We start from the raw sequence: 56447 nt of genomic DNA, 5'->3' as shown, positions 1-56447 counted from the left end.
GGAACAGGTGAATGTGGCCAGCACCGGCAAGTGGCTGGGGGCGACTTGCCCCGTGCCGCCCACAGCTCAGAAGCCGTGACGGAAGCCCAGGTTGAAGGCGGCGTCGCCGCGGCCGCCGTCGCTGGCGTTGCCCACCGTATAGCGCGCGCCGTTCTTGTTGTGGATCTTGGCGTACGAGGCATAGAAGTCGCTGCGTTTTGACAAGGCATAGGTGACGCCGACGGCCACCTGGTTGGCGTCGCGGTTGGACAGATCGCGGTCGTCCTTGCGCACATAGGACGCCAGCAGATTGAAGCCGCGCACCGGCACCGACACGCCCAGCAAGGTGTCGCGGCTGTCCGACGACGACATCGACAGCGCCAGCGAGCTGTAGGCATTGCTCGGATCCCACGGCGAGCTGCCATAGCCCTTGTTGATGCCGACGGCGGCAAACGCGGTGGCCAGGCCCAGGTCCAGGTTGGCGGCGATCAGCGTATTGCGGGCCGACATGTCAATGGCCGGCACGGTGCCTTCGGCCTCGATGAAATTGTTCTTGCGCTGGTGCGACACGCTGACATTGACGGCGCCGGCCGAATAACCGAGCGTGGCGCCATAGGCGCGGTTCCGCGCGCGGCTGTAGGGCGATTCGCCAAAGCTGTAGATGGCCGCGGCGCTGACGCCACGCAAGGCGGGCGAGGCGTATTTGACGGTGTTGTCGTAGCGCTTCACGCCATAGCCGGCCAGGTTGCCGGCGCTGCCGGCCATGCCGCCCTTGAACGGATCGGCGACGTCGCTCAAGGCCTGATATTGCAGATTGTATTGGCGGCCCAGGGTCAGCGCGCCCAGACGGCTGTCGAGGCCGACATAGGCCTGGCGGCCGAACAGGCGGCCTTCCTCCGATTGCCCCGTGTCATTCTCGATGCCCGCTTCGAGCGCATACACGGCGGCCACCTCGTTGCCCAGCGCTTCGCGGCCCTGCACGCCCAGGCGCGAGCCGGAGGCGACGCCGGCCGATAGCCTGGTGCTGCCGCAGTTGCTCACGCAGCCACGCTCGGCCACCACGCCCGCATCGAGCACGCCATACACGGTGGTGCCGCCGCCAGGCGCGGCCGTGGTTTCGGCCTGCGCGCAGGGCGCAAACGGCCCGAGCGCGGTCACGCACGATCCCATCACTACTAGCGCAAGGTACGAGGTCTTCATGATAGCTATCTCGGTAATGTCAGTAAAAATTTGCCGGTACCGATCAGGACACGCGCTGTGTGTCTGACCTACTATCACCTTATCCCCGTTTTTAAGCAAGCGATCTGTGCGATGTACAACAGAAAGCAAGTGCTCGGCATTTGCAGGTGTCCACACGCAACAAGCCAAATTGCTTTCTATTAACGCTGATTGCAAAACAACAAACGCGTCCATTTACAGGATAGCCCCATGCCTGTGTTCGATGCCGCACGTTGCATGATCTTGCGCAGAAGGTACACTACTGGTTTTACCGACAGCGGCCCGCCCGTTTTTCTGCATGCTAGCTATCCTCGAACGCATTGATCCCTACACCAGCAATATCGACTTGCTGGTCGAACTATTTAATTCATTGCGTCCCAAGCGCCCCCACGACAGCGCCACCGCGATTGCCAACGTGCGCACCTTGCGCCAACTGCTCAAGGGCAATCCGGCCCAGGCCCGCGCCCTGCACGAATACGTGCTGCGCGTGCTGGCCGCGCGCCGCCACGCCAGCCTCTACACCGATATCGGCGTGCTGTCGAACAGCGGCTTCTTTACCGAACTGAAACGCCGCATCGCCTACCGCATGCTGCCGCCCGCGCTGGGCGACGAATACCTGAACGACGCGCTCGACCAGGTGCTGTACCTGGAAACAGATCACCTGTGGATCAGCAATGTGCCGGCCACAGACTGGCTGGAACTGCTCGACGTGTTGACGGCCGACGATATCGAACTGGCCGTGGGTGACGGCAACATCATGTTGCCCGGCATGCTGGACGCCATCCGCACCCTGTCCTACCGCGTCTGCGCCATGGGCCTGGAGCCGGAACTGACGCGCTTTCACAATGAGATCGAAGTGTTCCAGTCGCCGTTCATGGTGCAGAACACGGAAGTGAACGCCTACCTCGACGCCTACACCCAGTTGCTGCAAGGCAGCCTGGACCATATCGAGGACGCCCGCCATCTGCTGGTGATGCTGGACCAGTGCGACGCCGTGATCGCCAAGATCCGCAAGAAAGCGCTGTACCAGGGCACCAGCATTCCGCTGACGTATTTATTGGTGGCGCTGGCGCAAAGCATCGACCGCCTGCGCAAGCTGCTGTTCCTGGTCGACACCAGCGGCGAGCTGCCCGGCTCGATCAATGTCGACATCGCCGCCATCACTTCTGATGCCACGCCGGACCTGATCGACGCGCGCCCCGTCAGCCGCCGCCGCGCGGGCGCCGTGGCGCTGGCGCTGGAACTGATACAGGCGCACAACCACAAGTACAAGGTCAGCGACCTGTTTACCGACAATATCAACTTGCTCGCGCGCAATGTGACGGAAAACGCCAGCCGCACCGGCGAACACTATATTGCCGAGAACCGGCGGGAAATGGCGGCCATGTTCCTGTCGTCGGCCGGCGCCGGCGTGATCATCGGCTTCATGGCGCTGTTCAAGATCCTGATGTCGTATCTGCGCTCGGCGCCGCTGGTCGAAGCCTTCATGTTCAGCATGAATTATTCGATCGGCTTCATGTTCATCCATTTGCTGCACTTTACGGTGGCCACCAAGCAGCCGGCCATGACCGCCTCGCGCATCGCCGCCGGCCTGCACAGCAAGGATGGCCGCAATATCGATCTCGACAGCATGGCCGAGCTGATCAACAAGGTGTTCCGCACGCAGAACATGGCGGTGCTGGGCAATATCGCCACGGCGATTCCCACCGCCTGGCTGATCGCGCTGGGCTACCACGCCATCACGGGCCATCATCTGGTGTCACCCGAGAAAGCCATGCATTTGCTGCATGACATCGATCCCATCGGCAGCCCGGCCATTTTCTACGCCATGATCGCCGGCGTCTGCCTGTTCGTGGCCGGCTTGATTTCAGGCTACTATGACAACCAGGCGCTGTACACGCGCTGGGCCCAGCGCATCGCGCAACTGCGCGGCCTGGGCCGGGTGATCGGCCAGGAACGGCTGGCCCGGCTGGGCCTGTATCTGGAAAATAACCTGGGCGGGCTGATGGGTAACTTCTACTTCGGCATCCTGCTGGGCACCATCGGCACCCTGGGTTTTTTGATCGGCCTGCCGATCGATATCCGCCACATTACCTTCTCGGCCGCCAACTTTGCGACAGCGCTTGTCGGACTCGACCACAATATGAGCTGGCAACTGGCCGTCAAGTCGCTGGCCGGCATCTTCGCCATCGGCACGGCCAACCTGCTGGTCAGCTTTGGCCTGGCGCTGTGGGTGGCGCTGCGGTCGCGCCAGGTGCGCTTCAAGCATGGCTTGCAGCTGTTGAAGATCCTGGGCAAGCGTTTCCTGAAGTCGCCGATTTTGTTTTTCTTTGGTTCCAAAAACCCGCCGCCGCTGGCGCTGGCCGATGAAGTGCTAGACCCCTTACCGATAAAAGGCCAAAAATGACTGCGAAGCGCCTGCAGCCCTGTCTTACCGCATTCTTGCTGTGCTGGACCCTGGTTGCATGCGCTGGGTTACCAGACGTCAAGAATCTGAATAACGAACTGGCACCGGTGGCCACGCCCAAAGTGATCACCGGCAAGGGCGCCGTGCTGAACGTCAACAGCCGCGCCGCCCTGCTCAACAAGCGCTGGGCCAAGTCCGGCATGGACCTGAAGACCCAGGCCGCGCTGGAAGAGGCGGCCACCGGCGTGCCGCTGATCAAGGGCAACAAGGTGACCCTGCTGTTCGACGGCCCGCAGACGATGAAGGAAATGCTCAAAGCCATCGCCGAAGCGAAGTCCACCATCAACCTGGAAACCTATATCTTCGACCAGGACCCGATGGGCCTGAAATTTGCCGATGCGCTGATCGAAAAACAGCAGGCGGGCGTGACGGTCAATATCATCTACGACAGCGTGGGGACGCTCGGCGTGCCACAGGCGTTTTTCGAGCGCATGCGCGCGGCCGGCATCCACCTGGTGGCCTTCAACCCCGTCAATCCGGCCAAGCTCAAGGGCGAGGAGTGGAAGATCAACAACCGCGACCACCGCAAGTTGCTGATCGTCGACGGCAAGATGGCGTTTACGGGTGGCATCAATATCAGCAATACCTATTCGAAAAGCTCGCTGTTCCGCTCCAAGGCCAAGCCGTCCGACAAGGATGACGTGGGCTGGCGCGATACCCACGTGAAAATCGAAGGCCCGGCTGCGGCCGCCTTCCAGTGGCTGTTCATCCGCACCTGGGCCCAGCAGGACCAGGCCGACCTGCCCGACGCACCCTACTTCCCGGTGATCGCCGAAGTGGGCGACAAGCTGGTGCGCGTGGTGGCCAGCGAGCCGGGCGGCGGCTTCGAGATCTACAAGGCGTATATCCTGGCGATCCAGGAAGCGAAAAAAAGCATCCATATCACCTCGGCCTATTTCGTGCCCGACAAGCAGACGGTCGACGCCCTGACCGCCGCCGCGAAACGGGGCGTGGAAGTCAAGGTGGTGTTGCCGGGCGTGTCCGACAGCGGCCTGGTGTTCCATGCGGGACACGCCCTGTACGACGAACTGCTGGCCGGCGGCGTGCGCATCTACCACTTGAAACTGGCGGTGCTGCACGCCAAGACGGCGGTCATCGACGGCGCCTGGTCGACCGTCGGCTCGACCAATATCGACATGCGCAGCTTCCTGCATAACAGCGAGCTGAACGTGGTCGTGCTGGGCGACAGCTTTGGCCGCGAAATGGAAAACGCCTTCCAGGAAGACTTGCGCGACTCGGAAGAAATCACCAAGGCCAAGTGGGAATCACGGCCGTGGGCCGACCGCATGAAGGAGTGGGCGGCGCAGTTCATGCATTACTGGCTGTGAACGCCGGCTTGGCCAACCCTGCCACTGGAACTCACCCCGCTTTTGCGCTATATTGCACCAATAGTGTGATAATCGTCGCAAGATGACCATTTACCCGGAGTTGACAACATGAGCACAGTGCGCAAAACCATCACCTTGACGGATAAACAGGACGACTGGATCAAGGCGCAGATAGCGGCTGGCCGTTACACCAACGACAGTGAATATATTCGCGACCTGATCCGGCGTGAACAGGAACGCAGCGCCGAACTCGACGTCATCCGTGCCGCACTGATGGAAGGCGAAGCCAGCGGCGAACCGCGACCTTTCGATGCCAGCGCGTTCAAGCAAAGGATGCTGGCAGCGCATGGCTGAGTATCGGCTCACGCCGGCCGCCGAGCAGGATCTGGAAGCGATCTGGATCCATACCGCGCAGCGCTGGAGTGTGGAGCAGGCAAGCCGCTATATGGATATCATGACGGCTGCCTTTGCCACCCTGGCGCGCTCCCCCAGAGCCGCACCGGCATGCGACGATATTCGGCCAGGCTATCGCCGCCGCAGCGTTGAGCAACACATGATTTATTTCCGTATCACGCCCTATGGCATTGCCATCGTTCGCATCCTGCACCAGCGCATGGATGCACCGCGCCATCTGTAAGCAAACAGAGCTGCATCAAAGCGGCCGCATGCTGGCCCACACCCCGCCCGTGCGCTCGAACGCCTCGGTGCTGACTTTCTCGAAGTTGGCGCTGTCTTCATTCCAGCTGTAGCGCTCGACACGGATATCGCTGTCTTCGATCAGGATCACATTGAAGGAATTCGACTCGCCCCTGCCGCGCGTGGAGGTGGCCGTTCCAGCCTGCACCATCAGCGCCGCGTAGCCGTCGATCTTGTAGCGCTCGGCCGTGTTGCCCGACACGCTGGCGTGCAGGTGGCCGGCCAGCAGCAGGTCGACGCCGCACTCGGAAAACATCTGCAGCGCCTGCGGCGCGCGGTCGACCAGGTCGTCCTTGTCGAAGTGCTCGGGCAGGTCGAACGGGTGATGCGTGACGATGACTCTCGTCAGGCCTTGCGGCAAGGCCGCCATGCGCGTGCGCAAGGCATCAATCTGCTCGTGGCTGATACGGCCGTCCTTGAAGGTCAGGGAGCGCGCCGTGTTGATGCCCAGCACGGCGATTTCATCGTCCACATATTCGGGCGACAGATCGTCCGTCACATAGCGCTGGTATTTCACCAGCGGCGTCAGGAAGCGGCTGAAAATGTTATACAGCGGCACGTCGTGGTTGCCCGGCACCACGATCTGCGGCCCCGGCAAACTGTCCAGGTAACCGCGCGCGGCCTGGAATTCGGCGCTGCGGGCGCGCTGGCTCAGGTCGCCAGAAACCACCACCACGTGCGGTTCGAGCTGGTCGATCAAGGTGCGCAGCGGCGCCAGCAGGGCCTGGTCGACCTTGCCGAAATGCAGGTCGGATAAATGGACGATGGTGCGCATGTCAATTCTCCTCGACAAATACTGGCGCCGGCACAAGCACCTCGAGCGCGGCCGGGCGGATGCGGTATTGCAGCGGCGTATTCATGACCGTCACTTCGCCATCGGTGGCCACGCGCAGGCGGCGGTGGCGGGTGGCGATCTCCACCTCGGTGGTGGTGACGATATCGAAATCCTTGGCCTGGCTCAGCTTGCCGAACAGCGCATGCAGCGCCAGCTTGAGCAGGCCCATGCGGCCAGGACGCTGCGCCACGTACAGACTCAGCTTGCCACCGTCGAGGCGCTCGCGCTCGCCGATATTCAGGCCTTCCATCAGGTATTCGTTATTGCCGATAAACACAAACGGCGTGCGCCGCGCATGCACCTTGTCGTTCAGGCTCAGCTGCACGCTGAGGAAGGGGTAGCGGCGCAGCGCGGCGATCAAGGCCCAGCTGAAGGCCAGCCACTTGCCGCGCCCCAGCCGGCGCTGCTGCTTTTCGCGGTCACGCACGATGTCCGGGTACAGGCCCAGGCTGGAGTTATTCAAAAAGATGCGGCCATTGACTTCGCCCACGTCGACCTGGTGCTTGACGCCCCGCGCCACGTTGGCGATGGCCGCGTCGAGGTCGAGCGGAATGTTCAGATCCTTGGCGAAATGGTTGAGCGTGCCCAGCGGCAGCACGCCAAACGGCGTGCCGCTGCCGACCACCACCGAGGCCACCGCATTGATGGTGCCGTCGCCGCCGCCGGCCACCACGATGGGGGCGCCATCATTGATGGCCTGCTGCGCCGTGGCGATCATTTCCTCGCCGCTCCCGGCCAGGGTGATGGCGGCGTCGAGGCCGACGCCGGCGAAAGTCGCTTCCAGTTGCTGCGCCCAGTCCGATGCGTAACCGCAACCGGCGCCGGCGTTGATGATGACTGCGACTTTGGTAGCCAGGATATTCCCCTTGTTATTTTGTTTGACGAACATGACGGCGGCGGCGCAGCGTCGATACGCCAGCGATGCAGATCGCCAGCCAGCCATAGCTTTCCGCCATCGCCGCCAGCACATCGCTCAGGTAGTGCGCCCCCAGGTAGATGCGGCTGAAACCGACCAGCGCCGCCATGAAAAACGCCGCCAGCGCGATGACGACACGCCGGCGCCATTGCCGATGATCAAGCTGGCACACCAGGTAGGCGCCCAGCAAGCCATACAGCGCCGTGGCGGTGGCCGTATGCCCGCTGGGAAAGCTGTACGTGCTCAGCGCATCGAGCAAGGGCGTCTCGAAACTGGGCCGCGCGCGTCCGAAAATGTACTTTAACAAAACGTTCAGAAACATGACGCCCGGCATGGTAATCACCAGCGTGAACAGCCAATAGGTGGCGCCCTTGCGGTGCAGATACCAGGCCAGCAGGCAGGCGATGGTAATGGCGCCGATCACGCCATGCAGGTGGGTAATCACCAGCAGACACCAGGTGATCCACGGTACCGCATTCTGGTTGAACCAGTGCGCCACCTGCTGGTCAAGCACGGTGATCTGCTCCATGCCCATCACGGCTTCGGCGATTTCATGGAATACCACGATGGCGATCAGCATCAGCACCACGCCCACCGTCATGTGCAGGCCCAGCTCGCCTTCGGGCGACAGCCTGGCTTCGACAAAGCGGCGCAGCCGGGTACCCCAGCGGGTGGTCATGCTCGTGTCATTGTTGTGCGGCAAACTGAGTTCTCCTTGTGTTGTGCGGCATGATCGAAAAAACCACAGCCAAAAAAATATACTGTTTATCCATACAGTAGCTGTGTTTTCATACAGTAGTTGTGCTATTCTGATGACTCGTTCAACACATCTCCCTCAAAGGAATTGTCATGGCAACATTGAATAGCGGTTTTGGCTCACGGTTCGGCCTGGAATACGCCCCAAGCTCCTTCCTGGTCCGCATGGGCAAGCGCGAAATCCTCGTTTGCCGCGACTTTCGCAAGCGTTTTTATACCGTCAATCCCTTGATCGAGTGCGGCACCGGTATCGAGCCGGGCTATGTTGAAGTGCTGCTGATGCGCCGTTGGTTGTTGATTTTATCCAAGGCGCACTGAGAGACTGGCGACAGTCTCCACCCGGCCCCGCCCGCCAGCATACGGTACTGGTCAGCAACATGCTGACCACCCCCTCATTACTGTGCGCTGGACTGCGCGGCCGGGCTGGCAGGTGTTTTCTGCGCCACAAGCACACCAGAAAAATATATTAAGCTCTCAACCACCCGCACAGGCACAGGCACACCGGGCCAAGCGGGCCTGAAAAATGTCGAGGGCAAGGCGCAGCGACGAAGACAGTACGCATGGTCGGCGAGGAAGCTGCAACGCCGCCATCGGCATTTTCTCAGACTCGCGTCTCCGGCCCGCCGTTTTTATGCCTTGCGCTGTCAACTGCATGGCGCATGCTTAACTTGACGGCATGACAGAATCGCCTGATACATAGGCCTCATGCCACAAGGTCACAAACAGCACCATCACCACCGGGCCGATAAACAGGCCCACCAGGCCCAGCGTTTCCACGCCACCCAGGATACCGAACAGTACGGCCAGAAACGGCAGGCGGGTGGCGTTGCCGATCATGCCTGGACGCACGAAATGATCTGCCACGAACAACACCATCGTGCCCCAGACGGCAACACCAATGGCGCCCGGCACGCTGCCCTGGAGCACCAGCACGGCGGCCGCGCAGACATAGGCGAGCGGCGCGCCGAACGGAATAATCGCCAGCACGCCGGTGGCAAACGCCCATAGCGCCGGCGAGGGCAGGCCGGCGATCTCATAGGCGATGCCGATCAGCACGCCTTCGGCCAAACCGACCAGCACCAGGCCGTTGACGGTGGCACGGATGGCGGTCGGCACTTTTTGTGCGTAGCGCAGCCAGCGTTCGGGCTGCAGATAGTGGCTGCCCACTTGCGTGATCTGGCGCGTCAGCGCTTCGCCGTCCTTGTAGAAGAAAAACAGGCACAGAAAGGCCAGGCCGAAGTCGATCAGCCGGTGCAGCAGGTCGGCGCCGAGGATTTTCACGATATCGCGCGCCGAATGAAAACCGCCCACGGCGCTGCCGGACAGCACATGGGCAAGGCCATGCGGCTGGTTCAGCGTGACTTGCCACCAGTCGTCGATCGCATTGCCCGCCAGCGGGATCGTCGCGACCCAGGCCGGCACCGGCAAGCCGTCAGCATTGGCGCGCATTAGAAAATCGGCCAGCACCGGCACTTCGCGCGCCGCCTGCGCCACGCCCAGCAGAACGGGAATAATGAAGATGCAGGCCGACGCCAGGGTCAGCAGCGCGGCTGCAATGATGGGGCGCTGTCCCAGCGCCGCGCGCATGCGCAGATACAAAGGCCAGGTGGCCACGCACAGGATGGCGGCCCATACCAGCGGCAAAAAGAAGCGCTGCATCACAAATGCTGCCAGCGCAATCAGCGCCAGGGAAAAGCCTGCACCGACCAGGTCGCGCCGGGTATCGCTCATACCACTCCGTTCTGCCCGGCACGCGCACGTGCCGGATCTGTAGCCATGCGCCAGTTGCGCAGCCGTAGCGTACCACGGGCATTATGCTTCCTGCATGGACGACACGAACGCGCTACACCAGTCCCAGGTCCATCGGTTTCACGCCCGCAAACACCTGGTTCAGCTGGGCCGCATTCAGGCCGAAGGTGCGCTGCAGCAAGCCACCGAGCACGGCGCGGTATTCGTTGAGCACCGGCATGTCACGGTTCTGGAACAGGTTCGCCTGCGTGATCGCCATTTGTTCACCCACCACCTGCTTGCCCTGGATGCTGCCGCCCAGCACCCAGAACACGCTGCCGTGGCCATGGTCGGTGCCGCGGTTGCCGTTTTCGCGGAAGGTGCGGCCAAATTCGCTGACCACCACCACCACGGTATGGCGCCAGCTATCGCCCATTTCCTGGGCATAGGCGGCCAGGCCCCGTCCCAGTTCCTCAAAGCGCCCCGCCAGGTAGCCGCTGACCGCGCCCTGCCCCACATGGGTGTCCCAGCCGCCCACGTCGACAAAGCCGATATTGTATTTATCTTTCATCAGCCGCGCGATGCGCTGCGCTTCCAGTTCGAAACCCTTGGCGCTGATGGCGTTGCGGTTGGCGCCCGGCATCTCGCCGATCAGGCCCTTGGCCACGTCGTCGCGCACCACGAAGCCTTCGCTGACCGGTGCTTGCAAGGCAGTACCCTGGTACATGCTGGCAATAATCTGGCTTTGACGCGCATCGATGCCGGACTTGCCGACCGAGCGCAGCGCCATGTTCGGCACTTGCAGGCCGCCCTGGAAGATCAGCGGCAACTGGTCGGTAAAGGCGATGGCGCCGCTCGCGTTCAAGGTCTGCGCCAGGCGGTTCAGAAAGCCCGAGCGGAAATCGCGCCGTCCTGTCACCTCCTGGCCCAGTTCGATGCTGTCCTGAGTTTCGAAATGGCTGCGCGACAAGTCGGTGGTGCCGGCAAACGGAATGAAGGCCGCGTCGCCGCTGTTGAACATCGGGTAAATGCTGTCGCGCAAGGCTGGATGCAGGGCCCAGTCGCCATTGAGCGCCAGCGCGCCGTTGTCCGCACCCGGCTTCGGGATGGCGATATTCGGCCGCGAAGCATAATAAAAATCGCTGCCGGTCGGCACCAGCAGATTGTTGGCGTCATAGCCGCCGCGCAGGAACACGAACAGCAGCCTGGCGTCCGTGGCGGGCGCCGCCAGCAGGCTGCCGGCGCTGCCAAACAAAGGGACGGCGGCCAGCGCTTTCAACAGATCACGACGGTTCATGGTGGCTCTCCGGTTAGCGGTGCATCATTTCTGGCGATGAGAGCAGGAACGTGTTCCACTCCTGCGGCGTGCCGGCCTGCTGCAAGGCCAGTCTCGTGGCCGGCCCCAGGGCCGGCTCGATGCTCTGGAAATACACGGCGCTGGCCAGTTGCGGAAAGGCCGGCTTTTCCAATGGCTGCGGCCCCTCCGTCCTGAACAGACCGGCGCTGCCCGAGGCGATCGTGCGGGCGATATCAAAACGCGTCGTCATTTGCCCCGGGCTGGCCCAGGCACTGTCGATCAGCGGATAGCCGTCGGGCGTCTGGCGGCCATACAAAGGCTGGCCCATGCGCGACAGCCAGCCCAGCATCGGTCCCGCGTTCAGGATGGGCTTGTCGTCATACGACAGGCGCACGGCCGACACCACATAGTGCATCGGGTCCTTGAACTTGCGGCCCAGCGACTGCCTGAACTCGTTGCTGGCAAACAGGGTCTGCAACACCTCGGCGATATCGCCATCGGTTTGCCGGAAGGTTTGTGCCATGCCGGCCACCAGTGCTTCGGGCGGCGTGTCGCCGACAAAATACTGGGCCAGCTTGCCACTGATAAAGCGCGCCGTGGCCGGGCTGCGGGAGAGTCTGTCCAGCGCTTCGTCGAGCTCGGCCAATCCCCTGCCCTTGACAGTCTGCCCGAGAAATTGCTTGTCGCCATAGTCGTGGCGGTTCGGATTGAACTCGAACAGGCCGCGCCGCACATACTGGGCTTGCAGCGCCGGTTTGACTTTCGGCGTGTCGGTGCCCAGATTCACCCCGACGCCGGTCAGGATGCGCGCCAGCTCCTGCACGTCCTTCTGGCTGTAGCCGCCGTTCACGCCCAGGGTATGCAGCTCCATCAGCTCGCGCGCATAATTTTCATTGATGCGGTTGGCCGCGTTCGCTTCATTGTCCAGGTAGCGCAGCATGGCCGGGTGGTGCACGGTGGCGGCCAGCAGATCGCGGAACTTGCCCAGCGCATGCGGCGCGATGGCGTTCATTTCATAATCGCCGACCATGGCGCGCAGGTTGTGCTTGCCCTGGTGCACGCTGAAATGATTGAGCCAGAACCAGCTCAGTTGCTGCTGCAATTGATTCGGCGAATACACGTCCAGCAACAGCGAACGGGTGGCCGCTTCGCGCGCCAGGCGATTGAGTTCCTGCTGGTAGTCTTTTTGCGCCTGCTGCTTGGCGGAATCGTCCATCACGGCATAGCCCTCCTTGCGGCGCTGTTCGATCCCCATCACCAGTTGATCCATCGGCGTCTGGCTGATGGTCATGGCGGCTATCTGCGCTTGTATCACTGGCGGCAACACGGCCTTGCCGGGATGCAGCTGTCCTTGCAGATAACCGTCCCAGCCTTGCTGCCGCAACTGGCGCACGCTGCCGGCATTGATGCCCCAGCTGACGCGCTGCTGCATGGCCAGCGCCTGTGCCGGGTTGTCCGGCTGGACGGTGGTGCTGGCGCAGCCGCCCAATAGCACAAAGGCAAGCAAGGTGGTCGGTAGCAGTGGTCGCATGGCCATTCCTCAAGCGGTGTCATCCGAAGTGGGCAAGCTTACGCCTGTCCCGTAACCCGCGACATTGCCATTTGCAACGAGTTGTAATGCCGCTTGGGTTTACCCCAGCAAGGCGCATTGCTCGCGCAGAAAATCGCGCAGCTGCAGCACCACGGGCGTCACTTGCGCGCGGTGCATGCAGACCAGATGCAAGGGTGCGGCCTCGCCGGCCACCTGGGGCAGCAAACGCTGCAAGCGCCCGGCCGCCAGGTCGCCTGCGACATCTAGACGCGATTTATAGGCGATACCCAGCCCCGCCACCGCCCAGCGGCGCACCAGGTCGGCATCGTCGGCGCTGCGGTTGCCGCTGACCTGCACGCTGATTTGTTCGCGCTGCGGCAGGCGGTAAAAGGTCCAGCGGTCGTGCAAGCCGTCTTCCAGCGCAAAGCGCAAGCAATTATGGTGCCGCAAGTCGTCCAGAGAAGACAGCGGGTCGTGCGCGCGCAGGTACGCGGGCGACGCCACCAGCACGCGGTCATTGGCCGGCGCGACCGGCATGGCGATCAGCGAGGAATCATCCTGCTCGCCATAGCGGATAGCCACGTCAACCTGCTGGCGCACCATGTCGGCCAGGCGGTCGCTGACGCTGAGTTGATAGTGCAGCTTGGGGTGGCGCAGCTGGAAGCTGTCGAGCCAGCCCAGCAGCAAATTGCGGCCCAGGTCCGACGGCATGGCAATTTTCAAGGTTCCGCCGAAACTGTCCTTGCCCGCCGCCAGCGCGTCGCTGCCCGCGCGCAGCAGCCGCAGCGCTTCGCGCGCGTGTTCCAGGTATTGCGTGCCTTCGGCCGTCAGGCTCAGCGAACGCGTGGTGCGCACGAACAGGCGCAAGCCCAGTTCCCCTTCCAGGCGCTTGACGGCGGCGCTGGCCAGGGCCGGCGAAATGCCGATCTCGCGCGCGGCCGCCGACAAGCTGCCGCGGTCGGCCGTGCGCACAAATACCTGCAGATCATCGAGGCGCAGCAATTTTCAGCATTCCTTTGAAAGTGTTTCGGTATGCGCCCTCTTTTTCCGGGGCAGAATAGCCACCATCATACGGTATCCCTCCACTCCTCAAGGACCGCCATGAAAGCCATCGCCTACCACCACAGCCTGCCCATCACCGACGCCAAGGCCCTGCTCGATATCGAACTGCCGACGCCTGTCGCCACCGGGCGCGACCTGCTGGTGGCCGTGCACGCCGTGTCCGTCAATCCGGTCGACACCAAGATCCGCAAGAACCGCCAGCCGAAAGACGGCCAGCCGGAAGTGCTGGGCTGGGACGCCACCGGCGTGGTCACCGCCACCGGCCCCGAGGTGAGCCTGTTCCAGGTCGGCGACAAGGTCTGGTACGCGGGCGCCATCAACCGCCCCGGCAGCAACAGCGAGTTCCATCTGGTCGACGAGCGCATCGTCGGCCATATGCCGGCCAGCCTCGACTTCGCCCCGGCCGCCGCCCTGCCGCTGACCGCCATCACCGCCTGGGAATTGCTGTTCGAACGCCTGCAGCTCAGCCGTGACACCAGCAGCACCGGCAAATCGCTGCTGGTGATCGGCGCGGCCGGCGGCGTCGGCTCCATCCTGGTGCAACTGGCGCGCCAGCTGACGGGCGTGACCATTATCGGCACGGCCTCGCGCCAGGAAACAGCCGACTGGGTAAAGGAACTGGGCGCCCACCATGTGATCGATCACAGCCAGCCACTGGCTCTTGAAATCACCCGCCTGGGCTTGCCGCCGGTTGACTATGTGATCAGCCTGAACCAGACCGACAAGCATTTCGAGCAGATCGTCGAACTGATCGCGCCGCAGGGCAAGTTCGCCCTGATCGACGACCCCGAGCAGATCGACGTGCGCAAACTCAAGGCGAAAAGCGTGTCGCTGCACTGGGAACTGATGTTTACCCGTTCGCTGTTCCAGACCGAGGACATGGTCAAGCAGCATGAACTGCTGGAAGAGCTGGCGCAGCTGGTGGACGCCGGCACCATCCGGACCACGGTGGCGGAACGCTTCGGCAAGATCGACGCGGCCAACCTGAAGCGCGCGCATGCTGTGCTGGAAAGCAATACCGCGCGCGGCAAGATCGTGCTGGAAGGTTTTTAAGCGCCAGGCAGCCGGCCGCCTATTTGGCCGGCTGCTTCGCGTAAATACCCCTGCCCAGGCCATTGTCGGTGTCGCTCACCTGCAGTCCGCCGTCGACCACGCGCAAGGTCAGTTTCTGGAACGGCTGCTTCAGCAGCCACTGGCGGTCGGTGACGGCAAACGCGGCGATGCGTTCGCTCGCACGCCCGGGGGGCACCACCAGCCACTGGTAGTCGGCCTTGGAACCTTCCAGGCGCAGTCCGGCCCGCACCCATTGCTCCGACGCCGGCATCTTGACGATGGCGTCGCCATTCTGCAAGCTGACGGCGGTGGCGGTCTTGCCGCTTTTCGCTTCGAATTTCACTTCCACGCCGGCCATCGGCCCCAGCTGTGGAAAGCCGACGATGGCGACCCACTGCCCTGCCGCAGCCGGTTTGCGGATCCGCATTTCGTCTTCGTCAAACACGCGAAACTGCGGCGCCTTGCCGGGACTGGCCGCTTGCAAGGTCACTTCCTTGCCGGACACGCTCCAGTCGCCGCTGGCCTGCTGGTCGACATTGCCGTAGGCCAGCATCCATTCGAACTTGCCATCTTTTTTCAGCAGCAATTCAGAGCCGACTTCCGTCACGCCCTGCAGATAATAATGCCCGGGCAGCGAGGACGCCGCCTGGTCGGCGGCGATGACAGAAACGGACCAGCTCAGCAGGCCGGCGCAAGCCAGCACGGAAAACAGCGATTTTTTCATGGGATGTCCTTTTTGATATGCCATCATAGCAACTTGATTTAGTTGCAAGCACACAATAGAACTACGCCACGATCACGCTCCCGCAGCCGTGATCAGGATGGCGCGGAAATCGTTCACATTGGTCAGGGTGGGGCCGGTGACCACGCTGTCGCCCAGCGCCTGGAAAAAGCCGTGGCCGTCATTATTGTCGAGGCTGTCGCGCGGGCGCATGCCCTGCGCCCAGGCGCGCCGCAAGGTATCGGGCGCCAGGTACGCACCGGCGATGTCTTCCTGGCCATCGACGCCGTCGGTGTCGCCGGCCAGCGCATGCACCTTGGCTTCGCCGTCAAGCGCGATGCCCAGCGACAGCAGGAATTCCACATTGCGCCCACCGCGTCCATTGCCGCGCACGGTGACGGTGGTCTCGCCGCCCGACAGCAACACGCACGGCGTGGCGAACGGCTGGCCGCGCCGCGCCGCCTGCTGGGCGATGCCGGCCATCACCTTGCCGACATCGCGCGCCTCGCCTTCCAGGCTGTCGCCGAGAATATACGGCGTGACGCCGGCCGCGCGCGCCACCGCGGCCGCGGCCTCCAGGGCCATTTGCGGCGTGGCGATCAGTTCGATGCTTGAGTTTGCCAGGCGCGGATCGCCGGGTTTGACAGATTCGCCGCGCCCGCTTTCCAGGGCCTCGCGTATGCTGGCCGGCAAGGCGATGCCATAGCGGCGCACGATATCGAGCGCGTCCTGGCAGCTGGTGGCGTCGGCCACCGTCGGGCCGGAGGCGATATCACCGGGCTTGTCGCCCGGCACGTCGGAAATCGCCAGGGTCAGCACCCGCGCCGGATGGCAGGCGGCGGCCAGCCTGCCGCCCTTGATGGCGGACAAGTGGCGCCGCACGCAATTCATCTCGCCGATGGTGGCGCCGGAAGCGAGCAAGGCGCGGTTCAGGTCCTGTTTGTCGGCCAGGGTGATACCGGCCAATGGCAAGGCCAGCAGCGACGAACCACCGCCGGAAATCAGGCACAGCACGGTGTCATCTACGGTCAGATTGCCGGCCAGCGCCAGCATGCGCTGCGCGGCCTGCATGCCGGCCGCGTCCGGCACCGGATGCGAGGCTTCGACGATCTCGATCCGTGCGCAGGGCACGCCATAGCCATAGCGCGTGACCACCAGGCCGGACAATTCACCGGGCCAGTGTTGCTCCACGGCTTGCGCCATGGCGGCCGAGGCCTTGCCGGCGCCGATCACGATCAGGCGGCCTGTCGGTGCGGCCGGCAAATGCGGCGCCACGCAGTGCGACGGCTGGGCGGCGGCGACGGCGGCGTCGAACATGGCGCGCAGCAGGTCGCGCGGGGATGGTTGGGGCATGGCGCTGTCTCCTCGATATTGTTATGGGTAGTTGGCAGGAACATCGTACAATCGGCCAGGCCAGCGGTCACCGTGCGGATGCATGAATATTCCTGGCACTTACTTTATTTTTTCATGCAAATGCACATAATGAAAACCCATCCCGTGGCCACCATCACCACCGCCCTGGCGCAGCAGATCGTCCAGCGTACCACGCAGATCATTCCCTTCAAGGTCAATCTGATCGATGCGCAGGGCGTGATACTGGCCAGTACCGATCCCGGCCGCGTCGGCAGCGTGCATCCGGGCGCGCAGCTGGCGCTGGCCAGGGGAGCCAGCGTGGAGCTCGATGCGGCAGCGGCGCGTTTGCTGCCCGGCGCCAGGCCCGGCATCAACCTGCCGCTGCTGGTGCGCGGTGTCGTCTGCGGCGTGGTGGGCCTGACGGGCGAACCGGAGGCGGTGCGCCAGTTCGGCGAACTGGTGCGCGCAATGGCGGAAATGATGCTGGAGCAGGCCCAGCTGGTCAGCGAACTGCAGCATGAAAAACGCTACCGCGAGGAATTCGTCTCGCAGCTGATTGCGCGCAGCGGCGTGTCCGACGCCGCCATGCAAGCGTGGGCGGCGCGCCTGACGCTCGATCTGCGCGTGCCGCGCGCCATGTTCGTGCTGGAAGTGCCGGAGGCAGGCAAGCGGCTCGACCAGGTGCTGACGCAGCTGCAGCAGGTGCAGGCGGACCTGGCGCTGCGCTGGCCGGCATTGCTGACGGCCGTGGTGTCGCCGGGCGAACTGGCCATGCTCGATGCCTTTCCCGCTGCCGGGCCGCAACAGGCGCGCGCCCAGCAAGGCCGCCAGCGCCTGCAGGAATTGCAGCAGGTGGCGCAACAGGCGCTCGCTTCGCCGTTTACCCTGGCGATGGGCGTGGCCCTGCCAGGACTCGATGGCGCCAGCGCTTCGTATGAATCGGCGCGCCAGACGGCGCGCGTGGGCCGCGCCCGCGACCAGGCGCAGCCCTTGCATTCCTACCTGGAACTGAGCCTGCCGGTGCTGCTGTCCGGCCTGCAGGACGGCTGGCAGGCCGGGCAGTTGCGGCAGACCCTGGCGCCACTGCGGGCGCGCGACCGCTCGGGCGTGCTGCTGCGCACCTTGAGTGCCTGGTTCCGCCACCATAGCCACCCGACGGCCACCGCCAGGGCGCTGCATATCCACCGCAACACGCTCGATTACCGCCTGCAAAAAGTTGCCGAACTGACGGGCTTGAATCTCGATGAAACGGATGACCGTTTGCTGCTGTACGTGGCCTTGCAGCTTACAATGGCCGCTGATTTCACACAGGAATAGAATATGCAGGCAAGCATGGAATGGGCCGGAATCGCCCGTACTTTCGGATTGTTTACCGTCACGGCCGTGGCCGAACTGCTGGGCTGCTACCTGCCCATGCTATGGCTGAGCAACAAGGGCGGCGCCTGGCTGTTGCTGCCGGCCGGCATCAGCCTGCTGGTATTCGTGTGGCTGCTGACCCTGCATCCGGCCGCCAGCGGCCGGGTCTACGCCACCTATGGCGCCATCTATATCGCCACCGCGCTGGCATGGCTGTGGCTGGTGGACGGCGTCACGCCGGCCTGGACCGATATTGCCGGCGTAGGCCTGGCGCTGGCGGGCGCCGCCGTGATCGCCATGGGGCACAAACCGGCTTAAGCCGTTGCGTGTTCACGGAAATTGGTTTCCGACGACCATGCCGTACCGGCACGCGCCAGCAATACCGCTTCGCCATCGGCCAGCCAGTCGTCGGCGTCGGCGATCTTCCACATGGTTTGCAGCAGCTTGCGGCGCAGGTCCGGATCGGTAATTTCTTCCAGCAGGCTGTCGATCACCGTATTGCTCAGTTGTACCGAGCCGTGCAGGGTCGAGGTCAGCATGTCGTCGCACAGGTCTTGCAGCAGGCGCTGGAAGTCGGCGGGGTCCAGATCGATATGATCGAGGATCTTGCTGCGGTCCAGCGCTTGCAGTTCGGCACTGGCCAGGTTGCCGTCGACGATCATCATCAGGGCCAGGATACGGCCGGCCGCCTGGGGACTGTTTTTTGAGTAGCTACGCATTCTTGATTCCATTCATGAGTTATTGGGTGAATGCGCCCGCCGTGGCGGGCGCTCTACTACGGATTACTTGTCTTCTTTCTTGGCGATAAACACGCTGGCCAGGCAACTCGAGGCGATCAGCACGGCCACCACCACCAAGGACGCTTCGACCGGCACGTGGTACCACGGCATGATCAGCATTTTCGCGCCGATAAACACCAGCACCATCGCCAGGCCAAACTTGAGCAGGTGGAAACGGTCAGCCACGTCCACCAGCAGGAAGTACAAGGCCCGCAGTCCCAGGATCGCAAACAGGTTCGAGGTGAACACGATGAACGGGTCGGTCGTGATGGCGAAAATCGCCGGGATCGAATCGACCGCGAAAATCAGGTCCGTCACCTCGATCAGGATCAGCACCAGGAACAGCGGCGTGACATAACGCAAACCACCCTTGACCACCATGAACTTCTCGCCATGGTCACCGTCAGCCACCCGCAAGTGGCGGCGGGCAAAACGCAGCACCGGGTTGTTCGCCACGTCCGGCTCGGAATCGGCCGCCACCAGCATGCGCACACCGGTAATCAACAGGAAGGCGCCGAACAGGTACAGTACCCAGCTGAATTCGCTGACCACCCAAGCACCCGCCAAAATCATTACCGCCCGCATCACGATCGCGCCCAGCACGCCGTAGATCAACACCCGGCGCTGGTACTGGATCGGCACCTGGAAGGCGCTGAAGATCAGCAGGAACACGAACACGTTATCGACCGACAGGGCCTTTTCAATCAGGTAGCCGGAGAAGAACTCCAGCGCCTTCTGGTTGGCGACCTCGGCGCCGACAGTACCGTTCAGGTACCACCACAAGCCGCCGTTGAAGATCATCGCCATGCTGACCCAGACCAGCGACCAGATCGCCGCTTCCTTGACGCTCACCTTGTGTGCCTTGTTGCCGCCGAAGACAAACAGATCGAGCGCCAGCATCAACAGCACGAAGGCGATAAAACCGGCCCACATGGGCACGGACGCAATGCTTTCCAAACCGTTCATCGGTAGCCTCCCTGGTCAAATTGATGAATACTGAAACACATGATGTTTCTCCTCAGATAAATATATGAAACGCATGAGCATCCATGCATGAGCAGCCATCATAGGGCGAATAACAACATCGAACAAATCGAATATAATTGAACGATACATCGAAAAAACCGATCTATAGAGATTCGGCAAGCCAACCATGTCTACATTGAACTTCAAACACCTGCGGTATTTCTGGATGGTCGCGAAAACCGGCAGCATCGCGCGCGCGGCCGAGCAGCTGCACCTGACGCCGCAATCGATCTCGGGCCAGCTCAGCGAGTTTGCCGATACCCTGGGCGTGGAACTGTTCCGCCGCGCCGGGCGCAGCCTGGAGCTGACCGACACGGGCCGGCGCATATTGAGTCATGCCGAAGAGATCTTCAGCACCGGCGACGAATTGCTGGAAATCGTGCGCGACCAGTCGCGCACCACGACCACCACCTTTCGCGTCGGCTGCGCCGATTCGGTGTCGAAACTGATCGCCTGCCGGCTGGTGGAGCCGGCGCTGGGCCTGGCCGAACCGCTGCGCATCATCTGCCGCGAAGGCAGGCTGGCCAGCCTGCTGGCGGACCTGGCCGTGCACCGGCTCGACCTGATCATCGCCGACCGCCCGATGCCGGCCCACTTGAGCGTGCGCGGCTTTAACCACCTGCTCGGCGAAAGCGGCATGACCCTGCTCGGCACCAAGGCCCTGGCCGCCACCCTCTCCGGCGATTTTCCGCGCTGCCTGCACCGCGCGCCGCTGCTGCTGCCGGGCGAGGACTTCGCCATCTATGCGCGCCTGCTGCAGTGGCTCAGCGAAAACAATCTGCATCCGCGCATCGTCGGCGAATTCGACGACAGCGCCATGATGAACGCCTTCGGTCAGTCCGGCGCCGGCCTGTTCTTCGCCCCCACCGTGATCGCCCACCAGGTCTGCGAGCAATACAATGTGGTGGCGCTGGGCCGGGTCGACAGCCTGGTCGAGCAGGTGTATGCGATCACCACCGAGCGCCGCCTGAGCCACCCGGCCACGCTGGCAATCAGCCAGAGCGCGCGGCGCGACCTGTTCGTCTGAGTTGTTTCAAGTACGCCACGAAATACGCCAGGCAAATACATTCGACCAAATATATCGGTACAATGGCAAGTCTCCCGACGCCACGCGCCACCCCTCCCGGATTTGCCACCATGAAGCACTTGCACGATATTCCTTCTGCCTTCAAGCATGAATTTGCCGACCCGCGCCTGTGGTGGTCGCGCGCGGTGGTGGTCGGCATGGCGGCGATTGCCGGCCTGGTGGTGGTCGGTTTTACCTGGCTGGCGGAAGAAGCGCTCGAGCTGTTTCGCTTTTTTAATGCCAAGGCCTGGTGGTTCACCCTGCTGTGGACGCCGCTGTGCGCCGCCGTGCTGGTGTGGCTGACGCGGCGCTACGCCATCGGCGCGGCCGGCTCCGGCATTCCGCAGGTGATGGCGGCGCTGGACCCGTCGGTGGGTGCCGGACAGCGTTCGCTGTATGTTTCCTTGAAACTGTCGGCCGCCAAGATCGCGCTGACGGCGGGTGGCCTGCTCGGCGGACTCTCGCTGGGCCGCGAGGGGCCATCGGTGCAGATCGCCGCAGGCGTGATGCTGGCCGCGCGCCGCTGGCTGCCGCAGCAGTCGCTGGTGTCGCCGCACTCCCTGCTGGTGGCCGGCGGCGCGGCCGGCATCGCCGCCGCCTTCAATACGCCGCTGGCCGGCGTGATGTTCGCCATCGAAGAATTGTCGCGCTCGCCGGAACAGCGCAACAGCGGCCTGATCGTCGCCGGCATCGTGCTGGCCGGCATGATGGCCGTCTCCATCCACGGCAACGCCACCCACTTCGGCGTGATCCACCCGGGTCCGATCGGCCTGGCGCTGGCCTTGCCCGGCTTGCTGGTGACGTTGGTGGCAGGCGTGGCCGGCGGCCTGTTCGCCCGGCTGCTGCTCGCTTCCACGCGCGGCAATCCATTGGGCAGATTATCGGCCTGGCGCAAGGACCGGCCGGTGCTGTTCGCCGCCGCCTGCGGCTTGCTGGTGGCGGTGATCGGCGTCGCCAGCCATGGCGCCACCTTCGGCAGCGGCACCGTGGCCACGCGCGCCATGCTTGACGGCGCCGCCGACGTGCCGGCCGCCTTTGTCGCCTTCAAATACGTGGCGACCTGGCTGACGGTGTGGTCGGGCGTACCGGCCGGCATTTTTGCCCCGTCGCTGGCGATCGGCGCCGGCATCGGCCACGATATCGCGCTGCTGCTGCACTACCCGCACGCGCCGGCCCTGATCGCGCTGGGCATGGTGGGCTTCCTGGCGGCCGCCACCCAAGCGCCGCTGACGGCATTCATTATTGTGATGGAAATGGTCGACGGCCACGGCATGGTGCTCAGCCTGATGGCCTGCGCGGTGGTCGCCAGCACCGTCTCGCGCGTGCTGAGCGAACCACTGTACGGGGCGCTGGCGCAATTGCAGCTGCAGCGCCTGCCCAGGACCGCCCAGCCTGCTGCAGCCGCGCCAGCTACATCGTAAACGCCAGCGGCTGCAGTCCCGCCTGGCGGTCGTCGGGCGCCACCACCGCCAGCAGGGCCGCCAGCCCGCTGTTCAACTGCGCCAGGCTAGCCGCATCGAGCCGGCCCAGCGCACTGGGCAGCAAGCCGCGCGCCGGCTGTGGCGCGCCCGCGATCACGGCCTGGCCGGTGTCGGTCAGGTGCAGGGTGACCACCCGTTGATCGGGCTGGTCGCGCGCCTTGCGCAGATGCGTTTTTTTCACCAGCGCATCGACCAGGTTGCTGGCCGTGGTCTGGTGGATCGACATTTTCACCGCCAGTTCGCCGATGCGCAGGCCTGGCTGGTCGTACACTTCCTGCATTACCCACAATTGCGCGCCCGACACGCCACATTGCTTTTCGATCTGCATCGAATGGCGCTGCGCCGCGCGCATCACCACGCGCAGGCTTTGCAGCGCCAGGCTGCGCGCCTTGTCCGCGTCATCCACTCCAGCCACCGCTTGCGCGGATGTATTGTCTTGCGTCACAGCCATCTCCTGATAGTGTGCCGGCCCTGATCGCCGCACGCCGACATGATACCTGTATCGGCATGGCGGCAGCCAACGGCATTGGCAGACACATCAGGAATCAGACGATCAGGATTTTTGCACCGGATAGCGGCTCAACAGCTCTTGGAAGCGCTTGTCCTTGCGCAGCGTATCCAGATCGCGGTCTTGCGCCATTTGGTCAAAATAGCTGAAGCCATCGTTGAAGCTGCGTTCGAACTCAGCCAGCGCGTCCTCCGTGCGGTTCTGCTTCAGGCGCAGTATCGCCATGTTGTAGGACACCAGTACATTTTTCTGATCGCGCAAGCGCGCCTCACCGAGCTCTTTTTCGGCCTCATCCAGCTTGCCTTGCGCCATTTTCGAAATCGCCGCTTTCAGCATTTCATTGGCTGCGGCCTTGCTGCTGGCCGCCTCGGCACCCGCCGCATCACCACTGGCCAGCTTCTGGTCGCCTTCGATACGCAAAGCCTTGGTTTTCTGGTCATCGGGCGCCAGCACAGCGCTCTTGCCCTGTTCGACCACCGTTTGCGCAGCCTCGATGAGCGCGGGGGCCGCTTCGGCAATCACTGTTGCCGCAGCGATGGGACGCGTCAGGTACCAGTAACCACCGGCACCGGCTCCCAGCACCAGCACGCCGGCGATGGCCGCTACCAGCACTTTTTTATTGCCGCCACCAGAGCCACCCGAAGTGCCAGCCTGCAATTCCAGCAGCGTTGCGCATTGCGGGCATTTCAAATCATCACCGGGCGAGCGCTCGAACACCTCTCCAGAATTGGCCTTGTCGCAATCACCGAGCGTCGGGCATTTGTATTTTGCCATTTTCTTACCTTTTATTGTTGTGGGACCGGTACGCCAGCATCACGCTGGCGCACCATGATTGATCGTTACCCGGTTCGCTTACGGCATGCGTATCAGCGTGCGCAGTGGATCGCGCAGCGAACGCAGTGCCAGGAACTGCGGATCCTGGTCATCCTGGCCGGCCGCCTCGAAACACTGGTTTGCCAGCTCGGTGTATTGCCTGAACAGCGACGTCTTCTGGTCGATATGCTGGTATTCCGCGTCGATCTTGCGCGCCACTTCCTTTTCGATGGCTTTCTGCAGGTCGATCGGATGCTCGGTTTCCAGCACATCCTGCAAGCTCTTGCCGGACAGGACCTTGGACGATGGCATGCCATCCTCCATTGCAATGAACACCCACTCGGGCAAGCCGGACTGGCGATTCGTGCGCTGTTTGATCATCTGCAGCAAGTTCGCCAGCAGCAAGGTCGGCTTGCGCATGCCGCGCGCCTGGGTTTCCGTTGCCGTACGTGCAAACAGCGGTGGCAGCTTCTTGCCATCGCCTTCGCCATGCAACAGATACGATTCGTTATGATCAGCCATCAGACCATCGTAATGACGCTTGAGATAAGTCAGCGATTCCGTGTAGCGGAGCGGCATCAGTGCGGTGACCTTCATGATCACGATCTGGTTCGGCATCTGGCCTACGCTGATGGTAGTCGCCGAGGCGGAGTCGCGCTGCGACCTGAACTCGCTTTCCAGGTCCGCCCGGAATGCTTTCTGGTGTTCGCACGCAGGCAGGAAGACCCCCACGGTTTCATACACGCCGGGACTGGCACCGCCAACCGTGCGGTCGACTTCGGTCTTGTTGAAGACCAGCGTACTGCCAGCTTCATCGTACAGACTTTGGACGAATTGCTTGAGGCCACTCTTATTGGCGTCATACTGCTTCTGCAGGCGCTCGACGATATTGACATGCAACACAGGTGGCAGGTTCTTGGCGATCTCGCCGTGCGCCAGTTCCACGATGCGCGCCGACTCCTGCGACAGCGTGGAAATGATGCTGCCCAGCGAAATATGGCGATTGAGTTTCTCGAAAGAATCGACCTCGACACCGGCCAGGTTGATCAGGGACTGGCGTACGCGCTGCGTGCGCGCGGCCTGGCTGATTTCATCGCTGATCATCGCCTTCAGAATGGCGCTGATCGCGCCCATGTCAAAGATGCGTTTCTGATACGCGGCATCGGCCGCGCCCAGGCGCGCCGCCCGTTCCTGGTTGAACTGATCGGTGGCCACCGCCAGGTTCTGGTGCAGTTCGTCAATCTTGCCGCGCAAGGTCAGCAACTGCTCTTTCACGAAAGGCAGCAAGCTCGTGGCAAAACGCATGCCTTCGAGCGCGGTGCGGGCAATGTACAGGTCCTGATGCTGGGTAGCGATATCGGCAAACAGCCCTCCTCGCTTGTCCGTCAGGTGCTTGCCCAAAAAGCCGACTTTGTTAAACTGCACCGACAGCTCCGTATTGCGCTGCTGAATGCCCTGCATGACGCTTGGCATCTTGGCAATGCGTTCCAGGAAGAGGTCCTGCTTTTCGTCCAGCGCCAGCACCAGTGCATCCGTGTAATGGCGCAACTGCAACAGGGAAGCAGTACCGGATTTCCACCGCCCGAACAATTCTTTTTCGATATGCCGGCCGATATGGCGTGCCATGTCCAGACGTGCATTGCCTTTCACTTCATAAAACTTGCGTACCCCGCCCATGGTTCGATAGGTATCATCGAATACCTTGGCCAGGCGCGTGTTGAGCGCATCGATCCAGCCGGTCTCTTCGATCACTTTGTCGGCCTTGATTTCAGGCGCCAGGCGACTGACGATCTGCTTCCAGTATTCCTGCGGCGGTTTCCAGTTGCTGTTCTTGATATCGTCGTCCAGTATGCCGGTGTCGAGCGTCAGATGCGCATCGGTCAACAGCAGGCTTTGCAGCACTTCGGGCTTGCGTACCTCGGAACCCCAGTCCTTTTCCACCGCTTCATCGGCATAGCCCTCGCCCTGGCGGAAATTGTTGAACATCAGTTGGCGGCTGGCCTGCTCGGCAAAACCGTAGGCGAGAAATTCCTTGATTTCCTGCTCCGGCACGACCACCCGCTTGATGCCGAACGACAGGAACAGCTTGGCGCGCGCCTTGCCGACGTCCTCCTCGGTCTCGAAATTGATGATGTCGTTTTCGCCCTTCTCGGCACGGTTCAGGCCTTCCCAGGCCTTGTTCAGGGTCTTCTGGTAAATGAATTCGGCCACGATGGTCGGCAGCTCGGACTCCACCTCGAACTGGATACCATGTTCGTTGACATTGTTGATCAGGTAGCAGCCATTGAAATACACATCGTGCGCCATCGGCACGCCATCGAGCAGATTGATCGGATGATACTTGCCGACCGCCATGGCGTTGAGTTCGGCCAGCGCGGCATAGCCGTTGGCATAATAGTTGGAGAACCCAGCCACATCCTTGACGCGCTTCGAATTTTTCTCGGGCAGGAAAGCGTAAATCAGGATGCGATATTTATCGTGCTCCGGCAACTGGTGTCTGATCTGTGCTACCGCATCGACGACGGAGCCACTGCCGGTGCCGCCAGCCAGGCCGCAGACGACGTGGATGGTGACGCCGGTCTTGCCCTGCGCTTGCAGGTCATGCACACGCTCCTCGATCGCCTTGACGAACTTCGGTGCATTTTGCGCGAAGACCATGCGTCCCAGCTTGCGCCGCTGCGCCGCACCGGCGATACCGGGCTTGACGAAATCGAAGATCGCACGCGGCTCGATCCAGCCTTTCATGCCGGGGAACGAACCGGGATCGTCGAGCACCGGGCGGATATTGCTGGCGGTATTGATGGCCACCTGGCCGCGATCGAGTTCGATATCCTTGCCCAGCACCTTCCACTCATCGCGCTTGTCTAGCTCGTCGCTGGAGGTGTCGATATAAAGAAAATCGAAACGCGCATCGGACACGCTGACGCCATCGGCGTCCTTGTTGCGTTCGATGGTTTTCTTGATCTGGCGAATGATCTTGCCGCCCGTACCGCCGAGACCGACGATCAGATGATTATTTGACATGGGATTCTATGGAATAGGTAATCGAAGTTATTGATGCGACAGCTGAAGCTTCAAGTACAGCCCGTCTTCCTTGCTGGTCAGGTTCTTCACGATATAGGCCGCCACATGGCCACCGGTATCGGGTTGGACATCTTCGCTGAAGACGATCGCTTTCGAAGCATAGCCCTGGCCGCTTGCCGGCACTGCGGCGCACTCGCTGTCCTGGGCAAACACGATGCTCTTGGCGCTGTAGCCGGCATCGGCCAGACGCGGCTGCGACTCATCGACGGTTTTCCATTCGGTGGCGGTAACGGCAGGCTGCGGGCAGGCAGGGCCGGAAGGATTGCTCACGCCGCCGCTGCTGGCCACCAGGTCGGGCTGCATGCCGTCGATCTTCGCCGTGGCAGCAACCTCGAGCGGCTTGGCCGACAGATACACCAGCAATTGCTCGGTGCCCGGCGGCCCTTCGAATTCAAAGGCGCCGCGCGCTGGCAAGAACACCGTGCCCATGGCGTCGATGAAATTATCCTTGCCTGGCTGCGGATAAATCTGCGTCACCTTGCCATCCGGCGCCTGGTTCAACACATAGACGTAGGACGGACGATTGACCTTGACGCCCAACTGGAATTTATCTCCGGTCGAAAATTTGCGGCTGGCCAGCACATCGCGCGTCGTACCGTCGATATTCTTGATACGGATAAAGTAACTGGTGCCGATCTGCGCCGCAGGTTTGGCTTTCGCTGCCGAGGCAACCACAGTCTTCTTGACGGCGGCTTTCTTCTTTGCCGTCTGCACCGGTTCGGCCGGTGCCGGGACCGCAGCCGGCGCCGGGACCGGGGCCGGCGTGCCCGTATTGGCCGTCGAGACGGCGCCGTCTTCGGCGAAAAACAGCGACTTGGCGCTATAGCCCTCCTGGGCCGAAACACCGCTCATCAACAGCGCGAGGGAGAGTGCAATGATGGTTCTTTGCATGATTTGCTTTCCAGGGATGGGCGGGCCGCTCCAGGCGGACCGCTGGGGTTCACAGATACAAATTGTCCTGCTTGACGGGGAAGGTGCTGTACTTGCGTGGCACCTGCTGTTTTTCGCCATCAGTAAGCACAGTGGCCTTGGCGGAGGTAAACTCGCGGGCCCGCTCGAAAGCCGGCTCGATCTCGCCTTGGCTTTGTTCCAGATAAGCAAAGAAAGCCTGCGTGAAGAACGATCCCCTGAGTTTTTGAGAAGGCGCGACCGGGCTGTCGAACACGCCGACATCATGTTTCGGCCCCAGTGCCTCCTGCCCTTCGCTGGTAGCGGTGATCACGGTATAGCCGCTGCGGCTGCGGTCGAGTTTCTGCGGCACGCCCTGGCGTTTCGCCTTGTCGCTGGCGGCCACTTCCTCGGGGCTGAAGACAATTGCCTTGGAGGTAAATTTTTCACCACTCCAGGCTGCCATCGAAATGCCTTCGCTTTCGGGTCGGCCATTGTTGGCTTTCAGAATGAAGGCGGTCGATTCATCCTTGATGTCGTTCAGCATCTCGCCGCTGTAACAGGTGTCGATGAAGACGCGCGTTTCGCGGCTGGACTTTTGTGCCAGTTGCTGTACCAGGGTGTCGGACACCGAGGTTTCCTGCAGATGCAGCAAGTAATCCGTCTTTCCACGCTTGCGGCCATCGACACTGCCTGAATCGACGGCAATAATGGACATGCGTCGCTGATCGATACCGGCCGGCGACGGAACGGGCGGCGTGCCGTGGCTCGATACATAGATGAACAGGCTGTCATTGGCGCGCAGGCTATCGCCCACTTCGGCGATCTTCGATTCGATATTGGCCTTGGTGGCTTGCTCGCCGAACAACGACGTTACCTGGTACCCGGCGCGGCGCAGGCGCTCGGCAACGACTTTCGCATCATCTTCGCCCTGAATCGGCTTCAGGCTGGCGCTGTCGCGGAAAGTATTGATGCCGACCACCAGTGCACGCTTCTGCGGCACCGTCAGCACCGCCAGCTTGCGTGCACTACGTTGCTTGAAGAAATCGTCGCTGGCCTGCCGCGCGTCGATTTCCCAGCGCTTGACCTTGATATTTTCCGGATAGATCGGCGAGGTCGATTTCAAGCCGACGATGGATTGGGCAATGATGAACGCCCGCTCGACTTGCTGTTCATCGTCGTAATTGCCAGCCAAGCGTACCCGGCCAACGCCATCGCGCACCACCGACGCTTGCGTCAATCCATGCTGCTTGAATTTGACCGCAATTTTCTGCAGCAATTCGGGCGGAATATCGTATGAATAATAAACATGCTGATAGCCCGGCAATTGATTGGCGGCACAACCGCTGAGCAACAACACCGCGAGGACCATCAGGCCGCGCCAGATCGATTTCATCATGAAAGTGACTTGAAGAGAGAAATGAACATGGCACACCGGCCACCGCGTCATTTACGGTTCCGGGCGCCACCGATAACATCGAGTTTTTTTCAGATAATTGAGACGGTTTTGGTTGCAGCCACCACCGCAGTGGTTGCGGTTTTGATCTGAATTTCGTAGCGCAGCTGCATGCCAGGCTTGAAATTCGAGCTCAATTCATAATTCACCGTGTCGGTATGCTGCGCCGGTTCAAACGTCTTGGTTTCCGACGGACTGCCGGCAGTAAATGGCATGAGTTCTTCCTTACCATCTTCGATAACGTAGACTTTCCGTACGATTTCTACCTGCATTTCAGCATCATCCGGCGTCAACACATTAAACACCGTATTCATGGGAATACTCGCGGTGCCGCTTTTGACCGACTCGGGCATGTCGATCTTGACGATGCCGGTCACGATGCCCTGGCTCGGCTTGTATTTGGCGTCTTTCTTTGCCTGCGCCAGCGTGGCGGAGCGGGTGATATTGGAAGCAGGAACCCAGCTCGGATTCTTCTTGTAGCAGATATTGGTAGCCTCGTAATAAGCTTTGACGAAACCGATGCCGCCGCCGGCGACCGCACCGAGTGCCGTGGCCTTGATTGCGTCTTTTTTCTTCATGCCGCCAAGGAAGGAGGCCCCCAAACCTGCCAGCGCACCGACTGCGGCGCCCTTGGCCGTTGCCGTCAATTGCTCCGACTGTACGCATGAATTCAGGTCGGCATATGCCGATTCCTGCGCGGACGCATTCGCCGACAGGAGTGCGAGGGCGCATACCATCGCAGCGTTGAGTTTTGACGATGAGAAAATCAGATTCATGATTGTAGATTTCATTTCAAGTAAAAAGACGGGATGGATTTTTCTTGGCCCCGGCAATACAACCGCGGCCCCGCATGAATACTGGCTTGACAGGTAACTCATCAGCGATAGCACGACATTTTTTGAAAAACAATCAAGTGACCAACCCTCGATTGCGGCGATAAATCATCACCGACAATCGGCAGAAAAAATCCCACCATTGAAGATAATCAGAACTCGTGTTTCCATGCGGAATCATTGTAGCTCAATTTCAAATCAATGGAAATATACTTAAACGCCAATTAATAATTATTGACAATAAATTATTTTTTAAGAATGAAATAAATTTTATTACCTTGATAATTCAATCGAACTTGTTACTATTGAATAGAATTCAATGAGTGAATTTAATGTAGGAAGATGATGCGGATCGCGGCGGACGGAAAACCAGGAAGTTTCCCTGTCATGGCAGAAGGCATGCGGGACGATGAAGCGCGGGAGCAAAAGAATATCCGACGACGCGGATGGCAGAACAGGCCGACACGATGATGCCCGCGCCGCAGGGCTGCGGCACGAGGAGATGGCAGGTGGCGCCGACGGTGAATGCCGACGCCAGAAAGAAAACTTAGCTGACGGCTGCTTTGACCGACGACAACTGGCTCGCGTGCAAGCGCGCATAGGCGCCGCCGCTGGCCAGCAGGGCCGCATGGCTGCCGGACTCGACCAGTTGCCCGCCCTGCATCACGACAATGCGGTCGGCGCTTTCGATCGTCGACAGCCGGTGGGCGATGACGATGGTGGTGCGGTTGCGCATCAGCACTTCGAGCGCGGCCTGCACCTGCCGTTCCGATTCCGTGTCCAGCGCGCTGGTCGCTTCGTCCAGCAGCAGGATCGGCGCGTCCTTGTACAGCGCGCGCGCGATCGCCAGGCGCTGGCGCTGGCCGCCGGAAAAGCGCGAACCGTTCTGGCCGGCCGGCGTCGCATAACCCTGCGGCATCTGCATGATGAAGTCGTGCGCATAGGCGGCGCGCGCGGCCGCCTCGATGCGCGCCTGGTCGGGCGCCGGGTCGCCATAGGCGATATTGGCCGCCACCGTGTCGTTGAACAGGATCACGTCCTGGCTGACCAGGGCAAACTGCTGGCGCAGGGCCAGCAGCTGGTAATCGCGCAGATCGACGCCGTCGAGCAGGATCTGGCCGCCGCTGACGTCATAGAAGCGCGGCAGCAGGCCCAGCAAGGTGGTCTTGCCGCCACCCGAGCCGCCCACCAGCGCCACCGTTTCACCGGCCCTGATATCGAGCGAAACATGCTTCAATGCGGTCGGCGCATCGGGGTCGTCCGTGTTGTAGCGGAAGTGTACGTTCTGCAGCGACAGATTGCCCTGCACCGCCACCGGTGCGGCCTGGCCCGGATCGGGCTCCAGCTCCGTGTCGATCAGGCCGAATACGGACTCGGCCGCGGCCAGGCCCCGCTGCAGCGGTTCATTGATCTTGGTCAGGTTCTTGATCGGCGACTGCATCGCCATCAGGGCGCCCATGAAGGCAACAAAGGCGCCCGGCGTGATGGCGCCGCTCTGCGCGCGCAGCAACGCAAAATAGATTACCGACGACAAGGTAATACCCACCAGCATCATGATGATGCCGGAGTTCATGGCCGAGGTGGCCGCATGCTTGACGGCCAGCTGGCGGTTGCGCTTGACCACGTCGGCAAAGCGCGCCTGCTCGTAATCCTGTCCGCCAAAAATTTTGACCACGCGCTGGCCGCCGATGCTCTCGTCCAGCACCGAAGTCAGCTCGCCCACCGCCTGCTGCGAACTCTTGCTCAGGTGGCGCATGCGGCGCCCGGCCAGGGTCACGATGACGGCGATGATGGGCATGGTGGCCATGCAGAACAGCGCCAGCTTGACGTCTATGCTGAACAGCAACACCAGGTAGCCGATGGTGGCCACCGAATCGCGCACCGCCACGTTGAGCACGTTCAGACCCGCCTGCGACACCTGGCTGGCGTCGAACGCCACGCGCGACTGCGTCAGGCTGGTGGTGGTGGTGTCAAAGAAACGGCTGGGCAGGCGCATGATGGTGGCGAACATCTGCTCGCGCAAATCGGCCTGCACCCGGCTCGACAGCCAGACGGAACCGTAGTCGCCGGCAAAGCTCGACACCATGCGCATCACCGCCAGGCCCAGGATGGTGGCCGGGATCACCCACAGGTCGACCTGCCCCGCCTGCGCCGGCAGGAAACGGTCGACCCAGCCCTGCAGCAGGCCCATGATGCCGGTGGTGGCCGGCGCCACGTGCTCGCTGGCCGTGGCGCGCATGGCGTCGACCACATTCTGCAACTGGCGTATCAGCAGCACATCGGTGGCCGAGGCCACACCCACGGCCAGCAGGGTGAAGGCGACGATCGCGCCATAACGGCGAAATTGGCTGGCCAGGCGGAAAAACAGTTGGCGGCTTTGCTGCATGTGGATGGGGAAATAAAAGGGAAAGCGTGATTCTAACGCGTGCGGGAGCTTGCCACGGAGAATGCAGCGCCTATCTGCGGCGGTAATTGCTGTTGCAGACAAGAACCCGGGCCTGTGGCGGCCCGGGTCCGGATGAAACGATGGTGCCTGCTTACAGGCTGCCGAACCCTGCGGCCGTGGCCACCACCAGCGCGGTCAGCGCCAGCACGGTCAGGATTTTCTTGGTTGGTGTGTGCATGTTGTACTCCTTGGGGGGGTGAATGAAGACAAACACAGGTAAATCAAACGCGGTGCTCGGGCGCCGTCTGTTGTATTCATTCATTGTACATTTCGTATTGCAAATTGCACGTCCGGTTACGTTTCGTTGTAATCACGCACAAATCACTTTCCGTGAAGCATAATTGCGCCATGTTCAAACTGACTTTTCTCGGCACCTCGTCCGGCGTGCCCACCCGCTACCGCAACGTCACTTCGCTGGCCGTGCAAACCACCCTGGGACGCGACTGGTGGATGGTCGATTGCGGCGAAGCCACCCAGCACCGTTTGCAACGCCTTCCTTTGTCGGTGCATGACCTGGCCGGCATCTGCATCACCCATGTGCATGGCGACCACAGCTATGGCTTGCCGGGCCTGCTGGCCAGCGCCTCGATGACGGGGCGCAAGCGGCCCCTGCTCATTATCGCGCCACCGGCCATCCGCGCCTGGCTGGACGCCACCTTGCTGCATACGGAACTGTTCCTGACCTATCCGCTGATCCATATCGACGTCAACAGCGCGCACGTCGTCCACCAGGAAGCGGGGCTGACGATTACCCAGCACCCGCTGTCGCACCGCGCGGCCAGCGTGGGTTTTCGTTTTGCGCTGGAAACGCATAAATGGAAACTCGACAAGGCGGCGCTGCTGGCCCAGGGCGTGCCGTCCGGCCCCGTCTGGGGGCAGTTGCAAACAGGCCAGGATGTGCTGCTCGACGACGGCCGGCAGCTGCGCAGCGCCGACTTCCGTATCACGAAAACAGACCGGGCCGCCATCGTGGTGGGCGGCGACAACGACACGCCAGCCCTGCTGCAGGAGGCTTGCCAGGGTGCGCAACTGCTGGTGCATGAGGCCACCTACACGGAAGCGATGCTGCAAAAGGCGGGGCCGGGGCCGACCCATAGTTCGGTGCAGCGGGTGGCCCGATTTGCCGCCAGCTGCGGCATGCCGAATTTGATCTTGACGCACTTCAGCGCGCGCTACCACCATCGCGACGGCATGGCCGAGCTGGAAGCGGAAGCGCGCCTGGACTATGCGGGCACCTTGTTTTTGGCGAATGATTTCGACAGCTATGCGCTCGATGCTACTGGCGTGCTGAGCAAGGTCGACGCGCGCAAGCCAGACTGATCAATGATCAGTAGGGATCGCTGCCATACAGGCCGGCATATTCGGCCGCCAGCGCCCTGGCTTCTTCCAGCTGCGCCGGGGTGAGGATTTCCAGCAACTGGTCGCGGTTCTTGATCGCCTGCTCGTCGCCCGCTGCGGCCGGCATGGCGATCCAGGCATAGGCTTCCACGTAATCGAGTTCCACGCCCTGGCCTTGCGCATACAGCAAGCCATACTCATTCTGCGCCGACAAGGAACCGGCCTGGGCCGCCGTCTTGTACCAGTAGGCGGCCTGCTCGAAATCCTGGGCGATATCGACGCCGCGCCGATACGCCTGGGCCAGGTTGAATTGCGACTGCCCATCGCCGGCCTCGGCCGCCTGGCGTCCAAACACCAGCGCCTGCTGCACGTCTTGCTGCACGCCATCGCCACTGGCATACATCAGCGCCAGGTTGGCCAGCGATGGCGGATAGCCGGCCTCGCCCGCTTCCGTAAACAGCGCCACCGCCTTGGCCAGATCCTGCGTCACGCCCTGGCCCTGGTAGTACAGGCTGGCCAGGAAATGCTTGCCGGCCGCATCGCCGGTGCTGGCCGACGCATGAAACTGCTTGTACGCCTCGGCGTAGTTGTCGTCGTTATAGGCGTCGATACCGGCTTCGTTGAGGGATTCTGCGGATAGGGTCATGCAAGCTCCTTGTCTGGTGGCGTTTGATGGATGGCGACCATTCTAAGACGCAGGCGCAAGGCTTGAGTGTTCAGTTGAAGACGGGTACAGTTGCGCGCATAACAAGCAAGAGACCCCATGACGACACCGACACCATTCCCCACCCTGGTCTTTCAAGCGGCCCTGGCGCAAGACGCCGCCGCCTTTATCACCGTGCGCGGCCAGACCCGGCAAAACGCCGTGTCAGCCGAACGCCTGGCCGAGTTCGGCATTACGGCAGAGTCCTGGGCCGAGCTGATGCGTTCCGGCAAGCTGCCTGGCCATGCCTGCCACGCGAATGGCGTGCTGGCCGGCTATTGTTTTGGTGATCTGGACACGGGCGAAATCATCGTGCTGGCCTTGCTGCCGGAAGTGGAAGGCATGGGTGCCGGCAAGACCTTGCTGGAACTGGTCATGGCCGACTTGCGCGCGCATGGACATCAGCGGCTGTTTCTCGGCTGCTCCAGCGATCCCGCTTCACGCTCGTACGGCTTTTACCGCCACCTGGGCTGGACCTCGACCGGCGAGACGGATGCGCATGGCGATGAAGTACTGGAATTTTTCTTCAAGCCGTAATCAGCCGGATCGCTGCGCATCCCACACCCGCATCAGCTGGCTGATGGCCGCGTCAAACACCCCATGGCCGACGCCATCGCGCGCCATGATGGAGACGCCCGACAAAAAACCGTCGAAGACGGCGCCCAGTGCGCTGGCGTCGGTATCGGCAGGCAACTGCCCTTGCGCCACGCCACGCTCGACGCAGCGCACGAAGCCGGCGCGGGTGCGCGCGCGCGAGGCGGTCAATGGCGCGGCCACGGACGCATGTTCCGCCGTCGGCGCGCTCATGCAGCCCAGCGCCACCATGCAGCCGGGCGGATGCCCCGCGTCGGACTGCGTCCGCGCCGACTGGCGCAGGGCCAACTCGACCGCGTCGCGCGGCGCCAGGGCATCATCCCACAGGCAGTGCGTCACGCGCGCATACGTGTCCAGGTAGCATTGCGATGCTTCGCGGAACAGCGCTTCCTTGGAGCCGAAAGCCGCATAAAAGCTGGGCGCTGAAATGCCGCCGCCGAGGGCCGCCTTGAGCTGGCTCAAGGAAGTCGATTCATACCCCTGCTGCCAGAATAAAAACATGGCTTGCTCGACCGCTGCCTGCCGGTCAAACGTGCGCGGCCTTCCCATTTGTGCCATCTGATCCTCCTGATTTCAACTACATAAATACTACTCGATACAGAAGTCGTTGACAACGCAAGCTGCATTCGCCTATATTTATACCGATCGATATATATGTATCGCCATCGGCGTGTTTGCACCGCTGCGCCCAACCTGATCAAGGATCCACATGAACTCCCCTGCCGTAACTGCCGCCGCCAGCCCCGTGCTGGACGACCGCCTGCCCGTCTCCGGCCTGCTGGCCCTGGCCATGACGGGCTTTATCTGCATCGTCACCGAAACCTTGCCCGCCGGCTTGTTGCCGCAGATCAGCGCCGGCCTCGCCATCAGCCAGGCCATGGCCGGGCAAATGGTCACCGCCTATGCCCTGGGTTCCCTGCTGGCGGCGATTCCACTGACCATCGCCACGCGCGGCTGGCGGCGCCGCAAGGTACTGCTGCTGACCATAATCGGCTTTCTTGTCTTCAATTCGGTCACGGCCCTGTCTTCCCATTATGGGCTGACCCTGGTGGCGCGTTTCCTGGCCGGCGTCGCGGCAGGCCTGGCGTGGAGCTTGCTGGCCGGCTATGCGCGGCGCATGGTGGCGGAACGGCAGCAGGGCCGCGCGCTGGCATTGGCCATGGTCGGCACGCCGGTCGCCCTGTCGCTGGGGGTACCGCTGGGCACCCTGCTCGGCTCGACGGTCGGCTGGCGCATGGCGTTCTGGATTATTTCCGCACTGACCTTGGTGCTGATCGCCTGGGTGCTGGCGAAAGTGCCCGACTATCCGGGCCAGTCGGCGCATGAACGCATGCCGCTGCGCCGGGTCTTCACCACGCCGGGCGTGCGCCCTGTACTGGCCGTGGTGATCACCTGGATGCTGGCGCACAATATTCTCTACACCTATATCGCCCCGTTTGTTGCGCCAGCGGGCCTGGCTGCCAGGGTCGACCTGGTGCTGCTGGTGTTTGGCGCGGCGGCGATTGCCGGCATCTGGATCACGGGCAAGCTGGTCGAGCGCCATTTGCGTGCCACCGTGCTGGCCAGCCTGGCCGCGTTCGCTGTCACGGCTGTACTGCTGGGCCTGGGGTCGCAGTTGCCCGCCGTTATCTACCTCGGCATGGCCGTCTGGGGCCTGAGCTTTGGCGGCGCGGCCACCCTGCTGCAAACGGCCCTGGCTGACACGGCCGGCAGCGGCGCCGACGTGGCGCTATCGATGAATGTGGTGGCCTGGAATGGCGCGATTGCGGCTGCCGGCGTGGTTGGCGGCACCTTGCTGGAAACCTGGGGCGCCGGCGCCTTTCCCTGGGCCATGGTCATTTTGCTGATACTGGCCATGGCGATCACCTGGTCGGCGCGCACGCACGGCTTCAGGCCGGGTCGCCGCAATGGCAGCAGCCCGGTGGCGGGGCATTGACCAACGTCCAATCAGGATAGTGCGGGCACCTTGACCACACGCGGCACATGGCCCGTATGCGCAAGAAAAGCCACTAAAGTGGCATGCGGTATCGCCACCGTGGCCGTATTACGCAAGGGATGAGCCTGCACTTGCGGCGCATCCCATACGGCCTGGTCCAGCACCAGCTCCACCGCATGCCCGGTGTCCTGCATCAGGGCCAGCACGCTGACGGAACCCGGCGTCACACCCAAGTACCGCAGCAATCGATCAGGTGAAGCAAAACCGAGCCTGCTTGTCTGCAGCAACAGTCCCAGCGCCAGCAGGTCGATGCGTTTATCGCAGGGCACGATCACCAGCACATGCCGCTTGCCTTTGGCATCACGCACAAAGATGTTCTTGCACATCAGGCCTGGCAAAGCCGGCGCGCACGACAGCGCTTCATCGATGGTGTGCACCGCAGGGTGTTCGGCAAAGTGGTAATCGTGGCCGGCTGAGTCCAGCCAGTGCAATAGCGTGGTTTGCATGGGTAGCGAAAGAAAGTTCAGGCGATGTATTGTAACGGCCGCCCGGAACTTCCTGAACTGCCTGTGCCTACGGCGTTTTCTTGGCCTTGTCCTGCTGCTCCGGCGCGCTCAGGCCCCATTCATTCCAGCCCTCGCCGAAAAGTTCAATCGGATGCTGGGTACGCTCCGAGCCATTGCCGCAGGCCATGGCGTCCGGTGAGCAATATTTATCGCAACCCCAGCAGATGCGTTCGGGGTTCTTCGGGTTGACGGGAAAGGGCTTGGCCATGATGGGGCACCGGGCTGTAGGCAACAGCAATCACTGTAGGCCTGCCGTGGCGCAGGGTCAAACGGCGTCTCTTGCTCGCCTTGAGTCAGGTCAAGGATATCAAACTATGCCGGCCTGATGCGGCTCCAGCCACCTGGCGGCCGTCGCCACGATAGCGTCATTGAGCGTCCTGGTCAGCGGCGTCTGGATATTCCAGCGGTGCCAGTACAGAGCCACGTCCACCTGCGTGCCCGGCGCCAGATCGACCAGCCGTCCGTCAGCGAGTTCCTCGCGCACCTGGATCAGGGGCGCCATGCCGTAGCCGAGACCGGCCTGGATAAAGGCCACGAAGCCTTCCGAACTGGGAAAGTAGTTGTGCGGCACATTCTCGTCCAGCCCCATCTGCGCCAGGTAGCGCGCGTGCAGGGTGTCGCTGCGGTTGTAGATCACGGCCGGCGCCCTGGCGGCCGACTGCGGGTTCAATCCTTCCGGAAACCAGCGCCGCGCAAACGCCGGCGTGGCCACGCAGCGGTACGACATGATGCCCAGCGCCACCACCGAGGTGCCGGCCACGGCGTCCGGCGCGCTGGCGATGCAGCCGACCACCCTGCCTTCACGCAGCAGGCGCAAGGTCTGGTCCTGGTCGTCGAGCAGCAATTCCACGCGGCAAGCGGGTTCTTCCAGCACGGACGCCAGCGCTTCCAGCAGCCAGGTGGCGGCGCTGTCGGCATTCGAGGCGATGGCCAGCTGCGGCAGGGCGGCCGGCTCGGGCGCCTCCGCGTCCAAGCCCGCTTCCAGCAGCAGCACCTGCCGGTAATGGGCGATCAGGCGGTGGCCGCGCGCGGTCGCTTGCGGCGGCTGGCTGCGGATCACCAGCAACTCGCCGGTCGCCTCTTCCAGCGCGCGCAGCCGGTGCGACACGGCCGACTGCGTAATCGACAAGGCGACCGCGGCGCGCTCGAAACTGCCTTGCTCCACCACCGCATCGAGGGCCGCCAGGCCCCGGTAATCCAGCACGCTCATCAACACCACCACATGAATTTTTCGAATCAATCACGAATAACATTCATTATACTAATCTACCGTCATCTTCTATGCTGGCATCCTTTTGCAGGGGAACAGCAATGTTGAGCAGCAGTTTTTTCAAGGGCATGGCCATGGGTGGCGGACTCATCATCGCCATCGGCGCGCAGAACGCGTTTTTATTGCGGCAGGGAATACAACGCCGGCACGTGCTGCTGTGCGCCGCCGCCTGCATCGTGGGCGACATCCTGCTGATCGGCCTGGGCGCCGGCAGCGTCGGCCGCCTGGTTGCCTCCACGCCATGGCTGCTGGGCGCGATCCGCATCGGCGGCGCGCTGTTCCTGCTCGAATACGGGCGCCGCGCTGCCTGGTCCGCCTGGCGCGGCCAGGATCAGGCACTGCAGGCGGCCAGCAGCGCCGTCAATGAAGCTGGCCCGGCCCTGCGCGCGGCGATTGCGCTCAGCCTGCTCAATCCCCATGCCTGGCTCGATACCGTGGTGCTGCTGGGCGCCATCGGCGCGCAACAGCCCGAACACGGCCGCGCCTGGTTCTCGGCCGGCGCCATGACCGCCTCCCTGCTGTGGTTCAGCGCACTGGCGATGGGCGCGCGTCTGCTGGCGCCCGTGTTTGCCAATCCGCGGGCCTGGCGCGTGCTCGACGGCCTGATCGCCGTCACCATGTGGGCAATCGCCGCCTCGCTTTTCATCCATTAAGGAAAACAATGAACACCGAACTGCACAGCATCACCCTGGAACAGGCTGCGGGCGAGTATGCCGTCAGCCGCCTCGACGCCAGGTCACCCATCCCGGCCTGGGCCGATGGCGACGGTTTTGTCAGCATCAGCCGGTCACAGCATGAATTGTCGATCGTCTGCGCAGCGGCGCGCGTACCGCCGGGAACGGTATCGGAAACGGGATGGAGCTGCTGGCGCTTCGTGGGGCCGTTTGCCTTCGGCGCCACCGGCATCGTGTTGTCGGTGGTGCGGCCGCTGTCGCTGGGCGGCCTGGGCGTGTTCGTGGTCTCCACTTACGATGGCGACCATCTGCTGCTCAAGACGCAGGACCTGCCGGCCGCCACCCAGCTGCTGAACGACGCCGGCCACGTCTTGATCACCTGACTACTTGATCAACCGTTCCTGCGGAATTCAATATGCTGGGAAATCACGGCCTGCGTGACAAAATCGGCGTCAAACGGAATCGGCTCGCGGAAGACTGGCTGCTGGAACAGCGGAACGCAGTCGAATTTCTTCGGGCGCGAAAAGCCGCTGTGCTTGCGCATTTCGCTATAGCGCTCACCCTTGAACCGGCGGTCGACCGAGGTAAATGGCAACAGATTTTCCGCCAGGTCGCCATCATTCAAATCAGGCTGGCGCGCCTTGAATTGCTCGAAAACATCGAACTGATCGCTGCAAATGACCTGGATCGCCGTTTCCGGAAACTGGTAGCGTTCGGTCCACATCACATGCCAGCCGGACTCGATGCCGTTGATGAAATCGGCCAGGCGCGGGCTCAAGATATACGCGTCCGATTCGACATGAATGATCTTGTCGGCGCCCAGCTCCCTGGCCAGGGTTAGCGAATGCAGGAAGCTGCGCCACCAGCCCGGATAAGCCGACACGCTTTGCCGCCCCAGGTTATTGTCAAAGCGAACGATCACCTTGTCGTCATTGAACAGCGACAGCGGCGCCGTATTGGTCACGGTCTTGATGATCTCGGGCGGCGGCAAATGCGGCGAGCCGTCGTCAATCATGATCTTCTTGGCCGCCTTGATCGGACCATCCTGGTAGTAATCCAGCCAGCGCTGATAACGCTCCTGCCATGCCTGTTCATCCTTGATATAACTGGTGCAAAATAAAATCGATTTCATGGGCGGGCATATGAGGATGTTTTAGTCAGGCAAGCTGACGATTTTATTATATGAGGCAACGGGCAGCCGCCAGGGCCAGTGCGCCACTTGATGGCGGCAATCGTGGTTAAATGGCCCTTCGTCAACACGAAGATCCACCTCCATGATCCGATTTCACCTGATGTTCGCCCTGCCCTGTTTGTTCGTCATCGCGCGTTTCCTGTGGCCGCTGCCATGGACCCTGCGTGCCAGATTGGCCGCTGCCCTTGTCCTGCTGCTCGCCTCGCAATACCATCTGTACAGCCGCCTGTCGTCCGGCAGCGTGTTTTCACCTGAGTTCCCAAGAGAAATAGTCATCGCTTTCAACTGGGCCTTCAGCGCCATACTGCTGCTGGCCCTGCTCCAGCTGGCGCTCGACCTGGTGATGCTCGTCGCCAGCCTGGTGCGCTGGCGCCGCCTGGCCATTGCGCCCAGGCTGCGCTACGGCCTGGCGGCTGCCGCCATGGCGCTGGCCGCCATCGGCGTGCACCAGGCCATCCGCGTGCCACCGCTGAAGGATGTCGAGATCCATATCGCCAAACTGCCACCGCAGTTCGACGGCTACCGCATCGTGCAACTGACCGACATGCATATCAGCCGCCTGTTCGATGCGCCCTGGACCCGAGCGGTGGTCGCAAACAGCAACGCGCTGGACGCCGACCTGATCGTCGTCACGGGCGACATGATCGATGGCGCGATCCGCGACCGCGCGGCGGACGTGGCGCCGCTGCGCGGCCTGCATGCCAGGGATGGCGTGTATGTGATTCCCGGCAATCACGAATATTTCTTCGGCCACGATGCCTGGATGCAGTATTTCGCCGGCCTGGGCATGACCGCCCTCGACAACAGCCACGCCGTCATCGAACGCGGCGGCGCGCAACTGGTGCTGGCCGGCGTGACCGATGTCACCGCCCCCAACACCGGCCTGCCCGCGCCCGACGTGGCGCAGGCGCTCAAGGGCGCGCCAACGAACACGGCGGTCGTATTGCTGGATCATCAACCGAGAAACGCACGCCACGCCGCCGCCCTAGGCGCCGACCTGCAACTGTCCGGCCATACCCACGGCGGCCTGATCGCCGGCCTGGACCGCTTGTTCGCGCTGGCCAACGGCGGCTTCGTGTCCGGGCTGTACGAGGTGGACGGCATGCAGCTCTACGTCAATAACGGCACGGCGCTGTGGCCCGGGCTAGCGTTGCGCCTCGGGCGCCCGTCCGAGCTGACGCGCATTACGCTGCGCAAATCCAACTAGCGCGGCCGCTGCAGCAGCTTGATCGCCATCTCTTCGATCTCGTCGCGCATGGCCAACGGCGCCAGCCAGGCTGGCGGGATCGCTGCCACGCCGTAATACGCGCCGGCGATCTGGCCGGTGATCGCGGCGGTGGTATCGGCATCGTCCCCAAGATTGGCGGCGCGCAGCACGGCGGCTTCAAAACTGTCCGTATTAAAGAAGCACCACAGCGATGCTTCCAGCGAGTCGACGCAGTAGCCGGTGCCACGGATCTGTGCTTCTTCCTTGGCGATAAAATTGCCGGTGACCAGTTCCTTTAACTTTGGCTCGCTTGGCTGGTAGCTGATGCTGGCCAGCAGGTCTTGCTTGCTGGTGCCCGCCAGCGCGCTGCACAGCAGGGCCGCAAACAGCTGGCAGCTTTCCACCGCTTCCGGTGCGCCATGGGTGGTGCGGGAACTGTCGGCGGCCAGACGGATCGCGTCTTCCACATCGGGATAGGCAAACAGCACCACTGGCGCCAGGCGCATCAGCGAGCCGTTGCCGGCCGTGTCCGGCGAGGTGTCGCCGCTGTACGGGTTGCCCGTGTCGGCGAATTTGTCGAGCGCGGTGCGCACCGTCATGCCGATGTCGAAGCAGGTACCGGTCGAACTCAGGTAACCCCATTGCCACCAGTTCAGGTAGCGCGCCATCTGGTCGGCCGGGTTGAAGGCGTTTTTGGTGATCAGGCTTTCGGCCAGGCACAGGGCCATGGACGTGTCGTCGGTCCACTGGCCGGGCTTCAGATTGAAAGGGCCGGCGCCGGTCATGGTGGTGACTGGTGGAAAACTGCCGCGGGGGGAGAATTCGACGGTGGTGCCTAGGGCGTCGCCGGTGGCCAGGCCCAGGAGGGTGGCGAGGTAGCGGGAGTTCAAGGTCATTTCAGGCATGGCGGGACGTTTCTCAGCGGTAGGAAGCGCCGATTATAAGAGGCCAGGGCAATTGGCAGAGCACGCTTGCTGGCCGATGCTATGCGCAAGGCAACAGCATCGTCAACCCCATGCGAGAGATGATTTGCGCAACAAAGTTGTCGCAAATTACTTTATGATCATGGCCACCGCCGCTGTCAGCGGCCGGCACACGGAGCGCAACGGTTTGGAACAACACGACAAGGAACGCCCGGCACACATCGCGGCGATCGATTACCAGGACCTGCTGATGGACGCCATCTGCTTCGTCGACGTCAATGCCAATTGCGTCAAGGTCAGCGGCGCCTGCGAACGGATCTTTGGCTACACGCCGGCAGAAATGGTCGGCAAGAACATGATGGACCTGGTCCATCCGGACGACCTGCAACGCACGCTGGAATCGATCCAGCGTGTCATGGGCGGCTACCAGCAAAGCTATTTCGAGAACCGCTACGTGCGCAAGGATGGCAGCGTGGTGTCGATCAGCTGGTCGGCCGCCTGGTCGGAGCAATACCAGATGCGGGTCGGCGTGGCGCGCGACATCACCCGGCGCGAGCTGGACGACAACGCCCTGGTGGCGCCGCAATTGCTGCCCGAGCCGACGCCCAGCTGGCGCCTGTCGGCTTCGCCGCGTACCCTGCTGGCGCCCGATGGCGTCAGCATCGCGCTGTCGGTGCAGGATCACGCCGTGCTGCAGGCGATGATGCGCGACAGCGGCGTGGTCACGCGCCGCACCATCATTGAAACCCTGGGCGAAGAATACTTCACCTACGACCAGCGCCGCCTCGACACGCAGATCCGCCGGCTGCGCCGCAAGGTGGCGCAGGCCTGCACTCTTCCGCTGCCGGTCAACACCTTGCGCGCGGTCGGCTTCCAGTTTTACCAGAAAGCAACAGTTCAGCGCTGATTCTCAGAATCGCTCAGGAACGGCATGGCGGCGACTTCCTATACTGCTTGCTTTACAGCCACTTCCTTTCGCCATGACACTCGCCAGGCTTGCCGCCCCCCGCTTTCACCGCTCCGCGCTCGCGCTGGCCGCCGCCCTGAGCCTGTCGGCAGCGGCGTGGGCCGCGCCGGCCGAACCATCGTTCACGGCGATGGTCGGCAAGTTCATGCTGCTGCCGAGCGGCCAGCCGGAAACCGAAACCCTGGCCAAGGCCACTGCCGCCGTGAAATTCATCCAGCGCGGCGAGCTGCCGCAGGCCAGTCGCGCCATCAATGAAGCGCTGCAACTGGCGCCCGGCAATTCGCAACTGCACTTTCTGAACGCCTTTGTATATCACCTGCAGGCCAAACAGGGTGATACACAAAAGAACGAGATGGCCATAGAGGGCTACCAGCAAGCGCTGCGCATCGATCCGGCCAACTGGATCGCCCGCGAGTTTCTCGGACTCGCCTTTCTCGATCACGGCCGCTACGCCGACGCCAAGGCGCAATTGACGGAAGTGCTGATGATGACGCCGGACAGCCAGGTGGCGATCAATGGCCTGATGACGGCGTCCTACCTGACCGGCGACGCCGTCACGGCCTGCCTGATGGCCGATCAGCTGAGCGCCGGCGCCGCGCCGCCGAACCCCGCCATGCTGCGCTCGGCGGTGGCGGTGTACGCCTCGTGTGGCGCCTTCGACAAGGCGCAGAACGTGCGCGGCAAACTGGCCGCCGCGCCGGCCGAGGCCGACCGGCTCGACCGCCGCGTCGCCCAATGGAAATCGTTTTACGACAAGCAGCCGGCGCTGTCCGGCGGCGCCGTGGTGCAGCACGCCAATCTGGGCGCGGCCAGCGCCAGGGCCGCCATCGTGCCGACCCAGGCGTTCACGATGCCGAAAGTGCCGCCACCGCGGCCGGTCGCGTCGGCGCCGGTGGCGGCTGCCGCGCCAGCCGCAGCGACCGCTCCAGACGACGCGCCGGCCTTCCCGCTTGCCCCGCCGCCCGCCATCGCCGCCGACGCCACCGGTCCGCGCATGGTGTTGGTCGACGTCGTGCTGGTATCCATGCAGGACCAGGTCAGCACCTCGAAAGGGGTGAATCTGCTCAGCGCCCTGACCTTGCAGCTGGGTTCGAGCGCCGGCAACCTGGCGGCGTTTTCGCGCGCCATTTCGTCGGTGGCGACGGGCGGCGCGCCCGGCAGCACCACCACCACGATCACGCGCGCGGTGACGGTGCCGGCGCTGTCGTATTCGCTCAATATCGCCAACGCCAGCAACGCCATCAACGAAGTGCTGGCGCGGCCGACCCTGGCGGCCATCGAAGGGATGCCGTCGGAGTTTTTTTCCGGCACAAATTTGAGCGCAGGCATTGTGTCGGCCAGCACCCAGGGCGGCACCACCATCGTGCCGCTGGAAAAACGCTTCGGCATCAAGCTGGCCGTCACGCCCGTGTTTCTGGCCAACGACAAGGTGCAACTGAAAGTCGAGGCGCAGCGCACCTCGCTGACCGCCTCGATCGACAACCCGAAAGTGGCGTACCAGATCGAGTCCGGCGAAATTACCGCGAACGCCAACGTCGTCATGACGCTGGGCGACACCCTGGTGCTGTCGGGCCTGACCGAAAAATCCTCCACGCAAACGCGCGACGGCGTGCCGGTGCTGCAGGACCTGCCTGGCGTGCAATACCTGTTTTCCAAAAAGCAGAGCAACGACTTGCAGCGCTCGGTATTGATGCTGATTACGCCGCGCACGCCAGCCTACACGGCGAGAAACGGCGTCGAGCAGGCTGCCGGGCTCGACCCTGCCGTCAAGGCCCTGCGCGAAAAATTCGGTTTCAAGGGCGACACGCCGGCCAACACCGACAGCGTGCTCAGCCAATTGAACGGCAACCTCATGTTCCGCGAATTTCGCCAGGGCGATGTCGTCATCGAACGCTGGGAACGCATGGACAGCACCGGCGAGCGCCTGCGCCAGGCGCTGGAATTTTTGTACTACTGAGACAGCAGTCCGATGGCCCGATACGCCAGCCGGAGCGCTGGCGTTTTTCATTGCTGTGCTGTGTTGCAACAGTCGTAGCAAGCTCAGATTTGCTCAGCAACAACATCGTGACGGCTACCTATACTAGTTGCTCACAGTCACTTTCTGCCAAGAACCCGAATGTTATCCATGAAAAAACTGTTATCGATGGCGGCCTTTGCCGTTCTGAATGTCGTGATCCTTGTTCCGCTTGCCAGCGCCGACAACGGGCCGCAAATTTCTCCCACCCTGAAAAAAATGCTGGGCGGCCTGCCGATCGCCGGCATGAAGGATGAAGTCAACCAACTGGTCGGCACCCTGAAAAAAACCGCGTGCGGCAGCGGCCTGAGCGGCTGTTATGCCACCAAGTCCGGCCCCTTGCAGCTGTACTTTTTCACCAGCGGCACCCAGCAACAGACTTTCCTGCTGGTGTTGAATAAAACCATGGCGCTGCCGACCCTGCTCAAACCGAATGTCCAGAAAGTATTTGGCCAGACGGCGGTGAAAGACCCCATCATTTCGATCTCCACCACCGACTACGATCTGGACATCGCCAAGATGCCGGCCGACTTGCAGCAGATCGTGCGCGACAGCTATTTCAATGTGCAAAGCCTGAGCTTTACGGCCGGCGTGCAACTGGCCGCGCGGGCCAACATCGGCGGCGCGCTGATGACCAGCCTGGCCGCGCTCGGTGTGCCGGCCAACCAGCTGACCCTGCGCGCCGGCGTGGTGATGCCGATTCCGACCGACCTGGCCGGCGGCGCCGGCACCGGCGCCGGTCTTGCCAGCGCCCTGCACGATGGCGACACCATGAAAAAGGCCGGCGCCGACGCCCTGCACCCGGGTGCCTTTGTCGAATTGCAGACCGCGCCGGGGATGAAAATCCAGATGCTGGCGCCGGCACTGGTGTTGACCGACGCCACCTACTTCATCGATAACGAACTGGTGTTCGGCTACAAGGGCAACGCCCGCTTCGAAAACACGTCCAAGGACCTCCTGCTGCAATTCCAGACGCCGTTGACGCCCGAAGGCGCCATGGACCTTGTCGATTTTTCTTTCCGCATGGCCACGCCGCAGACACTGAGCCTGCTCGACAACGCCTGGATCGCCATCGACATGATCCTGCCGCAGGCGGCCATCGCCAAATCGGCCACCACCACCGCGCTCGACAGATTCGGCGGCGGCTACGTCAGCAACATCAAGGCCTATGCGCAGCCACTCAAATCGATGTCGAAAGCCTTGTCCGTGTTCCAGCTGAAAAACCCCAACCCGCCCGGTCCGTACCGGTTCGGCGACCCTACCCGCCCCTTCCCGCAAGACGACAAGCCGTTCAATCTGCTGGTGCTGGGCCCACTCGCCGATGGCGGACCGCGCATGTACAGCGCCGGCGAGGTGCGTGTCCTCGGCCAGACCATGGGCCGCATGGAAGTGTCGGTGGGCAAGGCAGGCTTCCAGGGCACGGCGCAGGCGGATCTGTCTCTCAAACTGGGGCCGCTAGGCAACACCAAAATCAAGATGAAGGCCATCGCCGACGTCAGCGACAAGCGCCAGGAAGTGAGCGTCATCGGCAACCTGGCCGGCCAAAAACTGGCGCTGGGCTTGTCCGGCGACACCATGTCGGTGGAGTTTTCAGCCAGTTGCGTCAATCCCTTCGAGATCAAGACCAAGGTATCGATCACGCCGAGCCTGGACATCGCCGACATCCTGAACGGCCAGGGCGGCGTCAGCGTCGATCCGTCGAAACTGGAGAACTGCATCGGCAAGGAACTGGAAAAGGCGCTCAACAAGGTGGCCAACGAATACAAGTCGCTGGAAGGGTTTGGCGCCAAGAACGCGATGGCGGCCCTGAAACAGATCGACGATACCGCCAAGCAAGCCGAAAAAGTCGCCAAGCAGGCGTACGACCAGACCAAGAACACCGCCCGCAAAACCGCCAGCACCGTGTCGAACGGCGCCACGCATGCGTTCAATGATGCCGGCAACGCCTTCAAGGGCATCGGCAAGAAAAAGAAACACAAGAAGGGCCCGGATCCGCACTTCGCTGCCTCCGTGTTCGACTGGGACTTCTATTACGACAACAATCCTGATGTCGTCAAAGCCGGCGTGGACCTGCCCACGCACTGGAAAGACCATGGTTACAAGGAAGGCCGCCAGGGCTCGCCGGAATTTTCCGCCACCTTTTATCGGGCCCGCTATCTCGACGTGCAGCAGCGCTGCGGCGCCGCCGACCTGGACTGCGTGCTGCAACACTGGCTCGACGAGGGCATCGAAGAAGGCCGCCAAGGCAGCGCGCAGGTTGCCGTGTCCAGTTACCTGCAGCGTTACCCCGACCTGCAAAGCGCCTTCGGCAAGGACAACTATCCGGACGCGCTCGACCACTGGCTCAACTCGGGCGAAGGCGAAGGCCGCGATCCAGGCCCGTCTTCCAGCGTGGCAGGGCCCATCTACGGTTCGCAACTTGTGGGCGGCGACGGCGGCGGCGCCTGGAGTGATGGCAATACCTGCAACGGTCAGCACGTCACCGGCTTCCGCCTGAAATGGGGCGACCAGGTCGGCGCCGTGCAGTTCCAGTACGGTGCGAATGGCTGGGCCACCATGCAGGGCAACCATGACAAAGGCTGGCGCAGCGAGGTCATCCTGCCGGGCGACGAATACATCACCCGTGTGGAATATCGTGGCGGCAACGTGGTCGACTCCCTGACCTTCATCAGCAACAAGGGCCGCCGCTTTGGCCCGTACGGTACTGGCGGCGGCGGTGGCGCCGGCAGCTACCAGGCGTCGCCGGGGCAAATGCTCGGTTGCGTGTCGGGACGGGCGGGCAAGCAGATCGACAAGCTGATTTTTTCGTCGACCGGGCCGCGCTGAAGCGGTGTGACGAAAGCGGCGGGCGCGGCAAGCCGGCGCCCGCCATCGATTCTGGCGCGGTGCAATTGAGCGCGCTTATCCGCCAACCCACCTCATCCAATCATCGTGAAGCGAGGGACGGGGCCGCCATTCCGACACGCCTTGGCTGCGCAGTGACCGGCAAAGGCTGAGATCACATATAAATGCTGGATCGGACACCGGCCTTGGAGACGGCCAAGGCTGAGATCGTGTACGAACGACGGTATCTGATCCCGACTTTCCGCACCGTCATGCCGGTATCGAAACAGGTGCTGGTGAAACTCAGGTCACGACTGGGCTTCTAAGTCGGGATGAAGCGCTCATCATAAAAGGCCTGCGCAATCGACTGAGCACGCCAGGCTGCGCGCTTCACGCTCATCGGCTGACACCCCCGATTGCTTTGCGGTAAAAATCCTGGCGGTAACCGAGCAGCGACTGCCGCGATGGTGCCAAGCGCGCGCGCCGGCACGCTGTCGATCACGTCTCGCAGACACGATGGCATCGGCGATATCCTCGGCTTGGCCGCAACGCTACCAAGGTGATCCCCCCAAGCGCCCAAGCGGATAAAGCCAAATGTTTCCCGAAGTCATGATCTTGTCATGCTGAAGAGCAATACTTTCGCTTTGCAACGTCTGCGCTGAACCCGTTCCTCGTATATGACCAGCGTATCCCCGAAAATGATTCGCTTTGGAAAACACATGACCATCCGTCTACGCATCACCTTATTTGTCATCCTCACCTTTTTCTCCATCTCATTGATTGGCGGTTACGCCGTCTATCAATCGCGCAAAGGCGCCGTCGAGGTGCGCCTGGTTACCGAGGGCGTGATGCCGACGGTGCTGGCGTCGTCCGATTTGATGGCCCAGCTCAAACAATTGCAATTGTCGGCCTTGACCATGGTGTACGAGCAGGACCTCGCCATTGCCCAGCAGGACAACGACAAGTTGAAAGTGGCCCAGACCGCGCTGCAGCAGGCACTCGCCTTCCAGATGAAGCGTGTCGATTCTGCCGCCCAGCGCGGCCTGGTCACCCAGGCCACCGAGAGCCTGGATAATTACGTTTCCGCCATCGACGAGACAGTGAAATACAAGCTCGCTGGCAAGAACGACATCGCCCAGGCGACTTTTTTCGGCAACGCCCTGCAGTACCAGGAGGAACTGTCACAAATCGTCGAGACGCTGCGCATCGAAAAAAACCGCAGCAAGGACACGGCAATCACGGTGCTCAACGCCAATCTGGCGACCACCACCCGCATCATCTTGATCGTCACGCTGCTGGCCAGCGCCTTCCTGACAGGCATCGGCTATTTGCTGTATCGCCAGATCGTGGTGCCCATCAGCCGCATGCAGACCACCATGAGCGAGATCGCTTCCAGCCAGGATTTCAGCCGCAACGTCCCGATCGGACGTAACGACGAAATCGGCCAGTCGATCGTTGCCTTCAACGGCATGATCGCCACCATCCAGCGGGCCTCCGGCCAGTTGCAGCAAAAGACCGCCGACATGCAGACCATGCTGCAAAATATCCCGCAGGGCATCCTCACCATCACCGAAGGCAACCGGGTGCACCACGAGTATTCGGCTTTCCTGGAAACCGTGTTCGAGACCCGCGACATCGCCGGGCGCGACGTGATGGAGCTGGTGTTTTCGGGGACCGACCTGGGCGCCGACGCCTTGTCGCAGACGGTCGCCGTGGGTAGCGCCTGCATCGGCGAGGACGTGATGAATTTCACCTTCAACGAGCATCTGATGGTTGGTGAAATCAACAAGACCATGGCCGACGGCAGCACCAAAATCCTCGACCTGAGCTGGTCCCCCATTACCGACGGCGCCGACACCATTTTGCGCCTGATGCTGTGCGTGCGCGACGTGACCGAATTGCGCGCGCTGGCGGCCGAAGCCAACGAGCAAAAGCGCGAGCTGGAGATCATTGGCGAGATCCTGGCCGTGGCCAGCGACAAGTTCCGTGCCTTCCTGGTCGATGCCACCATGCTGCTCAAGGAAAACGAGACGGTGATCCGCCACAACCCGACCATGACGACCTTCGCCATCGGCAAGCTGTTCCGTAACATGCATACCATCAAAGGCAATGCGCGCACCTATGGCTTGCTGCACCTGGCCAACAGCGTGCACGGCGTCGAAGAGCATTACGACGACCTGCGCCATTCCGAGCGCGGCGTCGAATGGGACCAGGCCGCGCTGCTGGCCCAGTTGCTGGCGGCGGAGAGCGTGCTGGAACGCTACCGCCGTATCAACGACGTGACGCTGGGGCGCCAGGCCGGGCCACAGCTTGAGCAAGCCGAACACCAGTTGACCATCGACCGCAAGCACATCCAGGATAGCCTGTCCCGCCTGGAGTCGGTGAACACCGCCAACATCCACGAGCTGGTGGCGGCGCGCAACAGCGTGCGCAAGACGCTACGCTTGCTCGGTACTGAAACAATCGCCACCACGCTCGACAGCATCACGGCTTCCCTGCCTGCGTTGGCGAAGGATTTGGGCAAGCCGATGCCGCACGTCGCGCTGCATGACAACGGTTACGTGGTGCATAGCCAGGCCGCGCCCATGCTCAAGAATGTGTTCATGCATCTGATCCGCAACGCCATGGACCATGGCCTGGAAACGCCGGACGTGCGCCTGGCCAAAGGCAAGGCGGAAGCCGGCACCATACGCCTGGAGATGAGCGTGCTCAACGGCATGCTGCAGTTTGCCCTGTCCGACGACGGCGCCGGCCTGGCGCTGGCGCGCATTCGCGACGTCGCCATCGCGCGCGGCCTGATCGACCCGGCATCGGCCATCAGCGACGAGGCTGCCGCGCAACTGATCTTGCGGCCCGGCTTCTCGACCCGCCAGCAGGTATCGGACGTGTCCGGCCGCGGCGTCGGCATGGATGCGGTGCGCGACTACGTCACGGCCGCCGCCGGCAGCGTCGCCGTGGTCTTCACCGATGCCGCCGAGGGCGCCGATTTCCGCGCCTTCCAGGTGCTTGTCAGCTTTCCGGACACTATGGCGGTGGAAGTCGACGGTATCGACACGCCCTGGACCGCACCGCAGGACAGCGTGGCCGACGACCTGCCGGCGCTGGACAGCCAGCCGCAGGTCGCCTGATTGCACCACCCTGGTTGGCCGGCGCCACGCGCCGGCCGTTGATTCCATCTCGATTGAAACGGACGTCATGCCTATCGTTTTTTTTATTTTCGGTGCTGTTTTCTGCGCGCTGCCGTGCGCCTGGATGATACGGCGCTTGCGGCGCCAGCTGGCCGGCATGGTCGACCGGGAGGAGCTGAACGCACTGCAGACCGAATTGCAAGCGCTCGTCGCGGCGCAGCAACGGCAAGAGGACCTGCAAGCCGACCTGCTCCAGCAGGCCAGCCGCACTGGCGATGAGCAATTGCAGGAGTTGCGACACATCACCGAACAACAGATCGCCGAATTGCAGCAACGCATGGCGCAGGACAAGGCCGAGGCGCTCGGCAGTTGCAGCCGTTCCGAGGACACCATCACCAGGCTGATGGGCCTGGTACGCACCTTCGAGCGCTGGCACCATGACATGGCCGTCCTGATCAGGCACAACCGCGACATGCATAGCAAGAACGACGAATTCGCCGTGATCGTCAACCAGATCGTCATCGTCGCCATCAACGCGTCCATCGAAGCGGCGCGCGCCGGCCCGCACGGGCGTGGTTTCGCCGTGGTCGCCGCGGAAGTGCGCGAACTGGCGCAGCGCTCCGACAAACTGTCGAAGAGCTATCGCAGCAGCCTGTACCAGAACGACCTGATCACCACCGCCACCTTCCAGGACTTGCAAGCTGGCGGCAAGATGATCGTCGGCGCGGTGGTCGGCCTTGACCAGATCAATAAACAGTCGCGTCTCGCGCTGGCCGCCTGATGCGGCCCGCCTGCGCCATTCACTGTGTGGACTACCCATGATTAGCGAACCAGCACAAGCTGCGCTCGACCATCTGCTGTCGCGCGCCCTGTTGAGCGGTATCGGCACGGCCGACAATGCCGCAATCGAGGTCGGCGTGGTCGATACCGCGCTGCACTTCCCGGAAACCCACGTGGTGGCGCTGACCATCTCGTCCTATCTGGTCAAGATGATGGTGATGATTTATTTCACGCCGGAACATGCCTCCGAGGATGCGATCGGCGAATCAGCCAACCTGTGTTGCGGCATTCTGAACCGCGATCTGGGGAAGTTCTTTCCGCACCTCGGAATGTCCACGCCGAACATTTTATTCAAGCAAAGCGCCTTGCACCTGCAGTCGCTGCCCTACAACTATTTGCAGCATTTTCGGGTCAGCATGGCGGCCGGCGGAGCGGTTCACGCCAGCCTGTGTGTATTCGCCTATGAAGCAATGGATTTCACTGTCGACCCCGACCAGCAGCCCGAAGAAACGGGCGAGCTGGAGCTGTTTTAACTTATCAATCAGGAACTCACATGGCACAAATTCTGGTAGTGGACGATTCAAGCACCGTACGCAACGAAGTCGGCGATTTTCTGAAAAAGAACGGCCTGGAAGTACTGCTGGCCGTGGACGGCGCCGACGGCCTGGCCAAGCTGAAAAGCGACCGCGGCATCAAGCTGGTGGTGTCGGACGTGAACATGCCAGTCATGGACGGCCTCACCATGGTGGAAAAGATCCGCGGCGAACTGGGCAACACCAGCGTCAGCATCATCATGCTGACCACGGAAAACTCGCCGATCATGAAGGAACGCGGCAAGGCGGCCGGCATCAAGGGCTGGATCGTCAAGCCGTTCAAGGGCGAAGCGGTGCTGGCCACCTTCAAGAAATTGGTGGCCTGACAAGGCAGGCGCTGTCCTGTATCCGGTCAGAATGGTGTTCAGTGACGGGGTACAGGCCGTCCCCGGTCCACCACAGCGGTTTGATCATGTCGCAGCGCAGGCCACGAAACACAAACGTCGGGGAAGTTTTCCGCTGGTACTGTGTAGGCGAGGTAGGCCATGCGGCGCGCACCAAACGGTTCAACGCTGACATGCATGCGCGCGCCCAGTGCGGCTCACCGACCTCCCCCGCGTCAGCAGGTCGATGAGTTAGCGGTAACCGGGCGCCAGGCGGCGATGGCACCCTACGGATGATGTATGGCATGCCAGCCGGCTCGGGCGGCTCCGGCGGGATGCTGGTGCTGGTGGTCAACGGCCATTCGGAATATATATCGTTGCCGGCAGCGATGGCGGCACGGATAGCGGCTTCGTGCCGCGATGCCTGCGTCAGCACCAAGTTCACTTGCGGATGCTCGACCAGCGTGCGCGCCAAACCAGCGCGATGACGCCACTGTCTGGCTCGATGATCACGGTATCGACTTGCAGCCGCAGGGTCCGCCGTCATGGGCCAGCCAGCAGCTTCAACCTGCGGCGCTGGCACCTGTTTAACCCCCATCGCACGCAGATACCATTTTCAGCGTAGCACGTACCCACCGGATTGCACTCATACACCGTATGCGCTGCTGGAACAAGGCCTATCCACCACTCAGATACGAACTGATGCGAAGGGCGCCGTAGAAGCAAGCTCAGTCGAAACCTGATTAGAACCACGAACGCGCGCCTGCGGCGCGCGGGGCTGCCGCGCAGCGGCAGCAGAATGAGGATTCGAGGTGGCTTGCGCCTGCAGGCGCAAGGTCTTCGAATCTCACACATAGGGCGCGCAGGCGCCCTGCTCGCTTCCGCCAAGAAACAAAAAAGCCGCCCAAAGCGGCTGCTGATTTTGTGTTTCCTAGCGGAAGCGGTGTAATGCGAATATCTAGGCTTTATGCGGCTCTTACACCACAAGCAACATTCGTACCCACATAAATACCTACACACAAACCTCAGTAGAAAAAACTCACATTCCTCCTGCGCGGCTATGCAGGACCGTAGCAAGAATGACAGCGCATGACAGCCCCCATCAATTGAAAAGCCACGCCTTTTGGGAAACTTTCCAATACAGTATTTCTCATGATCCGTACACTTTCTAACAAAAAAAGTAAATTGAAGAATTTTCAACGAAAATGTTGTATGGTCTTCGCTTTCAGAGCTGCTTTAGTGTTCAGCTAACGTTTCAAAAAACAAAACTCAAGGGGCAATTTTTCGTGACAACAGAAACTTCCATAGACACCAGCATTCTGCTAACAACATTAGCTATTAGTGCAGCCGTTTGGGCTGTTGTCCCTGCTAACACACGCCTCCGTTTTCGCTTAAGCATGACAGGGCCAGACTTATTTGCCATATTTTCAATCTTTCTAATAGTGCACTACATCGCATTTGCTGAAGCCCTGAGCACGTTAGGGCTGTATTACAGCTTTGGACCTTGGAAGTGGGGCTTAGACAACAACAGTGCAATCTACTTGACGCTCTTGAGCCTTGGCATTTATCTTTTAATTCGAACGCGAGCGCCAAAAATAGCCAAACAGAACATTAGTATTTTTAGGGATTTGGCTGAAAATCTTCTGCTAACAAAGCGATTCGATGAACTTTTTTTGCTAATTGAACCACAATTATCAAAATTATTAACTCTTACCAATTACTCGCACCCTCTTTCTCGATTAGCAACCAAACTCACGCCGGTTCCAGTTTTTGACATCTCGTCTCTACTTCGTGGCGAACCACCAAAGAAAGATAATAAAATAAGGCATTATTATAAATTATCTCTAAATTGGATTAATTCATTTCTTTCCGAGCGAGATCAGACAAGTACGATCGCAAAAGAAATACTCCAAAGTATCATCAATTCTCCGCCACTGGTTTCATATCTTGCGGTTTCCCATCCCCATTTCTGCCTTAAATTTCTTGAGCATCCTGAAATAGTCCGAGATGAATTTTTAAATCTATTCATGGATGCTCTTTTAGCCGATCAAAACAGTAAAATTTATGTGGAACTAAAAAATAATCAAAATTTAAACGGACGCCACCGCTTATTACTGCCAAAAACCAACCGAATTCTGTTTTTCTTTTTTAAGGATGTTTCGGTTGCTGATAAACTTGGGTTATACCAAGCAATCGGTGAGCCTGTATGTCGACGAATCGATGAAGATCAGCGAATGGCAGAGAAATACAATCAGGCACTTGGGTACTACTGTGATGTAGGGAAAAATCATTGCCAAGTTCACGCGGGCATCAAGCTCTTCGAAATTATGATTCATGAGGGAATCCATCAATTCAAACAAGACCACTTGTGGCTCTTCTATTTCACTCATTTCGGAAGCAAAATCATTTCAGCGATGCGTGACATTGAACCCGATGACGAAAATCACGAATTTCCGACTCCGTTCTACTACTTGCTTTATCAGATCATAAGCATTTCATCAAATTGGACTGAGGATGGCTTAAATATCAAAAAAAATGATTTTCTAGAAAAAAACAAAGAAAAAGATGAATTAGATCATTTATATATTTCAAAACAAGCAGTTGATGCATTGGGAACGATAATACAAGACATCATTCAGTCTCCAAAAATAGCTTGGCGGTTCCCCCCTCTGTCAAAATAGTTGTCGCCTCCAACAATTGGAGTTCTAATCTGCCCTGGGGCGATGGATTTTACGATGAC

53 protein-coding genes (1 of these 53 running past the window's edge) are annotated in these 56447 nt (G+C 61.7%); 26 read left to right on the top strand and 27 right to left on the bottom strand.

What is annotated here, in order from left to right; all coding sequences use genetic code 11:
• Window positions 1–79: the 3' end of a DUF3617 domain-containing protein gene (locus tag ACP7B7_RS21330; protein WP_308922290.1), read on the top strand. It extends 494 nt beyond the left edge of the window; only the last 79 of its 573 coding nucleotides appear in the window; the start codon falls outside the window, past its left edge; it ends in the stop codon at window positions 77–79.
• Here ACP7B7_RS21330 and ACP7B7_RS21325 read toward each other — a convergent pair.
• Window positions 67–1179 (bottom strand): porin, encoded by a 1113-nt coding sequence (locus tag ACP7B7_RS21325; protein ID WP_308922291.1) that lies wholly within the window; start codon window positions 1177–1179, stop codon window positions 67–69. The two genes, ACP7B7_RS21330 and ACP7B7_RS21325, sit on opposite strands and share 13 nt — an antisense overlap.
• A 316-nt stretch (window positions 1180–1495) precedes the next feature.
• On the opposite strand from ACP7B7_RS21325, the gene ACP7B7_RS21320 reads away from it, so the two are divergent.
• The 4 genes from ACP7B7_RS21320 to ACP7B7_RS21305 all read left to right on the top strand — a co-directional run bounded on the left by ACP7B7_RS21320 (window position 1496) and on the right by ACP7B7_RS21305 (window position 5629).
• A complete protein-coding gene (locus tag ACP7B7_RS21320) occupies window positions 1496–3604 on the top strand; it encodes a site-specific recombinase (RefSeq protein WP_426077991.1) in 2109 nt (702 codons plus the stop codon).
• Complete coding sequence (gene cls / locus ACP7B7_RS21315) at window positions 3601–4992, top strand: cardiolipin synthase (protein ID WP_308922293.1); 1392 nt, start codon at window positions 3601–3603, stop codon at window positions 4990–4992. Before ACP7B7_RS21320 ends, cls begins: the two co-directional genes overlap by 4 nt.
• Window positions 4993–5100: 108 nt before the next feature.
• Window positions 5101–5346, top strand: coding sequence for a type II toxin-antitoxin system ParD family antitoxin (locus tag ACP7B7_RS21310; protein WP_308922294.1), 246 nt, complete (start codon window positions 5101–5103; stop codon window positions 5344–5346).
• Window positions 5339–5629 carry a type II toxin-antitoxin system RelE/ParE family toxin gene (locus ACP7B7_RS21305; protein ID WP_308922295.1) on the top strand — a complete coding sequence of 97 codons (291 nt, stop codon included), beginning with the start codon at window positions 5339–5341 and terminating at the stop codon, window positions 5627–5629. The genes ACP7B7_RS21310 and ACP7B7_RS21305 overlap by 8 nt, the downstream gene beginning before the upstream one ends.
• A 15-nt stretch (window positions 5630–5644) precedes the next feature.
• On the opposite strand, the gene ACP7B7_RS21300 is transcribed toward ACP7B7_RS21305, so the two are convergent.
• From ACP7B7_RS21300 to ACP7B7_RS21290, 3 genes are read right to left on the bottom strand one after another with little or no spacing between them, the layout of a single operon-like run.
• A complete protein-coding gene (locus ACP7B7_RS21300) occupies window positions 5645–6463 on the bottom strand; it encodes a metallophosphoesterase family protein (RefSeq protein WP_308922296.1) in 819 nt (272 codons plus the stop codon).
• Between the two features lies 1 nt (window position 6464).
• Window positions 6465–7412, bottom strand: a complete 948-nt coding sequence (locus tag ACP7B7_RS21295) for a diacylglycerol/lipid kinase family protein (RefSeq protein ID WP_308922297.1) — start codon at window positions 7410–7412, stop codon at window positions 6465–6467.
• Window positions 7393–8118, bottom strand: a complete 726-nt coding sequence (locus ACP7B7_RS21290; RefSeq protein WP_308922298.1) for a phosphatase PAP2 family protein — start codon at window positions 8116–8118, stop codon at window positions 7393–7395. The genes ACP7B7_RS21295 and ACP7B7_RS21290 overlap by 20 nt, the downstream gene beginning before the upstream one ends.
• 170 nt (window positions 8119–8288) lie before the next feature.
• Here ACP7B7_RS21290 and ACP7B7_RS21285 point away from each other — a divergent pair, with 170 nt between their 5' ends.
• The gene (locus ACP7B7_RS21285) at window positions 8289–8513 is read left to right on the top strand and encodes a hypothetical protein (RefSeq protein ID WP_065307247.1); all 225 of its coding nucleotides are present in this window, start codon (window positions 8289–8291) and stop codon (window positions 8511–8513) included.
• Between the two features lie 345 nt (window positions 8514–8858).
• Here ACP7B7_RS21285 and ACP7B7_RS21280 read toward each other — a convergent pair whose 3' ends face one another.
• The 4 genes from ACP7B7_RS21280 to ACP7B7_RS21265 all read right to left on the bottom strand — a co-directional run bounded on the left by ACP7B7_RS21280 (window position 8859) and on the right by ACP7B7_RS21265 (window position 13753).
• Window positions 8859–9926 carry an AI-2E family transporter gene (locus ACP7B7_RS21280; RefSeq protein WP_426077990.1) on the bottom strand — a complete coding sequence of 356 codons (1068 nt, stop codon included), beginning with the start codon at window positions 9924–9926 and terminating at the stop codon, window positions 8859–8861.
• A gap of 112 nt (window positions 9927–10038) precedes the next feature.
• Entirely contained in the window at window positions 10039–11220 is a 1182-nt protein-coding gene (locus ACP7B7_RS21275; protein ID WP_426077989.1) for a DUF1501 domain-containing protein, read from the bottom strand.
• Window positions 11221–11233: 13 nt separating this feature from the next.
• The gene (locus ACP7B7_RS21270) at window positions 11234–12751 is read right to left on the bottom strand and encodes a DUF1800 domain-containing protein (RefSeq protein ID WP_426077988.1); all 1518 of its coding nucleotides are present in this window, start codon (window positions 12749–12751) and stop codon (window positions 11234–11236) included.
• A gap of 99 nt (window positions 12752–12850) precedes the next feature.
• Window positions 12851–13753 carry a LysR family transcriptional regulator gene (locus tag ACP7B7_RS21265; RefSeq protein ID WP_308922302.1) on the bottom strand — a complete coding sequence of 301 codons (903 nt, stop codon included), beginning with the start codon at window positions 13751–13753 and terminating at the stop codon, window positions 12851–12853.
• 99 nt (window positions 13754–13852) lie between these two features.
• Between ACP7B7_RS21265 and ACP7B7_RS21260 the strand changes: the two genes are divergently transcribed.
• A complete protein-coding gene (locus tag ACP7B7_RS21260; protein ID WP_308922303.1) occupies window positions 13853–14866 on the top strand; it encodes a zinc-binding alcohol dehydrogenase family protein in 1014 nt (337 codons plus the stop codon).
• A gap of 19 nt (window positions 14867–14885) precedes the next feature.
• On the opposite strand, the gene ACP7B7_RS21255 is transcribed toward ACP7B7_RS21260, so the two are convergent.
• Both ACP7B7_RS21255 and ACP7B7_RS21250 read right to left on the bottom strand, forming a co-directional pair.
• Window positions 14886–15590, bottom strand: coding sequence for a hypothetical protein (locus ACP7B7_RS21255; RefSeq protein WP_426077987.1), 705 nt, complete (start codon window positions 15588–15590; stop codon window positions 14886–14888).
• Window positions 15591–15662: 72 nt separating this feature from the next.
• A complete protein-coding gene (locus ACP7B7_RS21250; RefSeq protein WP_426077986.1) occupies window positions 15663–16940 on the bottom strand; it encodes a glycerate kinase type-2 family protein in 1278 nt (425 codons plus the stop codon).
• A 129-nt stretch (window positions 16941–17069) separates the two neighbouring features.
• Between ACP7B7_RS21250 and ACP7B7_RS21245 the strand changes: the two genes are divergently transcribed.
• Window positions 17070–18257 (top strand): sugar diacid recognition domain-containing protein, encoded by a 1188-nt coding sequence (locus tag ACP7B7_RS21245; RefSeq protein WP_308922306.1) that lies wholly within the window; start codon window positions 17070–17072, stop codon window positions 18255–18257.
• Window positions 18258–18272: 15 nt separating this feature from the next.
• Complete coding sequence (locus ACP7B7_RS21240; protein WP_308922307.1) at window positions 18273–18614, top strand: YnfA family protein; 342 nt, start codon at window positions 18273–18275, stop codon at window positions 18612–18614.
• Here ACP7B7_RS21240 and ACP7B7_RS21235 read toward each other — a convergent pair.
• Both ACP7B7_RS21235 and ACP7B7_RS21230 read right to left on the bottom strand, forming a co-directional pair.
• Window positions 18611–19015 carry a TerB family tellurite resistance protein gene (locus tag ACP7B7_RS21235; protein WP_426077985.1) on the bottom strand — a complete coding sequence of 135 codons (405 nt, stop codon included), beginning with the start codon at window positions 19013–19015 and terminating at the stop codon, window positions 18611–18613. The genes ACP7B7_RS21240 and ACP7B7_RS21235 overlap by 4 nt on opposite strands.
• 63 nt (window positions 19016–19078) lie before the next feature.
• Entirely contained in the window at window positions 19079–20041 is a 963-nt protein-coding gene (locus ACP7B7_RS21230) for a TerC family protein (RefSeq protein ID WP_308922309.1), read from the bottom strand.
• A gap of 187 nt (window positions 20042–20228) precedes the next feature.
• Here ACP7B7_RS21230 and nhaR point away from each other — a divergent pair, with 187 nt between their 5' ends.
• Window positions 20229–21128: a transcriptional activator NhaR gene (gene nhaR, locus ACP7B7_RS21225; protein WP_308922310.1), complete on the top strand. Its 900-nt coding sequence runs from the start codon at window positions 20229–20231 to the stop codon at window positions 21126–21128.
• Between the two features lie 110 nt (window positions 21129–21238).
• A complete protein-coding gene (locus ACP7B7_RS21220) occupies window positions 21239–22588 on the top strand; it encodes a chloride channel protein (protein WP_308922311.1) in 1350 nt (449 codons plus the stop codon).
• On the opposite strand, the gene ACP7B7_RS21215 is transcribed toward ACP7B7_RS21220, so the two are convergent.
• From ACP7B7_RS21215 to ACP7B7_RS21180, 8 genes are all read right to left on the bottom strand, one after another.
• Entirely contained in the window at window positions 22578–23093 is a 516-nt protein-coding gene (locus ACP7B7_RS21215) for a MarR family winged helix-turn-helix transcriptional regulator (protein ID WP_426077984.1), read from the bottom strand. The genes ACP7B7_RS21220 and ACP7B7_RS21215 overlap by 11 nt on opposite strands.
• A 108-nt stretch (window positions 23094–23201) precedes the next feature.
• Window positions 23202–23930, bottom strand: a complete 729-nt coding sequence (locus ACP7B7_RS21210) for a tetratricopeptide repeat protein (RefSeq protein WP_308922313.1) — start codon at window positions 23928–23930, stop codon at window positions 23202–23204.
• A gap of 78 nt (window positions 23931–24008) precedes the next feature.
• Window positions 24009–26993 (bottom strand): tubulin-like doman-containing protein, encoded by a 2985-nt coding sequence (locus tag ACP7B7_RS21205; RefSeq protein WP_426077983.1) that lies wholly within the window; start codon window positions 26991–26993, stop codon window positions 24009–24011.
• Between the two features lie 27 nt (window positions 26994–27020).
• Window positions 27021–27944: a DUF4384 domain-containing protein gene (locus tag ACP7B7_RS21200; protein WP_308922315.1), complete on the bottom strand. Its 924-nt coding sequence runs from the start codon at window positions 27942–27944 to the stop codon at window positions 27021–27023.
• A 49-nt stretch (window positions 27945–27993) separates the two neighbouring features.
• Window positions 27994–29340 (bottom strand): caspase family protein, encoded by a 1347-nt coding sequence (locus ACP7B7_RS21195; RefSeq protein ID WP_308922316.1) that lies wholly within the window; start codon window positions 29338–29340, stop codon window positions 27994–27996.
• 89 nt (window positions 29341–29429) lie between these two features.
• On the bottom strand, window positions 29430–30173 hold the full coding sequence (locus tag ACP7B7_RS21190) for a hypothetical protein (RefSeq protein WP_308922317.1): 744 nt from the start codon (window positions 30171–30173) through the stop codon (window positions 29430–29432).
• Between the two features lie 604 nt (window positions 30174–30777).
• Window positions 30778–32616, bottom strand: coding sequence for a lipid A export permease/ATP-binding protein MsbA (gene msbA / locus ACP7B7_RS21185; protein ID WP_308922318.1), 1839 nt, complete (start codon window positions 32614–32616; stop codon window positions 30778–30780).
• Between the two features lie 151 nt (window positions 32617–32767).
• On the bottom strand, window positions 32768–32938 hold the full coding sequence (locus ACP7B7_RS21180; protein ID WP_308922319.1) for a hypothetical protein: 171 nt from the start codon (window positions 32936–32938) through the stop codon (window positions 32768–32770).
• Window positions 32939–33024: 86 nt separating this feature from the next.
• Here ACP7B7_RS21180 and ACP7B7_RS21175 point away from each other — a divergent pair, with 86 nt between their 5' ends.
• A complete protein-coding gene (locus ACP7B7_RS21175; protein WP_426077982.1) occupies window positions 33025–33996 on the top strand; it encodes a ribonuclease Z in 972 nt (323 codons plus the stop codon).
• A 7-nt stretch (window positions 33997–34003) separates the two neighbouring features.
• Here the strand turns inward: ACP7B7_RS21175 and ACP7B7_RS21170 are convergent, their stop codons facing one another.
• A complete protein-coding gene (locus ACP7B7_RS21170; RefSeq protein ID WP_426077981.1) occupies window positions 34004–34660 on the bottom strand; it encodes a tetratricopeptide repeat protein in 657 nt (218 codons plus the stop codon).
• A 117-nt stretch (window positions 34661–34777) separates the two neighbouring features.
• Here ACP7B7_RS21170 and ACP7B7_RS21165 point away from each other — a divergent pair, with 117 nt between their 5' ends.
• Window positions 34778–35254 (top strand): GNAT family N-acetyltransferase, encoded by a 477-nt coding sequence (locus ACP7B7_RS21165; protein WP_426077980.1) that lies wholly within the window; start codon window positions 34778–34780, stop codon window positions 35252–35254.
• On the opposite strand, the gene ACP7B7_RS21160 is transcribed toward ACP7B7_RS21165, so the two are convergent.
• Window positions 35255–35869, bottom strand: a complete 615-nt coding sequence (locus tag ACP7B7_RS21160) for a TetR/AcrR family transcriptional regulator (protein ID WP_426077979.1) — start codon at window positions 35867–35869, stop codon at window positions 35255–35257.
• A gap of 151 nt (window positions 35870–36020) precedes the next feature.
• Here ACP7B7_RS21160 and ACP7B7_RS21155 point away from each other — a divergent pair, with 151 nt between their 5' ends.
• Window positions 36021–37247, top strand: coding sequence for an MFS transporter (locus ACP7B7_RS21155; RefSeq protein WP_426077978.1), 1227 nt, complete (start codon window positions 36021–36023; stop codon window positions 37245–37247).
• An 11-nt stretch (window positions 37248–37258) separates the two neighbouring features.
• Here the strand turns inward: ACP7B7_RS21155 and ACP7B7_RS21150 are convergent, their stop codons facing one another.
• The 3 genes from ACP7B7_RS21150 to ACP7B7_RS21140 all read right to left on the bottom strand — a co-directional run bounded on the left by ACP7B7_RS21150 (window position 37259) and on the right by ACP7B7_RS21140 (window position 39023).
• Window positions 37259–37753 carry a prolyl-tRNA synthetase associated domain-containing protein gene (locus tag ACP7B7_RS21150; RefSeq protein WP_426077977.1) on the bottom strand — a complete coding sequence of 165 codons (495 nt, stop codon included), beginning with the start codon at window positions 37751–37753 and terminating at the stop codon, window positions 37259–37261.
• A 67-nt stretch (window positions 37754–37820) separates the two neighbouring features.
• Entirely contained in the window at window positions 37821–38021 is a 201-nt protein-coding gene (locus tag ACP7B7_RS21145; protein ID WP_426077976.1) for a DUF3079 domain-containing protein, read from the bottom strand.
• Between the two features lie 99 nt (window positions 38022–38120).
• Window positions 38121–39023 carry a LysR family transcriptional regulator ArgP gene (locus ACP7B7_RS21140; protein ID WP_426077975.1) on the bottom strand — a complete coding sequence of 301 codons (903 nt, stop codon included), beginning with the start codon at window positions 39021–39023 and terminating at the stop codon, window positions 38121–38123.
• A gap of 101 nt (window positions 39024–39124) precedes the next feature.
• Here ACP7B7_RS21140 and ACP7B7_RS21135 point away from each other — a divergent pair, with 101 nt between their 5' ends.
• Window positions 39125–39736, top strand: coding sequence for a LysE/ArgO family amino acid transporter (locus ACP7B7_RS21135; RefSeq protein WP_426077974.1), 612 nt, complete (start codon window positions 39125–39127; stop codon window positions 39734–39736).
• Between the two features lie 8 nt (window positions 39737–39744).
• Window positions 39745–40140, top strand: coding sequence for an ACT domain-containing protein (locus ACP7B7_RS21130; protein WP_426077973.1), 396 nt, complete (start codon window positions 39745–39747; stop codon window positions 40138–40140).
• An 8-nt stretch (window positions 40141–40148) separates the two neighbouring features.
• Here ACP7B7_RS21130 and ACP7B7_RS21125 read toward each other — a convergent pair whose 3' ends face one another.
• On the bottom strand, window positions 40149–40889 hold the full coding sequence (locus ACP7B7_RS21125) for a hypothetical protein (RefSeq protein WP_426077972.1): 741 nt from the start codon (window positions 40887–40889) through the stop codon (window positions 40149–40151).
• Between the two features lie 142 nt (window positions 40890–41031).
• On the opposite strand from ACP7B7_RS21125, the gene ACP7B7_RS21120 reads away from it, so the two are divergent.
• Window positions 41032–42156 carry a metallophosphoesterase gene (locus tag ACP7B7_RS21120; RefSeq protein WP_426077971.1) on the top strand — a complete coding sequence of 375 codons (1125 nt, stop codon included), beginning with the start codon at window positions 41032–41034 and terminating at the stop codon, window positions 42154–42156.
• Here ACP7B7_RS21120 and ACP7B7_RS21115 read toward each other — a convergent pair.
• Window positions 42153–43061, bottom strand: coding sequence for an ADP-ribosylglycohydrolase family protein (locus ACP7B7_RS21115; protein ID WP_426077970.1), 909 nt, complete (start codon window positions 43059–43061; stop codon window positions 42153–42155). The genes ACP7B7_RS21120 and ACP7B7_RS21115 overlap by 4 nt on opposite strands.
• A 154-nt stretch (window positions 43062–43215) precedes the next feature.
• Here ACP7B7_RS21115 and ACP7B7_RS21110 point away from each other — a divergent pair, with 154 nt between their 5' ends.
• The 9 genes from ACP7B7_RS21110 (at window position 43216) to ACP7B7_RS21070 (ending at window position 56388) form a co-directional block, all read left to right on the top strand.
• The gene (locus ACP7B7_RS21110; RefSeq protein WP_426077969.1) at window positions 43216–43986 is read left to right on the top strand and encodes a PAS domain S-box protein; all 771 of its coding nucleotides are present in this window, start codon (window positions 43216–43218) and stop codon (window positions 43984–43986) included.
• 73 nt (window positions 43987–44059) lie between these two features.
• Window positions 44060–46003, top strand: coding sequence for a secretion protein (locus ACP7B7_RS21105; RefSeq protein ID WP_426077968.1), 1944 nt, complete (start codon window positions 44060–44062; stop codon window positions 46001–46003).
• Between the two features lie 168 nt (window positions 46004–46171).
• Window positions 46172–48886, top strand: a complete 2715-nt coding sequence (locus ACP7B7_RS21100) for a jacalin-like lectin (RefSeq protein WP_308922335.1) — start codon at window positions 46172–46174, stop codon at window positions 48884–48886.
• 182 nt (window positions 48887–49068) lie between these two features.
• Window positions 49069–49209: a hypothetical protein gene (locus ACP7B7_RS21095; RefSeq protein ID WP_426077967.1), complete on the top strand. Its 141-nt coding sequence runs from the start codon at window positions 49069–49071 to the stop codon at window positions 49207–49209.
• Between the two features lie 393 nt (window positions 49210–49602).
• On the top strand, window positions 49603–52011 hold the full coding sequence (locus ACP7B7_RS21090) for a HAMP domain-containing protein (RefSeq protein WP_308922336.1): 2409 nt from the start codon (window positions 49603–49605) through the stop codon (window positions 52009–52011).
• A 67-nt stretch (window positions 52012–52078) separates the two neighbouring features.
• Entirely contained in the window at window positions 52079–52792 is a 714-nt protein-coding gene (locus tag ACP7B7_RS21085) for a methyl-accepting chemotaxis protein (RefSeq protein WP_308922337.1), read from the top strand.
• 37 nt (window positions 52793–52829) lie between these two features.
• Window positions 52830–53324 carry a hypothetical protein gene (locus tag ACP7B7_RS21080; protein ID WP_308922338.1) on the top strand — a complete coding sequence of 165 codons (495 nt, stop codon included), beginning with the start codon at window positions 52830–52832 and terminating at the stop codon, window positions 53322–53324.
• A gap of 20 nt (window positions 53325–53344) precedes the next feature.
• A complete protein-coding gene (locus ACP7B7_RS21075; RefSeq protein ID WP_308922339.1) occupies window positions 53345–53710 on the top strand; it encodes a response regulator in 366 nt (121 codons plus the stop codon).
• Window positions 53711–54993: 1283 nt separating this feature from the next.
• On the top strand, window positions 54994–56388 hold the full coding sequence (locus tag ACP7B7_RS21070) for a hypothetical protein (RefSeq protein WP_426077966.1): 1395 nt from the start codon (window positions 54994–54996) through the stop codon (window positions 56386–56388).
• Window positions 56389–56447 lie beyond the last annotated feature (59 nt).

It is taken from the genome of Janthinobacterium sp. PSPC3-1 (assembly GCF_049896105.1).
Classification (GTDB): domain Bacteria; phylum Pseudomonadota; class Gammaproteobacteria; order Burkholderiales; family Burkholderiaceae_D; genus Janthinobacterium.
Note: the sequence above shows the minus strand (reverse complement) of the source record. Positions and strands in the feature narration are given on the sequence as shown.

What these genes read in the sequence shown, in the direction of transcription:
- ACP7B7_RS21325 (WP_308922291.1), bottom strand. Translation starts at nt 1,179, where the DNA reads ATGAAGACCTCGTACCTTGCGCTAGTAGTGATGGGATCGTGCGTGACC.
- ACP7B7_RS21320 (WP_426077991.1), top strand. Translation starts at nt 1,496, where the DNA reads ATGCTAGCTATCCTCGAACGCATTGATCCCTACACCAGCAATATCGAC.
- cls (WP_308922293.1), top strand. Translation starts at nt 3,601, where the DNA reads ATGACTGCGAAGCGCCTGCAGCCCTGTCTTACCGCATTCTTGCTGTGC.
- ACP7B7_RS21310 (WP_308922294.1), top strand. Translation starts at nt 5,101, where the DNA reads ATGAGCACAGTGCGCAAAACCATCACCTTGACGGATAAACAGGACGAC.
- ACP7B7_RS21305 (WP_308922295.1), top strand. Translation starts at nt 5,339, where the DNA reads ATGGCTGAGTATCGGCTCACGCCGGCCGCCGAGCAGGATCTGGAAGCG.
- ACP7B7_RS21300 (WP_308922296.1), bottom strand. Translation starts at nt 6,463, where the DNA reads ATGCGCACCATCGTCCATTTATCCGACCTGCATTTCGGCAAGGTCGAC.
- ACP7B7_RS21295 (WP_308922297.1), bottom strand. Translation starts at nt 7,412, where the DNA reads ATGTTCGTCAAACAAAATAACAAGGGGAATATCCTGGCTACCAAAGTC.
- ACP7B7_RS21290 (WP_308922298.1), bottom strand. Translation starts at nt 8,118, where the DNA reads ATGACCACCCGCTGGGGTACCCGGCTGCGCCGCTTTGTCGAAGCCAGG.
- ACP7B7_RS21285 (WP_065307247.1), top strand. Translation starts at nt 8,289, where the DNA reads ATGGCAACATTGAATAGCGGTTTTGGCTCACGGTTCGGCCTGGAATAC.
- ACP7B7_RS21280 (WP_426077990.1), bottom strand. Translation starts at nt 9,926, where the DNA reads ATGAGCGATACCCGGCGCGACCTGGTCGGTGCAGGCTTTTCCCTGGCG.
- ACP7B7_RS21275 (WP_426077989.1), bottom strand. Translation starts at nt 11,220, where the DNA reads ATGAACCGTCGTGATCTGTTGAAAGCGCTGGCCGCCGTCCCTTTGTTT.
- ACP7B7_RS21270 (WP_426077988.1), bottom strand. Translation starts at nt 12,751, where the DNA reads ATGCGACCACTGCTACCGACCACCTTGCTTGCCTTTGTGCTATTGGGC.
- ACP7B7_RS21260 (WP_308922303.1), top strand. Translation starts at nt 13,853, where the DNA reads ATGAAAGCCATCGCCTACCACCACAGCCTGCCCATCACCGACGCCAAG.
- ACP7B7_RS21255 (WP_426077987.1), bottom strand. Translation starts at nt 15,590, where the DNA reads ATGAAAAAATCGCTGTTTTCCGTGCTGGCTTGCGCCGGCCTGCTGAGC.
- ACP7B7_RS21250 (WP_426077986.1), bottom strand. Translation starts at nt 16,940, where the DNA reads ATGCCCCAACCATCCCCGCGCGACCTGCTGCGCGCCATGTTCGACGCC.
- ACP7B7_RS21245 (WP_308922306.1), top strand. Translation starts at nt 17,070, where the DNA reads ATGAAAACCCATCCCGTGGCCACCATCACCACCGCCCTGGCGCAGCAG.
- ACP7B7_RS21240 (WP_308922307.1), top strand. Translation starts at nt 18,273, where the DNA reads ATGGAATGGGCCGGAATCGCCCGTACTTTCGGATTGTTTACCGTCACG.
- ACP7B7_RS21235 (WP_426077985.1), bottom strand. Translation starts at nt 19,015, where the DNA reads ATGCGTAGCTACTCAAAAAACAGTCCCCAGGCGGCCGGCCGTATCCTG.
- ACP7B7_RS21230 (WP_308922309.1), bottom strand. Translation starts at nt 20,041, where the DNA reads ATGAACGGTTTGGAAAGCATTGCGTCCGTGCCCATGTGGGCCGGTTTT.
- nhaR (WP_308922310.1), top strand. Translation starts at nt 20,229, where the DNA reads ATGTCTACATTGAACTTCAAACACCTGCGGTATTTCTGGATGGTCGCG.
- ACP7B7_RS21220 (WP_308922311.1), top strand. Translation starts at nt 21,239, where the DNA reads ATGAAGCACTTGCACGATATTCCTTCTGCCTTCAAGCATGAATTTGCC.
- ACP7B7_RS21210 (WP_308922313.1), bottom strand. Translation starts at nt 23,930, where the DNA reads ATGGCAAAATACAAATGCCCGACGCTCGGTGATTGCGACAAGGCCAAT.
- ACP7B7_RS21205 (WP_426077983.1), bottom strand. Translation starts at nt 26,993, where the DNA reads ATGTCAAATAATCATCTGATCGTCGGTCTCGGCGGTACGGGCGGCAAG.
- ACP7B7_RS21200 (WP_308922315.1), bottom strand. Translation starts at nt 27,944, where the DNA reads ATGCAAAGAACCATCATTGCACTCTCCCTCGCGCTGTTGATGAGCGGT.
- ACP7B7_RS21195 (WP_308922316.1), bottom strand. Translation starts at nt 29,340, where the DNA reads ATGATGAAATCGATCTGGCGCGGCCTGATGGTCCTCGCGGTGTTGTTG.
- ACP7B7_RS21190 (WP_308922317.1), bottom strand. Translation starts at nt 30,173, where the DNA reads ATGAATCTGATTTTCTCATCGTCAAAACTCAACGCTGCGATGGTATGC.
- msbA (WP_308922318.1), bottom strand. Translation starts at nt 32,616, where the DNA reads ATGCAGCAAAGCCGCCAACTGTTTTTCCGCCTGGCCAGCCAATTTCGC.
- ACP7B7_RS21180 (WP_308922319.1), bottom strand. Translation starts at nt 32,938, where the DNA reads ATGAATGAATACAACAGACGGCGCCCGAGCACCGCGTTTGATTTACCT.
- ACP7B7_RS21175 (WP_426077982.1), top strand. Translation starts at nt 33,025, where the DNA reads ATGTTCAAACTGACTTTTCTCGGCACCTCGTCCGGCGTGCCCACCCGC.
- ACP7B7_RS21170 (WP_426077981.1), bottom strand. Translation starts at nt 34,660, where the DNA reads ATGACCCTATCCGCAGAATCCCTCAACGAAGCCGGTATCGACGCCTAT.
- ACP7B7_RS21165 (WP_426077980.1), top strand. Translation starts at nt 34,778, where the DNA reads ATGACGACACCGACACCATTCCCCACCCTGGTCTTTCAAGCGGCCCTG.
- ACP7B7_RS21160 (WP_426077979.1), bottom strand. Translation starts at nt 35,869, where the DNA reads ATGGCACAAATGGGAAGGCCGCGCACGTTTGACCGGCAGGCAGCGGTC.
- ACP7B7_RS21155 (WP_426077978.1), top strand. Translation starts at nt 36,021, where the DNA reads ATGAACTCCCCTGCCGTAACTGCCGCCGCCAGCCCCGTGCTGGACGAC.
- ACP7B7_RS21150 (WP_426077977.1), bottom strand. Translation starts at nt 37,753, where the DNA reads ATGCAAACCACGCTATTGCACTGGCTGGACTCAGCCGGCCACGATTAC.
- ACP7B7_RS21145 (WP_426077976.1), bottom strand. Translation starts at nt 38,021, where the DNA reads ATGGCCAAGCCCTTTCCCGTCAACCCGAAGAACCCCGAACGCATCTGC.
- ACP7B7_RS21140 (WP_426077975.1), bottom strand. Translation starts at nt 39,023, where the DNA reads ATGAGCGTGCTGGATTACCGGGGCCTGGCGGCCCTCGATGCGGTGGTG.
- ACP7B7_RS21135 (WP_426077974.1), top strand. Translation starts at nt 39,125, where the DNA reads ATGTTGAGCAGCAGTTTTTTCAAGGGCATGGCCATGGGTGGCGGACTC.
- ACP7B7_RS21130 (WP_426077973.1), top strand. Translation starts at nt 39,745, where the DNA reads ATGAACACCGAACTGCACAGCATCACCCTGGAACAGGCTGCGGGCGAG.
- ACP7B7_RS21125 (WP_426077972.1), bottom strand. Translation starts at nt 40,889, where the DNA reads ATGAAATCGATTTTATTTTGCACCAGTTATATCAAGGATGAACAGGCA.
- ACP7B7_RS21120 (WP_426077971.1), top strand. Translation starts at nt 41,032, where the DNA reads ATGATCCGATTTCACCTGATGTTCGCCCTGCCCTGTTTGTTCGTCATC.
- ACP7B7_RS21115 (WP_426077970.1), bottom strand. Translation starts at nt 43,061, where the DNA reads ATGCCTGAAATGACCTTGAACTCCCGCTACCTCGCCACCCTCCTGGGC.
- ACP7B7_RS21110 (WP_426077969.1), top strand. Translation starts at nt 43,216, where the DNA reads ATGATCATGGCCACCGCCGCTGTCAGCGGCCGGCACACGGAGCGCAAC.
- ACP7B7_RS21105 (WP_426077968.1), top strand. Translation starts at nt 44,060, where the DNA reads ATGACACTCGCCAGGCTTGCCGCCCCCCGCTTTCACCGCTCCGCGCTC.
- ACP7B7_RS21100 (WP_308922335.1), top strand. Translation starts at nt 46,172, where the DNA reads ATGAAAAAACTGTTATCGATGGCGGCCTTTGCCGTTCTGAATGTCGTG.
- ACP7B7_RS21095 (WP_426077967.1), top strand. Translation starts at nt 49,069, where the DNA reads ATGCTGGATCGGACACCGGCCTTGGAGACGGCCAAGGCTGAGATCGTG.
- ACP7B7_RS21090 (WP_308922336.1), top strand. Translation starts at nt 49,603, where the DNA reads ATGACCATCCGTCTACGCATCACCTTATTTGTCATCCTCACCTTTTTC.
- ACP7B7_RS21085 (WP_308922337.1), top strand. Translation starts at nt 52,079, where the DNA reads ATGCCTATCGTTTTTTTTATTTTCGGTGCTGTTTTCTGCGCGCTGCCG.
- ACP7B7_RS21080 (WP_308922338.1), top strand. Translation starts at nt 52,830, where the DNA reads ATGATTAGCGAACCAGCACAAGCTGCGCTCGACCATCTGCTGTCGCGC.
- ACP7B7_RS21075 (WP_308922339.1), top strand. Translation starts at nt 53,345, where the DNA reads ATGGCACAAATTCTGGTAGTGGACGATTCAAGCACCGTACGCAACGAA.